This is a genomic window from Anatilimnocola floriformis (genome assembly GCF_024256385.1).
GTDB lineage: Bacteria > Planctomycetota > Planctomycetia > Pirellulales > Pirellulaceae > Anatilimnocola > Anatilimnocola floriformis.
On record NZ_JAMLFW010000001.1, the window covers coordinates 5,067,010 to 5,124,680 of the forward strand.

48 protein-coding genes (2 of these 48 only partly in view) are annotated in these 57,671 nt (G+C 58.7%); 25 read left to right on the top strand and 23 right to left on the bottom strand.

The features are described 5' to 3' along the window. The 3 genes from M9Q49_RS19880 to M9Q49_RS19890 all read left to right on the top strand — a co-directional run. Positions 1 to 595: the end of a CHAT domain-containing protein gene (locus tag M9Q49_RS19880; protein ID WP_254510575.1), read on the top strand. 2,342 nt of this gene lie to the left of the window's left edge; the window shows 595 of its 2,937 coding nt (coding positions 2,343-2,937); its start codon lies off the left edge, out of view; it ends in the stop codon at positions 593 to 595. 448 nt (positions 596 to 1,043) lie between these two features. Next, a complete protein-coding gene (locus tag M9Q49_RS19885; RefSeq protein WP_254510576.1) occupies positions 1,044 to 3,431 on the top strand; it encodes a TolC family protein in 2,388 nt (795 codons plus the stop codon). A gap of 29 nt (positions 3,432 to 3,460) precedes the next feature. Then, positions 3,461 to 4,447, top strand: a complete 987-nt coding sequence (locus M9Q49_RS19890) for a helix-turn-helix transcriptional regulator (RefSeq protein ID WP_254510577.1) — start codon at positions 3,461 to 3,463, stop codon at positions 4,445 to 4,447. A 16-nt stretch (positions 4,448 to 4,463) separates the two neighbouring features. Here the strand turns inward: M9Q49_RS19890 and M9Q49_RS19895 are convergent, their stop codons facing one another. Continuing rightward, positions 4,464 to 4,973 carry a hypothetical protein gene (locus M9Q49_RS19895; protein WP_254510578.1) on the bottom strand — a complete coding sequence of 170 codons (510 nt, stop codon included), beginning with the start codon at positions 4,971 to 4,973 and terminating at the stop codon, positions 4,464 to 4,466. A 387-nt stretch (positions 4,974 to 5,360) separates the two neighbouring features. On the opposite strand from M9Q49_RS19895, the gene M9Q49_RS19900 reads away from it, so the two are divergent. Beyond that, entirely contained in the window at positions 5,361 to 6,563 is a 1,203-nt protein-coding gene (locus M9Q49_RS19900) for a calcium-binding protein (protein ID WP_254510579.1), read from the top strand. Between the two features lie 19 nt (positions 6,564 to 6,582). Here M9Q49_RS19900 and M9Q49_RS19905 read toward each other — a convergent pair whose 3' ends face one another. Next, positions 6,583 to 7,599: a cytochrome-c peroxidase gene (locus M9Q49_RS19905; RefSeq protein WP_254510580.1), complete on the bottom strand. Its 1,017-nt coding sequence runs from the start codon at positions 7,597 to 7,599 to the stop codon at positions 6,583 to 6,585. Between the two features lie 132 nt (positions 7,600 to 7,731). Between M9Q49_RS19905 and M9Q49_RS19910 the strand changes: the two genes are divergently transcribed. From M9Q49_RS19910 to M9Q49_RS19920, 3 genes are read left to right on the top strand one after another with little or no spacing between them, the layout of a single operon-like run. After that, the gene (locus M9Q49_RS19910) at positions 7,732 to 8,436 is read left to right on the top strand and encodes a uracil-DNA glycosylase (RefSeq protein WP_254510581.1); all 705 of its coding nucleotides are present in this window, start codon (positions 7,732 to 7,734) and stop codon (positions 8,434 to 8,436) included. After that, the gene (locus tag M9Q49_RS19915) at positions 8,433 to 9,143 is read left to right on the top strand and encodes a YggS family pyridoxal phosphate-dependent enzyme (protein ID WP_254510582.1); all 711 of its coding nucleotides are present in this window, start codon (positions 8,433 to 8,435) and stop codon (positions 9,141 to 9,143) included. The genes M9Q49_RS19910 and M9Q49_RS19915 overlap by 4 nt, the downstream gene beginning before the upstream one ends. A 3-nt stretch (positions 9,144 to 9,146) precedes the next feature. Beyond that, entirely contained in the window at positions 9,147 to 11,504 is a 2,358-nt protein-coding gene (locus tag M9Q49_RS19920) for a fused MFS/spermidine synthase (RefSeq protein WP_254510583.1), read from the top strand. Between the two features lie 3 nt (positions 11,505 to 11,507). Here the strand turns inward: M9Q49_RS19920 and M9Q49_RS19925 are convergent, their stop codons facing one another. Beyond that, complete coding sequence (locus M9Q49_RS19925) at positions 11,508 to 14,459, bottom strand: c-type cytochrome (RefSeq protein WP_254510584.1); 2,952 nt, start codon at positions 14,457 to 14,459, stop codon at positions 11,508 to 11,510. A 162-nt stretch (positions 14,460 to 14,621) separates the two neighbouring features. Here M9Q49_RS19925 and pheS point away from each other — a divergent pair, with 162 nt between their 5' ends. The 4 genes from pheS (at position 14,622) to M9Q49_RS19945 (ending at position 18,904) form a co-directional block, all read left to right on the top strand. Next, positions 14,622 to 15,674, top strand: coding sequence for a phenylalanine--tRNA ligase subunit alpha (gene pheS / locus M9Q49_RS19930; RefSeq protein WP_254510585.1), 1,053 nt, complete (start codon positions 14,622 to 14,624; stop codon positions 15,672 to 15,674). 123 nt (positions 15,675 to 15,797) lie between these two features. Beyond that, positions 15,798 to 17,816 carry a phenylalanine--tRNA ligase subunit beta gene (gene pheT, locus M9Q49_RS19935; RefSeq protein WP_254510586.1) on the top strand — a complete coding sequence of 673 codons (2,019 nt, stop codon included), beginning with the start codon at positions 15,798 to 15,800 and terminating at the stop codon, positions 17,814 to 17,816. Positions 17,817 to 17,962: 146 nt separating this feature from the next. Continuing rightward, complete coding sequence (locus tag M9Q49_RS19940) at positions 17,963 to 18,406, top strand: hypothetical protein (protein WP_254510587.1); 444 nt, start codon at positions 17,963 to 17,965, stop codon at positions 18,404 to 18,406. A 51-nt stretch (positions 18,407 to 18,457) separates the two neighbouring features. Next, the gene (locus tag M9Q49_RS19945) at positions 18,458 to 18,904 is read left to right on the top strand and encodes a hypothetical protein (protein ID WP_254510588.1); all 447 of its coding nucleotides are present in this window, start codon (positions 18,458 to 18,460) and stop codon (positions 18,902 to 18,904) included. 4 nt (positions 18,905 to 18,908) lie between these two features. On the opposite strand, the gene M9Q49_RS19950 is transcribed toward M9Q49_RS19945, so the two are convergent. The 3 genes from M9Q49_RS19950 to M9Q49_RS35795 form a co-directional block, all read right to left on the bottom strand. Beyond that, on the bottom strand, positions 18,909 to 19,976 hold the full coding sequence (locus tag M9Q49_RS19950) for a formylglycine-generating enzyme family protein (protein WP_254510589.1): 1,068 nt from the start codon (positions 19,974 to 19,976) through the stop codon (positions 18,909 to 18,911). 78 nt (positions 19,977 to 20,054) lie between these two features. Beyond that, positions 20,055 to 20,942 carry a glycosyltransferase gene (locus tag M9Q49_RS19955; protein WP_254510590.1) on the bottom strand — a complete coding sequence of 296 codons (888 nt, stop codon included), beginning with the start codon at positions 20,940 to 20,942 and terminating at the stop codon, positions 20,055 to 20,057. Further along, entirely contained in the window at positions 20,939 to 22,372 is a 1,434-nt protein-coding gene (locus M9Q49_RS35795; protein ID WP_254510591.1) for a lipopolysaccharide biosynthesis protein, read from the bottom strand. The genes M9Q49_RS19955 and M9Q49_RS35795 overlap by 4 nt, the downstream gene beginning before the upstream one ends. A gap of 286 nt (positions 22,373 to 22,658) precedes the next feature. Between M9Q49_RS35795 and M9Q49_RS19965 the strand changes: the two genes are divergently transcribed. The 6 genes from M9Q49_RS19965 to M9Q49_RS19990 all read left to right on the top strand — a co-directional run bounded on the left by M9Q49_RS19965 (position 22,659) and on the right by M9Q49_RS19990 (position 33,486). After that, positions 22,659 to 23,894 carry a sialidase family protein gene (locus M9Q49_RS19965; RefSeq protein WP_254510592.1) on the top strand — a complete coding sequence of 412 codons (1,236 nt, stop codon included), beginning with the start codon at positions 22,659 to 22,661 and terminating at the stop codon, positions 23,892 to 23,894. Positions 23,895 to 24,117: 223 nt separating this feature from the next. Continuing rightward, on the top strand, positions 24,118 to 26,247 hold the full coding sequence (locus tag M9Q49_RS19970; protein ID WP_254510593.1) for a trypsin-like peptidase domain-containing protein: 2,130 nt from the start codon (positions 24,118 to 24,120) through the stop codon (positions 26,245 to 26,247). A 117-nt stretch (positions 26,248 to 26,364) separates the two neighbouring features. Then, the gene (locus M9Q49_RS19975; RefSeq protein ID WP_315861185.1) at positions 26,365 to 27,468 is read left to right on the top strand and encodes a glycosyltransferase; all 1,104 of its coding nucleotides are present in this window, start codon (positions 26,365 to 26,367) and stop codon (positions 27,466 to 27,468) included. A 24-nt stretch (positions 27,469 to 27,492) separates the two neighbouring features. After that, complete coding sequence (gene pruA, locus M9Q49_RS19980; RefSeq protein ID WP_254510594.1) at positions 27,493 to 30,546, top strand: L-glutamate gamma-semialdehyde dehydrogenase; 3,054 nt, start codon at positions 27,493 to 27,495, stop codon at positions 30,544 to 30,546. Between the two features lie 190 nt (positions 30,547 to 30,736). After that, positions 30,737 to 31,867 (top strand): hypothetical protein, encoded by a 1,131-nt coding sequence (locus M9Q49_RS19985; RefSeq protein WP_254510595.1) that lies wholly within the window; start codon positions 30,737 to 30,739, stop codon positions 31,865 to 31,867. A 128-nt stretch (positions 31,868 to 31,995) separates the two neighbouring features. After that, positions 31,996 to 33,486 (top strand): flavin monoamine oxidase family protein, encoded by a 1,491-nt coding sequence (locus tag M9Q49_RS19990; RefSeq protein ID WP_254510596.1) that lies wholly within the window; start codon positions 31,996 to 31,998, stop codon positions 33,484 to 33,486. Here M9Q49_RS19990 and M9Q49_RS19995 read toward each other — a convergent pair whose 3' ends face one another. From M9Q49_RS19995 to M9Q49_RS20015, 5 genes are all read right to left on the bottom strand, one after another. After that, the gene (locus tag M9Q49_RS19995) at positions 33,487 to 34,713 is read right to left on the bottom strand and encodes a PDZ domain-containing protein (RefSeq protein ID WP_254510597.1); all 1,227 of its coding nucleotides are present in this window, start codon (positions 34,711 to 34,713) and stop codon (positions 33,487 to 33,489) included. A gap of 101 nt (positions 34,714 to 34,814) precedes the next feature. After that, on the bottom strand, positions 34,815 to 35,540 hold the full coding sequence (locus M9Q49_RS20000) for a hypothetical protein (RefSeq protein WP_254510598.1): 726 nt from the start codon (positions 35,538 to 35,540) through the stop codon (positions 34,815 to 34,817). Between the two features lie 158 nt (positions 35,541 to 35,698). Next, the gene (locus M9Q49_RS20005) at positions 35,699 to 35,887 is read right to left on the bottom strand and encodes a hypothetical protein (RefSeq protein ID WP_254510599.1); all 189 of its coding nucleotides are present in this window, start codon (positions 35,885 to 35,887) and stop codon (positions 35,699 to 35,701) included. A gap of 373 nt (positions 35,888 to 36,260) precedes the next feature. Continuing rightward, positions 36,261 to 37,709 carry a DUF1501 domain-containing protein gene (locus M9Q49_RS20010; protein WP_254510600.1) on the bottom strand — a complete coding sequence of 483 codons (1,449 nt, stop codon included), beginning with the start codon at positions 37,707 to 37,709 and terminating at the stop codon, positions 36,261 to 36,263. 89 nt (positions 37,710 to 37,798) lie between these two features. Beyond that, entirely contained in the window at positions 37,799 to 40,294 is a 2,496-nt protein-coding gene (locus M9Q49_RS20015; protein WP_254510601.1) for a PSD1 and planctomycete cytochrome C domain-containing protein, read from the bottom strand. A 139-nt stretch (positions 40,295 to 40,433) separates the two neighbouring features. Between M9Q49_RS20015 and M9Q49_RS20020 the strand changes: the two genes are divergently transcribed. Together M9Q49_RS20020 and M9Q49_RS20025 are read left to right on the top strand one after the other, a co-directional pair. Further along, positions 40,434 to 41,675: an ROK family transcriptional regulator gene (locus M9Q49_RS20020; protein ID WP_254510602.1), complete on the top strand. Its 1,242-nt coding sequence runs from the start codon at positions 40,434 to 40,436 to the stop codon at positions 41,673 to 41,675. 105 nt (positions 41,676 to 41,780) lie between these two features. Beyond that, positions 41,781 to 42,932: a DUF481 domain-containing protein gene (locus tag M9Q49_RS20025; protein ID WP_254510603.1), complete on the top strand. Its 1,152-nt coding sequence runs from the start codon at positions 41,781 to 41,783 to the stop codon at positions 42,930 to 42,932. 62 nt (positions 42,933 to 42,994) lie between these two features. On the opposite strand, the gene M9Q49_RS20030 is transcribed toward M9Q49_RS20025, so the two are convergent. Continuing rightward, a complete protein-coding gene (locus tag M9Q49_RS20030) occupies positions 42,995 to 44,248 on the bottom strand; it encodes a glycosyltransferase (RefSeq protein ID WP_254510604.1) in 1,254 nt (417 codons plus the stop codon). A gap of 44 nt (positions 44,249 to 44,292) precedes the next feature. On the opposite strand from M9Q49_RS20030, the gene M9Q49_RS20035 reads away from it, so the two are divergent. The 4 genes from M9Q49_RS20035 (at position 44,293) to M9Q49_RS20050 (ending at position 47,861) form a co-directional block, all read left to right on the top strand. Beyond that, the gene (locus M9Q49_RS20035) at positions 44,293 to 44,493 is read left to right on the top strand and encodes a hypothetical protein (RefSeq protein WP_254510605.1); all 201 of its coding nucleotides are present in this window, start codon (positions 44,293 to 44,295) and stop codon (positions 44,491 to 44,493) included. Between the two features lie 103 nt (positions 44,494 to 44,596). After that, on the top strand, positions 44,597 to 46,030 hold the full coding sequence (locus tag M9Q49_RS20040; RefSeq protein WP_254510606.1) for a Gfo/Idh/MocA family oxidoreductase: 1,434 nt from the start codon (positions 44,597 to 44,599) through the stop codon (positions 46,028 to 46,030). Between the two features lie 98 nt (positions 46,031 to 46,128). Beyond that, positions 46,129 to 47,223 (top strand): XdhC family protein, encoded by a 1,095-nt coding sequence (locus M9Q49_RS20045; protein ID WP_254510607.1) that lies wholly within the window; start codon positions 46,129 to 46,131, stop codon positions 47,221 to 47,223. Continuing rightward, positions 47,220 to 47,861 carry a nucleotidyltransferase family protein gene (locus tag M9Q49_RS20050; RefSeq protein WP_254510608.1) on the top strand — a complete coding sequence of 214 codons (642 nt, stop codon included), beginning with the start codon at positions 47,220 to 47,222 and terminating at the stop codon, positions 47,859 to 47,861. Before M9Q49_RS20045 ends, M9Q49_RS20050 begins: the two co-directional genes overlap by 4 nt. A gap of 6 nt (positions 47,862 to 47,867) precedes the next feature. Here M9Q49_RS20050 and M9Q49_RS20055 read toward each other — a convergent pair whose 3' ends face one another. The 3 genes from M9Q49_RS20055 to M9Q49_RS20065 form a co-directional block, all read right to left on the bottom strand. Continuing rightward, positions 47,868 to 48,656, bottom strand: a complete 789-nt coding sequence (locus tag M9Q49_RS20055; RefSeq protein ID WP_254510609.1) for a hypothetical protein — start codon at positions 48,654 to 48,656, stop codon at positions 47,868 to 47,870. Positions 48,657 to 48,792: 136 nt separating this feature from the next. After that, positions 48,793 to 50,358 carry a bifunctional phosphoribosylaminoimidazolecarboxamide formyltransferase/IMP cyclohydrolase gene (gene purH, locus M9Q49_RS20060; protein WP_254510610.1) on the bottom strand — a complete coding sequence of 522 codons (1,566 nt, stop codon included), beginning with the start codon at positions 50,356 to 50,358 and terminating at the stop codon, positions 48,793 to 48,795. A gap of 537 nt (positions 50,359 to 50,895) precedes the next feature. Further along, positions 50,896 to 51,573 (bottom strand): hypothetical protein, encoded by a 678-nt coding sequence (locus tag M9Q49_RS20065; protein WP_254510611.1) that lies wholly within the window; start codon positions 51,571 to 51,573, stop codon positions 50,896 to 50,898. A 582-nt stretch (positions 51,574 to 52,155) separates the two neighbouring features. Between M9Q49_RS20065 and M9Q49_RS20070 the strand changes: the two genes are divergently transcribed. After that, the gene (locus tag M9Q49_RS20070) at positions 52,156 to 52,707 is read left to right on the top strand and encodes a hypothetical protein (protein WP_254510612.1); all 552 of its coding nucleotides are present in this window, start codon (positions 52,156 to 52,158) and stop codon (positions 52,705 to 52,707) included. Between the two features lie 42 nt (positions 52,708 to 52,749). On the opposite strand, the gene M9Q49_RS20075 is transcribed toward M9Q49_RS20070, so the two are convergent. From M9Q49_RS20075 to M9Q49_RS20110, 8 genes are all read right to left on the bottom strand, one after another. Then, the gene (locus M9Q49_RS20075) at positions 52,750 to 53,043 is read right to left on the bottom strand and encodes a hypothetical protein (RefSeq protein ID WP_254510613.1); all 294 of its coding nucleotides are present in this window, start codon (positions 53,041 to 53,043) and stop codon (positions 52,750 to 52,752) included. Between the two features lie 186 nt (positions 53,044 to 53,229). Continuing rightward, the gene (locus M9Q49_RS20080) at positions 53,230 to 53,796 is read right to left on the bottom strand and encodes a bL17 family ribosomal protein (RefSeq protein WP_254510614.1); all 567 of its coding nucleotides are present in this window, start codon (positions 53,794 to 53,796) and stop codon (positions 53,230 to 53,232) included. 143 nt (positions 53,797 to 53,939) lie between these two features. Then, complete coding sequence (locus M9Q49_RS20085; RefSeq protein ID WP_254510615.1) at positions 53,940 to 54,926, bottom strand: DNA-directed RNA polymerase subunit alpha; 987 nt, start codon at positions 54,924 to 54,926, stop codon at positions 53,940 to 53,942. Positions 54,927 to 55,089: 163 nt separating this feature from the next. Next, a complete protein-coding gene (rpsK, locus tag M9Q49_RS20090; RefSeq protein ID WP_254510616.1) occupies positions 55,090 to 55,470 on the bottom strand; it encodes a 30S ribosomal protein S11 in 381 nt (126 codons plus the stop codon). A gap of 73 nt (positions 55,471 to 55,543) precedes the next feature. Beyond that, on the bottom strand, positions 55,544 to 55,927 hold the full coding sequence (gene rpsM / locus M9Q49_RS20095; RefSeq protein WP_254510617.1) for a 30S ribosomal protein S13: 384 nt from the start codon (positions 55,925 to 55,927) through the stop codon (positions 55,544 to 55,546). A gap of 49 nt (positions 55,928 to 55,976) precedes the next feature. After that, positions 55,977 to 56,090 (bottom strand): 50S ribosomal protein L36, encoded by a 114-nt coding sequence (rpmJ, locus tag M9Q49_RS20100; RefSeq protein WP_254510618.1) that lies wholly within the window; start codon positions 56,088 to 56,090, stop codon positions 55,977 to 55,979. Positions 56,091 to 56,269: 179 nt separating this feature from the next. Next, positions 56,270 to 56,554 (bottom strand): small basic protein, encoded by a 285-nt coding sequence (locus tag M9Q49_RS20105; protein WP_254510619.1) that lies wholly within the window; start codon positions 56,552 to 56,554, stop codon positions 56,270 to 56,272. Positions 56,555 to 56,557: 3 nt separating this feature from the next. Continuing rightward, positions 56,558 to 56,806 (bottom strand): hypothetical protein, encoded by a 249-nt coding sequence (locus M9Q49_RS20110; RefSeq protein ID WP_254510620.1) that lies wholly within the window; start codon positions 56,804 to 56,806, stop codon positions 56,558 to 56,560. A 110-nt stretch (positions 56,807 to 56,916) separates the two neighbouring features. Between M9Q49_RS20110 and M9Q49_RS20115 the strand changes: the two genes are divergently transcribed. Further along, positions 56,917 to 57,671 carry the 5' portion of a hypothetical protein gene (locus tag M9Q49_RS20115; RefSeq protein WP_254510621.1) on the top strand. It continues 64 nt past the right edge of the window, so only the first 755 of its 819 coding nucleotides appear in the window; the start codon lies at positions 56,917 to 56,919; the stop codon falls past the right edge of the window.

The following is a 57,671-nucleotide window of genomic DNA, read 5'->3' on the forward strand; positions in this document are numbered from 1 at the left end:
GCTGCCATTCACTGGCACGGAATCGCGCTGGGTGGCCGAAACATACCGCAAAGCCAACGCGCCAGCGGTGCAGTTCCAGGGAGCAACGGCTACTGAAGCCAACATCCGTGCAAACATTTCCGGCCGTGAGATTATCCACTTGGCCTGTCATGGGTCGAGTGACAATACGTACGGCAATTTCTTCGGCTCGCTGTCGGTGGCTCCCGGCCAGAAAGTTGGCGATCCTCAGGACGATGGCGAGCTGACTTTGGCGGAGATTAACTCGCTCGATTTGAAGGGATGCGAGCTAGCAATCTTGAGTGCTTGCTTAACCAACCACGGCCCCCAGCAACAAGGCGAAGGCGTGTGGGCCCTGTCGCGCGGGTTTCTGGTCGCGGGTGCTCGGCGAGTGGTGGCCAGCGATTGGATCGTTGACGATGCCGCAGCCGGCAGCCTGATCAGTATCTTTTGCAGTCGCCTAGCGCAGGATCGGCAAGCAAAAAAGACAGCCGACTATTCCCAGGCGCTCCGCGACGCCAAGCGCTGGACACGCAATCAAGAGAAGTGGCAGCAACCGTATTACTGGGCGCCGTTCGTGTTCGTGGGACCGAAGTAGCTTCCCAACGAATTCTTACCGGTGAGGCTTGTTGCGTGACAATGGATTGCCATTGGCGATCTCTAAGACAGGCGATCTCCATTACTCTGCGCTCCGCGAGCGAGAAGAGTTTGCTTGTGAATGCTCAGCAGCACAGCGACGCTAGCTCTCCATTTCGACGAACCACGTAGTTCACACAATCTGGGCTATTCTCGGCCCAACTGCCTTCGAAGATTCCCACACGAATTTTCCATTTAGTCAAAGTTTGACGATTACGTCGTCGATAACAACCGCAACGATCCCCACAGTTGGGCGTGCGCGTTGCGCTCGTCTGATCAGGGCGTCGCTCAGGGGGGCCTGAGTACATCAATTTTGCCAGCACGTGCGATCGCGCGCTGCTGTCACGGCCTACTTGAACGGACGCACTGCTGGCACCTGCCGGCAGCAACAACTGAGGAATGGGGACGCGATGACCCGCCGCATTCAAACCTGGCAGACTCGATACGGGCGTTGGTTGCTCGTGGCTGTGATGAGCCTCGCTGGCTGTCACCCCACGCAGCCCTTCTACCTGCACGAAGATGGCGACTTGTCGCACTATCTCAACAAAGCCACGCAGCAGGAGACGCCTGATCTCAATCAGCCGCCGCTGCCCGAGGCCGCGCTGTCGCACGCGCCGCTCACGCTGAGCAATCCCGAATTCAAAGAGATTTGGGAGATCTCGCTGGAAGAGGTCGTGTCGATCGCCCTCGGCAACACCAAGCTGGTCCGCGGTGGTCAGCCGGCTCGCTTGCAGAACGGCACGCTCTTCGCCGGTACGCAAGAAGGCAACTTGTTGCAGCTCGGCAGCCGATCGTTCGCGTCGATCTACAGCCCAGCCATTCAAGGCTCGAACCCTGGCTTTCAAAACGATGGAGCCACGGTCGACGGCGGTGTGAATAACTCGCAGTTGGGTGAAGAAGCCGCCCTGTCGGCCTTCGATGCTCAGTTCAGCATGGTCGGCAACGGCCCTGGTGGTCAGAACGCGTTCCTCAACTACACCGACCGCCCGCGTAATATTGCCACGAACAACCCGACGTTCCCCTTCATTACGAAGACCGTTGACGGCGGCATCACGACTGCCATCAGCAAGCAATCGGCCGAAGGTACGACGTATACCGTCCGCAACAACACCGGTTACAACCGCGGTTTTAGCTTCGGCCAAAACGTGCAACCCCTCATCAGCACGTGGAATACCACGATGGAAATGGAAGCTCGCCATCCGCTGCTTCGCGGTCGCGGCACGCTGGTGAATCGCATGCCGGTCGTCATTGCCCGCATCGGCAACGACATCGAAATCATGAACCTGCAGGGTCAGCTGCTCGACATGCTGAACAACATCGAAATCCGCTACTGGGATCTCTATCTCGCCTACCGCAACTTGGAAACCGCCAAGGTGGGCCGAGACAGTGCTCTCATCACCTGGCGTAACGTTTACACCCGCTTCCGCGGTGGCCGTGACGACGAACAGAAAGAAGCTCAATCGCGGGAACAATATTACGCCTTCCGGGCGCAAGTCGAAACCGCGCTCCGCGAACTCTACAACAACGAAAACGAACTCCGCTTGCTCATGGGTATCTCGGCTGCCGACGGTCGGTTGATTCGGCCGAAGGATGACCCGAACCTGGCTCGCGTCACGTTCGATTGGTCCGAAATCATGGCCGAAGCGATCGCTCGCCGCCCCGAGCTCATCAGCAAGCGGTGGGAAATCAAGCAACGCGAAATGGAAATGATTCTGGCTCGCAATCGCTTGCTGCCGCAGCTCGATGTTGGTGCTGTGTACCGCTGGGTCGGCTTCGGCGATGACTTGATCAATGCCGACCGCAACGGCTTGAACTTCCCGGCCAAGGGTTCGACCGCTTGGGATGAACTGACCGAAGGCAACTACCAGGAATGGGGTGCGTTCTTCAGCATGACCATGCCGATCGGTTTCCGCCGCGAACTCGCCGGTGTGCGTCACGCTCAGCTGCGTCTCGCTCGCGAAAAGGCCGCCCTGGAAGACATGGAACTCGATGTGAACGTCGGCCTGGCCAAGGCTGTGCGTAACCTCGACGCCAACTACCAGCTCGCCCAAACGAACGCCAACCGCTGGGTTGCCGCTCAAACGGAAGTGGGTGTTGTCGAAAGCCAATACGAACTCGGTACCGTGACCCTCGACATCCTGCTCGAAGCTCAACGTCGCCGGGCTCAAGCTCAGAACGCCTTCTGGGTGGCCGTTGCTGAATACAACAAGTCGATCTCCGACCTGCACACGCGGAAGGGTTCGATCCTCGAGTACAACAGCATCTGCCTCGAAGAAGGTCCTTGGCCAGAAAAGGCTTACTTCGACGCTCTGCAGCGTGCTCGCGAACGTGACGCCGGTATCTACTTCAACTACGGTTGGACGCGACCCGAAGTCATCAGCCGCGGTGCCATGCCGCAGACCGGCTTCCACTCGGCCCCGGCCGTCGATGGTATGCCGAGCGAAATCTCGCTCGAATCGATCGAACGCCCCGCTGGTACGCCTGACGATGCTCCGATGTCGATCGATCCCTCGCCGGCTCCTGCCGATCCGATGCCGAACGTGGAACCGGCCCCGATGCCGGCTCCTGGTCGAGCCCGGATGACGCCTGAGTTCGGCACGTCGAGCTCGACCAGCAACGGCACGATTGGCACGGGAGTGGCTAACAACGGCAATCCGCTGCGAGGCGGTGGTGGTGCCTCACCGGCCCTGCGTCGCGAAGCTCTCGTGACGCGGTCGTCGGGCAGCACGTCGCCAAACGCTCGTACGGATGCTAAGGTAACTCCTGCGGCCTACTCCGAAACCGCAACTGCTCCTTAGTGATCGTACCTGCATCGTCGAATTGTTCTGTGGTTAAGACTCCGTCCCTGCCGCGAATCCGCCGAGTTGTCAAACTGCTCGGCATGATGCAGGGGGGACAGATTTATAACGTGCAGGAACTGGCAGACCTCTGCAAAGTTACCCGCCGCACCATCTTCCGCGATCTGGAAGTGCTCCGCGAAGCCGATGTCCCGCTCCTCTACAACGAAGAGCGGGGCGGCTATCAGATTCCCGGGCACTACTTTCTGCCGCCGACGCAGTTCACGGCCGAGGAAGCCTTCGCCCTGCTCGTCCTTTGTCGCCAACTGGGCGATAAGCGGATGATTCCGTTCTACACGGCCGCACAATCAGCGGCCGACAAGCTTTCGAACAACTTGCCCGAACGGCTGGTGGAATATGTCCGTAGCGTCTCGAGCGCGATTCGCATTCGCCTCGACGCCACGAACACGCTCACAGGACAAGAGCGTGTCTACGAGCAACTGTTGAATGCCATTTCACAGCGCTGCTGCGTGCGGATTCGCTACGAAAGCTTGCACGAACAGCGGCACATTCAAACCAAGCTCCATCCTTACCGGCTGCTGTTTCATCAACACACTTGGTATGTCGTGGGTCGATCATCGCTGCATCGCGAAGTGCGCACGTTCAACGTCGGCCGCATCAAAAAGATCCTGGTGCTGGAAGATCCCATCCGCATGCCGCGGAACTTCCGTATCGAGAACTATCTAAAAAACGCTTGGCGACTCATTCCCGAGGCCGGCGGCGATCGCGACGTGCGGATTCGCTTCTCGCCCAGGGTTGCGCAGAATGTCGCCGAAGTCAGCTGGCACAAAACGCAGCACACCAAATGGCTCGACGACGGCTCGCTCGAGTTTGCCGTAACAGTCACCGGCTTGCAGGAAATCAGCTGGTGGATCATGGGCTACGGCGATCAGGCCGAAGTGCTGGAACCGGCTGACCTGCGCGAGATGATTTGCGGACGAGCGCGGAAGATGCTCGAAGTGTACCAGCCGAAATAGTTCGCAGCCGCGGCAATCAGGTCCTGAATTTAGCCGCCAATTCAGCAATCGTCGCGCGCTCCGGCGCCGTAATCAGCGCTGGCTCGCCAGCGAACGGCCTGTGCAGCGCCAGCGAAATCTCATTTTGCCGCATGACGTTCGGCCAGAGCGATTTAGCAACCTTCTCCAAGCGGAAACCAGGTGGCAAATGCTTCTGGCTGTGAATTAAGTTGACTCCATAGCGAAACGTAGTGCGCGTGTGCTGCAGGAATTCTACGACCGGCAACGAGACATCGAGCTCGAGTCGATAGACCGAGCATTTCAGATCGGTCGCTGGTTTTGACAGCAGCAGCTCGCTGACGATCGACTCCAATCGATCGGCCAGTTCCACGTGCACTCCTTCGATCCAGACGTAGCCACTGGGCGGAAGCACGTCGCGCCAGCGACCATCTTCGAAAGGCGGCAGGATGGTGCTGAATAGGCCGTCGCGTTCCTGGATGGTGCAGTATTCGTACATGAGTGCAGTGTAAGCGGCGGCAGACGTCACGACTCATCTGTGATGGCAAACCGCACTCTTCGCAGCAGCCCACAACTGCCCAAATTCCGCACTGTCTCGCTCACGCGACGCACTAAATCAAGCTCCTGCGTCAGCCCGTCGTACTTGCACTATTCGCTCTTTAGTAATTTCCATTCTTCTGGCATACTCCCCGCGCTTATCGAAATTTCGCGGCCGCTCGATGCCGATAATCAGCCCTGCCGAAGTCATCGGGCCGCGAACAACGCTGCATTCGCAGTCACAACTTGTCTGGTTGGTCTTCTCTACAGTACGAGGCATGTCATGGCGGGTAAAACCCCTTCGCGCGCACGTTCGTCCAAGCCGTCTCCTTTCGCCGCGCGCCGTTTGCAAGTTGAATCGCTAGAGGACCGAGCCCTGATGGCGTCGAACATCGATGCCTTTGTCAGCTCGGGTGTGCTGACCATCGACGGCTCGAATCGCAACGACAGCATTGTCGTCCGCCTGGTGAAGTCCGGTAACAGCTACCAATATCAGGTCAGCGGCGTTTCGACTCGCTTCTCCGAAGCCAGTGTGACCTCGATCGTGGTCAACGGATACGAAGGGAACGACAGGATCGATCTTGGCTCGGGCCGGCCGAATCAGCCTGGCAAATTCATTACGGTTCCCACCACGATCAATGCGGGCGAGGGAAACGACACCGTCATTACGAGCAACGGTACGAACACAGTTGACCTGGGTGACGGCAACGACACCTTCACCGGTGGCGATGGCGACGACATTGTTCTCGGCGGCGAGGGGAACGACATCATCCGCGGCAACAAAGGGAACGATAATCTCTCGGGCGAAGGGGGCAACGATCAACTGATCGGCGGCGACGGCAATGACGTCCTCGTCGGCGGCGATGGCAACGACCTGTGCGATGGCGGTAACGGCGACGACAACATGCTCGGCGGCGATGGCGACGACAAGCTCGACGGCCGCGACGGCGACGACACGATTGCCGGTGGCGCTGGCAACGATATCATCACGGGTAGCGCCGGCGAAGACACACTCAGCGGTGACGACGGCGACGACAATTTGCACGGCGGCATCGGCAACGACGAATTGCATGGCGGCGACGGCAACGACATCTTGAATGGCTACGACGGCAATGACGCGGTCTATGGTGACGGCGGCAACGACACCATCTATGGCGGCAACGGCAACGATCAACTCGATGGCGGCGCCGGCAATGACACCATCCAAGGTGCTAACGGCAACGACGTGATCTACGGCGGCATCGGCAATGACAAGCTCGATGGCGGCGCCGGCGACGATCGCCTTGAAGGTGGCGACGGCAACGATACATTGCTCGGCGGCGCTGGGGCTGACATTCTCTACGGCGGTGCCGGCCAGGATTCACTCGACGGCAGCGCTGGAAATGATGAGTTGCACGGTGGCGACGGCAATGACACACTGCTCGGCGGCGCTGGCAACGATCGCATGTTCGGCGACGATGGCAACGACGTCTTCGATGCCGGTTCCGGCAACGACGTGCTCGACGGCGGCATCGGCAACGACCGCGTAAAGAATCGCAAGTCGCGAGACACTTATACGGACATCGATACGACGAATTTCTAACGAGCAGTTAGATTTCGAACTATTCTGGCAACTTCGGCGGCTTGACGTGCGGGTACGTCTCGCTGCTCAAACCTTCGGTGAGAAACTTCACCAGGTCGGCCTGATCTTCCTTGGTCAGCTTGAGGGGAAAGAGTTCTTCGTCAAGCTGCGGATTGGGATGGCCTCCCTTGTCGTAGTAGTCGACGACTTCGGCCAGCGTTTTGAATCGGCCGTCGTGCATATAAGGGGCGCTGCGCGCCACTTCGCGGAGCGTCGGCGTTTTGAACGAGCCTTTGTCCCCTTCGATCTTGGTGATCACGAAGCGGCCGAGGTCCGGCTTCTCTTTATCCATACCGACGCCGATGTTGTGAAAGGCGAAGTCGCTGAAGCTGTGTCCAGTGTGGCAGGCGCTGCAATTGGCTTTGTTGAAGAAGACCTTCATGCCACGCTGGGCTTGTTCCGACATGGCTTTCGTATCGCCCGCTTTGAAGCGGTCGTAGGGAGCATCGCCTGAGAGAATTGTCCGCTCAAATGCCGAGATCGCCTTGGCAATGCCGTCGGCCGTGACGTCGGTTTTGTAGAGAGCTTGGAATTGCTTCTTGTAGCCTTCGATCTTATTGAGCTTGGCAATCACTTCTTCCAGCGGCATGTCCATTTCGATCGGATTCTGAATCGGCCCGAGCGCTTGCCCCTCTAGTTGAGCAGCGCGACCATCCCAAAATTGCAACGCTGAATAAGCCGAGTTCACGATACTCGGCGCGCTGCGGCCACCCATTTGACCGCGGACACCGGTGGCAAAGGCTTCGCCATTCGACCAGCCTTTGTCCGGGTCATGACAGGAAGCACAGCTGATCGTGTTGTCCTTCGACAGTCGCTTGTCGAAGTACAGTTGCTTGCCGAGCTCGACTTTTTCTTCGAGGTGCGGATTGTCTTCCGGGTAAACCAACGCGGCGAGACCTTTCGGCAGCGTCGGAGCCGGTGGTTTTTGAGCGAAGGAAATCGGTGCGCCGATAACGGCAAATAAAACAGCAACGATCCAACAGCAATGAATACGCACGAGGATCACTCCTGACAGCGTGAGAGAGGCGGCTTTCGCGAGCCGGGAAACGGCCCAAGGCGGGAGATGCGACCCGCATTCTGCTCGCGCCGCACACTGCTGACAAGTGGCGAGATGCGATAGAATGGCCGAATGAAGAGCGTTTCCGCTTCCCAGCAAAGCTCCTGGAATCAACTCCAGCAGCAGATTGTCGATTGTGAAAAGTGTGCTCGGCTGCGCGAGTATTGTCAGGACATCGCCAGAACGAAGCGGAAGTCTTACTTAGAGTGGAGTTATTGGGGCAAGCCGGTGCCTAACTTTGGCACCGCGCCGGCGAAGCTGCTAATTGTAGGTCTCGCGCCAGCGGCGCACGGAGCTAATCGAACCGGGCGGATGTTCACCGGAGATCGGAGCGGCGAGTGGTTATATCGAGCGCTGCATCGGGCGGGATTCGCCAATCAGTCGCACTCGGAAGACGTCAACGACGGTCTCCGACTGATTGATTGCACCATCACCGCGATGTGCCATTGTGCTCCGCCCGACAATTCACCGTTGCCGACAGAGATTGCCGCCTGTCAGCCGTGGCTACAGCGAACCTTTGAGTTGACGCAACCGCGTGCCGTCGTCGCACTCGGGGGTTTGGCCTGGCGGGCGGTGCTTGATCACTTGCGAGCCACCGAGGAGTTCACGCCGAAGAAATTACCGACGTTTGCTCACGCGGCGGAAGTGAAAGTCGGGCCCCAACGCTGGCTCGTCGGCAGTTATCATCCCAGCCAGCAAAACACTTTTACGGGGCGACTGACCGAAGAGATGCTCGACGCGGTGTTTTCACGAGCAAAGGCGATTTTGAATTCATGAGTTCCTTTCAACCCAATCCACAACTCGCCGAAAACATCGCCCGTGTGCGCGCGGAGATCGCCGAGGCTACCGTGCGCTCGCGGCGTTCTGCTGATTCGGTTCGTCTGGTGGCCGCGACCAAGTACGTCGATGCTGCGACCACGCGCCAGGTGGCCGCGATCGGCGCGCTCGATCTGGGCGAGAGCAGGCCGCAAGAGATCTGGGCGAAAGCGCCGGAACTGACCGACCTGAAGATTCGCTGGCATTTGATTGGTCATTTGCAGCGCAACAAAGTTCGCCGCACGCTGCCTCTGGTCGCGTTAGTTCATTCCGTCGACAGTCTGCGGCTGATTGAGGAACTGCAGAGCGAAGCGGCGCGCATCGAACGAGTGCAGCCGATTCTGCTGGAAATAAACATCTCTGGCGATGCGACCAAGACCGGTTTCTCTGCGGCGGAAATTGAGCAAGCCATCGCAGCGACCGCCGCTTGTCAAAACCTGCAAGTGCAGGGGCTGATGAGCATGGCCGGTCTAGATACGGATGCCGCGACGGCTCAGAAACAGTTTGCCGCCGTGCGTGAACTGCGAGATCGATTGCTGGTGAACTCACCAGACAATGTTTCGCTCGCGGAACTCAGCATGGGAATGAGCGGCGACTTTCGCGAAGCGATCGCCGAGGGAGCGACGATGGTGCGGATTGGCTCAAGCCTGTTCGAAGGGCTCCTGTAATCCATGAAGCCTCTTGTCGGCCGTGTGCTCGCCATCGCCATTTTCTTTGCCTCCGGCGCCGCCGGCATGGTGTATGAAATCAGTTGGTCGCGACAGTTCGGCAATGTCTTTGGCCATACGGTTTCGACCGGCGCGATGGTGCTGTCGAGTTTTCTCGGCGGCATGGCTGTTGGTTATTGGCTGGCTGGAAAGTACCGCGGGCGTTGGTCCGCGCTCTCTGCGTATGGTTTGCTAGAGATCGTTGCTGCGGGTTGGGTTTGCCTCGTGCCAACGCTGTTGCAGTTCGGCGCGCGTACGGTGTTGGGATCTCTTGAGATCGGGCCGTTCGGTTTGTATCACGTGGCCCGCGCGCTCTTTTGCTTTGTGATTCTCTTGCCGGCCACGGCGTCGCTCGGCGGCACTTGGCCGTTGATGGCAGCGTTTCTCACGCAGCGTAAAGAGCGTTCGTCGGCATGGCTGAGCTTTGGTTACGCGACGAACACCGCCGGCGCGATGCTCGGCACGGTGCTGGCGACGACGTTTTTGTTGGTTACGGTTGGAGTTACGAACTCAAGTTACTTCGCCGCGGCCGTTTCGGCCGGATGTGGGTTGCTCGCGATCGGGCTCAGTGGAATCGCTGATCAGCGTGCGGTGAATACCTCCTCAAACGAAGCAGGACTTCGTTCTACGGAAGTCTTGTTGCCGTGGCGGTGGTGGTTGCTGGCGGTTGTTTCGGGGTTTTCGATTCTGGCGTTAGAAGTCTTGTACCTGCGGCTTTTCTCGCTGGTATTTCACAACAGCACGTACACCTTTGGTCTGGTCGTGACCGTGTTTTTGTTTGCCCTCGCGACGGGTTCAACGATCACCGGTTTTATCGGCGAGCGGTTGCGACCGCCACAGTTGATTGCGTGGTGCTGCGGCATCGGCGGACTGGGGATTGCTCTATCCATCGCGATCTTCACGCGCTGGACGCAGTTTCATTACTTCAGCGAGGGGGACAACTTCGTCGCCTATATCTTTTCGGCCCTCGGCTTTGTGAGTTGCGTGGTGCTACTGCCCGTCACCGCGCTCGGCATGATCCTGCCGACCACGTGGCGGGCACTCGAGCCGCAATCCTTGAATGAAGGTCAGATTGCTGGCCTCACTGCGGTCAGCACGATAGCCGGTGCGGTCGGTTCTCTGGCCGCAAGTTTCTTGCTGTCGGTTGTCGGCTTGTGGGGAAGCTTCGCGCTGCTGGTGATCATGTACTTGCTCATCGCCGTCGGTATGTTGGCCGTGCGGAGAGCGATTTGGGAATTAGCACTGCTTGGGTTGGTTGGTTTTGTGGCGATCGAGTTCAACTACTCGACGATGCACGAGACGACGACGCTGGAAGCGGGCGATAAGCTGTTGCAACGCTGGGAAAGTGCGTACGGCTGGATCGATGCGATTGAACTGAGCGATGGCTCGCGCTGCACGCGGCAGAATCTGCATTATGGTTTTGGCAACAGTCGCAACAGCGTGCAGCGTGACTATCGGCAGGGTCACTTGCCGTTGCTTCTGCATGGGAAAGCAAAGGATGCGTTGTTTCTCGGACTAGGAACGGGGCAAACTGCCGCGGCGGCGCTGAAGCATGACGAGCTTCAGAGCATCGTGGTGGTGGAGCTAATTCCAGAAGCGATCGAGGCCGCGCGCTATCTAAAAGAGACGAACCGCGGCTTGGTCGATGATTCTCGCGTGGAGATTCAGGCCAACGACGCCCGACGGTTTCTGCGCGGCAGCGGCCGGCAGTTCGATGTGATTGTGTCCGATCTGTTCGTGCCGTGGGAAAGTCACACCGGCTACTTGTACACGGTGGAGCACTATCGCGCGGGCCGTGCCTCGCTGCGCCCTGGCGGCCTGTTTGTGCAGTGGCTGCCGATGTATCAGATGGGGCCGGGCGATTTCGAACTCATCGCCAATAGTTTTGCGAAGGTCTTTCCACACACGACGCTCTGGTGGGTCCGCGCGTCAGCCAATTGGCCGGTGCTTGGGCTCGTTGGTTCCGAAACGCCGATTGAGTTTGCCGAAACCGCCGCCGCAAAGGGCTTTGTCGAGCATCATCCGCACTCCGGCCAGCAGGACGATTGGCTGGCCGATGGCAACTCAATTTTGTCGTACTACATCGGCGATTGGAGAGAGGGGACGGAACTCAACACGGATGAACATCCGCGAGTAGAATTCTCGGCGCCGATCGCGCATGTCGACAACCGCAAACTCCGCGGCGAGCGAATGCGGAGTTACTTCGAAGATGTTTTCGCCAAGCTGCCGCAAAACGGAGTCGAGACCGGCGGCGTCGAAGGATCAGCACTCAATCGTGCCTGGCGGCTCGCCCAGCAGCGCAGGCTGCTGGGGATTCCGTGATGCTTATTTCTTAAACGCCTTGTCGTCCGCTTTGCCGGCTGCTCGCAGATACGCCACCATATCGAGGATTTCGTCCTTCGTGAGCGTGTTTATCAAGCCCTGAGGCATTTCAGAAACCGGCGACTTCTGCCGTTCCTCGATGTCCTTCTTCAGCACGGTGACTAGTTCCTTGGCGAACGGATCGGTGCGGATGGTGATCTTCTCGTCGTTCTCGTCGAGGATCCGACCGGCGAAAACTTCGCCCTGCTGAGTGAGGACCAGCGAGTTCTGATACTGATCGGAGATCACTTTGCTGGGTACGACAATGGCTTCGAGAATGTACTGGGCAGTGAAGCGGTTGCCGACGCCGGTGATATCGGGGCCGGTGTCGCCGCCTTCGCCGGCAAAGCGGTGGCACTTGTAGCACTGGGCAGCGATGTAGGCAGCTTTCCCCTTCTCGAAGCTACGGCCGGTTTCAACTTTGCTCAACAGGTCGTTCAGGTCTTCCATCTGCCAGTTGTGCAGGAACTGGCGAGTGGTTTCGAGTTTCACGGCTTCGACTTTGGTCTTATTCTCGATCACCTCTTGCAGGGCGACGCGCGCTTCCGGCGTGATCAGTTTCACGGCATCTTCGCGAATGCGGATGATGAACTTCTTGAAGCTCGCGCCGCCGCGGTAGCTGTTCTCAGCCAAATTCAGCCAGCCGAAGTAGACCCGCTGTTGATCAGGATTCAGAAGATCAGCGACATTGCGGAGCGCGAGAGCATAGTAGAGTTGCTCTTCCTGTGTTTGACCCGCGGCGAGGATTTTCATTGAGGGCTCGGCGATGCCGGGCCAGCGGAGATAGACGAGCAAGGCGCAAAGCTCGCGATTGACGAACTCGTTTTGGTTGGGATAGAGCCCCTCGAGGCGGGCGATCACCTTGGCGGCCGTCACGTCGTCGGGTTTCCCATCGCGAATGAAGGCCAGGCCGTAAGCCCGCGCCACGCCGACGAGTTGTTCTTCCGGCAACCGCTCCAGCGGCAAACTGTTGAGCTTGTCGACGATCTTGGCTTGGAGCGCTTTGTCATTGGTGCGAGCCAGCGCCACCATCAGTTGAATGACGGCGTTGATTTTGGTTTCGGCAAGAGCTTTGTCCTGCCAGCTGGCCACCGGTTGCGTTTCGATCGCCACACGAGCGGCGTAACGCAGCGAACGATCGGCAGAGTTCAAGTGCGGCCAGGCGAATTCGATCGCGGCGGGATCTTGCTTGACTTGGAACGCTTCGAGCTTGCGGCGCACTTCGCGAGCGGCGGCCGCCTTATCATTCTTTTCGGGACCGACCGGTGCGGTCGATTCTTCGCCGGTGTACTTCACTCGATAAACACCCGATTGCGTGCCGCGGCCGCCGATCGAAAAGTAAATGCAGCCGTCGGGATGAACGCAAATGTCGGTCACCGGCAATGGCTTGCCGGTGATGAAGGGCTCGAAGGTGCCGGTATAAGAACCGCCGGTCGGCGTCATGTGCACCGCATAAATGCGGCCGTAGGTCCAGTCGTTGATGAACAGCGCCCGCTGATACTTGGCGGGAAACTTTGCTCCAGTTCCCATCTCCACGCCGGTCGGCGAACCGAGGCCGATGTTGACGACGGCGCCGAGGCTGTCGGGCGAGTATTCGGGCCATTTGCCCGTGCCGTTTCGCCAGCCATATTCGCCGCCACTCACAATGTGATTGACGCGCGTCGGCCGGTACCACGGGGTGCCAGTGTCCCATTCCATATCGCTGTCGAAGGTGAAGAGCTCGCCGTCTTGATTGAAGGCGATGTCGTATGAATTACGGAGCCCGGCGCATAGTAACTGCCAATTGCTGCCGTCGATGTCGCAGCGCGCGACCCAACCGCCCGGCGCCATGATGTTTGGATCGTGGCCGCCACCATCGGGATTCCGCGGCAGGAGCAAGTCTTCGGCCCAATTGCGATGGGGCGAGTTCTTGCCGCTCCCATCGGGAATGGCAGTGAAGTTGCCAGCGACAACGTAGAGCTTGCCGTCGGGGCCAAGTCGCACGGCGTGCGGACCGTGCTCGCCGCCGCCGTTGAGTTTCATCATCAGTTCGACCGTATCCCACTCATCATTTTTGTCGGCATCCGTCACGCGATACAGGCCGGGACCCTTTGCCGCGTTGCCGTTCACCACGACATACAACTTATCCTGCACGCAAAGCAGCCCTTGGGCCTGGCCAATCGGCACGCTCAGCTTTTCGACCTTGGTTTCTTCCGTCGTCTTGCCCGGCGTGACGCGGTAGAGCGAACCACCTTGATCCGACGTAATCAGCCGACCTTTTTGATCGACGGTCATCGAGACCCAACTCCCTTGATCTCCCTTCGGCACCGAGTAGACCATTTCGACTTCAAAGCCCGGCAGCGTCGTAATCGCGCTCGTAGCCGTGGCGAGTTGACCAGCAGGCCGAGCGCCGCCCCAGGCGACGTCGCTCCACGGTGCGATGCCGAGCTTGCCGATGACGTGGGCTGGTTTCCAGGCTTTGTCGTCAAACTTCGGCTGCTGCCAGCCGTCTTTTCCTTCGTTGCTGCCGAGCCAGGTTTTATCGGTCGGAATTTTTTGCACGCTGCCGTCGGCGTATTTCACGACGAGTTCGCCCACCATGCCGCCGGGACCACCTTCGTTGCGGCAGCGGAGGGCGATTAAGTTGCTCCCCTTCACCAAGTGCTTGGTGACGTCCTCGCGAACGGGCTGTTCCCAGTTATTGTGCTCGACGCAGTGCTTGGCGTTGACAAACAAAGTGAAGACATTGTCACACGAACCTGTGAACACGGCCGACTGCGGTGTGTCTTTGAGTTCGATGGCCCGGCGGAGAAAGATGATCTCGCCATCGCCTTGGGTGGCGGAAGTCCAGATCCACTCGGGCACCGCATCGGCGGCGACTGCGGCGGAAATCGGCCACGCGAAAAGCAAAGCTAGGAAGAGGCAAACGGAACGCATGGTTCACTCCAGCCGACGTTCAGGTGGGAAATTGGGGCCTCTCAGTATGCTTAACCCTCGCAGCCGATGGTAGTCCCTTCTCACCTTGTCACTTTGTCGCTCGCCGGGGATGATGACGGGCTCTGAATTGCGGTTTTATCCACACGAATGTGCGAAACGAATATGGCTCTTGCTGAGTATCTGACCGAGCTCGAAACGCTGCTGACCGACGCCCAGTCGGCCTTCGCCGCGGCCAAATCGCCCGAAGCCCTCGAGGCCGCGCGAATCGAATTTCTCGGCGCGAAGAGTGGCCGACTGAAGTCGGCCCAAAAAGGTTTGGGCCAAGTAACCGGTCCCGATAAACCCGGCGCCGGCAAACGCTTCAACGAAGTGAAGCAAGCCATCGAAGCGGCTTTCACCGAGATTCAACAAAAGCAAGAAGCGGGCGAAATCGTCGATCCCACGGCAGCGCGGTTCGACATCACACTCCCCGGCATTCGGCCGCGGGTCGGCCGGATTCATCCGATCTCGCAAACGATCGACGAACTTAAAGACATCATGGGCCGGCTCGGCTTCTCGATTGCCGATGGGCCTGAGATCGAAGACGAATGGCACAACTTCGAAGCGCTCAATATTCCGCTGGAGCATCCGGCGCGTAACCCGCTCGATAATTTTTATCTGCAAGTCGCTCAAACAACGGCTCCTCACACGGCTACGACTAACCCGACGTCGCCTTGCGGACAACTGTTGCTCCGCAGCCAAACGAGCACGGTGCAGATCCGCACGATGGAAACCGTGAAGCCGCCGGTCCGGGTCATTTCGCTCGGCCGCGTTTATCGCCCCGATGAAGCCGATGCGACGCACTTCCCGATGTTCCATCAGATGGAAGGGCTGCTCATCGACAAAGACGTCACGCTCGCCGATCTGAAGAGCGTGTTGCGAATGTTCGCCACGACCTATCTCGGCCGCGATGTGCATGTGCGATTCCGGCCGTCGTTCTTCCCGTTCACCGAACCGAGCGTGGAGGTGGATATGAGTTGGGGAGACAAATGGATGGAGTTCGGCGGCGCGGGCATGGTCGATCCGAACGTGCTGCGGGCCGTGGGTTACGATCCCGAAGAGGTCTGCGGCTTCGCGTTCGGTCTCGGCATCGAACGCCTCTGCATGCGTCGGCATGGGATCGATGACATTCGTTATCTCTATCAGAACGACGTGCGGTTTTTGGGACAGTTCTAAAGCAAGCGAGAGTAGGGTGGGTCGAGCTGTACTCGGCGAGGCCCACCGAATGGATGCAGTCGGCGGCAGAAAATGGTGGGCCTCGGGAGTACCCTTCGACCCACCCTACAGAGAATCAAGCAAATGTTAGTTAGCTGGAAATGGTTGCAAGAATACGTCGCGCTCAAGGTCACGCCAGGTGAGTTGGCTCACAAGCTGATGATGGCGGGGCTCAATCATGAGTCGACCGAGGAGGCGGCCGGCGGCGATTTTTGCATAGATCTCGAGATCACCAGCAATCGCCCCGACTGCCTCGGCCACATTGGCGTGGCTCGCGAAGCTGCCGTACTGCTGGGCGAATCGCTCAAAACAACCGAGCCGCAGCCAAAAACCGGCGGCGAGCCGCTTGAGAAATCGGTGCGCATTCAAATCGACGCGCCGGAGCTTTGCCCGCGCTACTCGGGTCGCTTGCTGCGCGGCGTGAAGGTCAAGCCGAGCCCGGCTTGGTTAGTTGAACGACTGGCCACGATCGATCAACCGGCGATTAACAATGTCGTCGACGTGACGAACTATGTGCTGATGGAATGTGGTCAGCCGTTGCACGCGTTCGATTTCAAAAAGCTCGCCGGCGGACAAATCATCGTCCGACGAGCAAAGGAGAGCGAGCAGTTCCCTGCCATCGATCACAAGACGTACACGCTGACAACCGACATGTGCGTGATCGCCGATGCGGAGCGACCTGTGGCGCTCGCCGGTGTGATGGGTGGACTCGATACCGAAGTTTCGTCGAGCACGACCGACGTGCTGATCGAAGCGGCTCAATTCGCACCGCTGGCAGTGCGCGGCGCTTCGCGCAAGCTGAAACTGCATAGCGATTCGTCATATCGCTTTGAGCGCGGGACGGACCCCGGCGGCGTCGATTGGGCCAGCCGGCGAGCTTGCGAATTGATCCTGCAATTGGCTGGTGGCGAACTGGCTCCCGGCGTGATCGATCTCGGACCGCGGCCCACCACGGCAGGGCCGGTCGTGCTGCGACTGTCGCAGCTCAAGCGGATCCTCGGCATCGAAATTCCGCCAACCGAAGTCGAACGGATCCTCGCCGCGCTCGGCTGCGCGATTGTGAAATCATCGGCCACCGAATTGGCCGCGCTGGCGCCGAGTTGGCGGCGGGATCTGACTCGCGAGATCGATCTCATCGAAGAAGCCGCACGGATTCACGGCTACGACAAAATCCCCGAAGACATCGGCGTGCCGATGGCCGCTTCGCACAAAAGTGACTCCGATCGCGTGCTGCAAAAAGTGCGGAATGTCTTCACGGCGGCTGGCTATGACGAAGCGCTGACAACGAGCGTCGTTCCCGAAGCGTGGTCGAACGCGTTCAGCCCGTGGACGAATGCCGAACCGCTAATCGCCAATCAGCCGATGCTGAAGGGAGCCGATCGGCTTCGCCGCAGCATCGTGCCGAGCCTGCTCGAAGCCCGCCGACTCAATGAATCGGTCGGCAACGACAGCAGCCAATTGTTCGAAACGGCGCGCATCTATCTGCCGCTCGGCAACAGCTTGCCGAACGAGCAATGGACATTGGCCGCCGTCAGTGGACAAGATTTTCTGACCGTGAAGGGCATTCTGGAAACGTTGCTGCAGCGCATCAACCCTGAGTGCATCCTCGAAGCCGTCGATTTCAAACATCCACTGCTCCTCGCCGATCAAGCCTGCGAGTTGAAACTCAGCGGCAAGCGGTGGGGCTTTCTCGGCAAGCTTTCGCCCGGCGGACTGAAGCAATTCGGACTCCGCCGCGATGCGCTCATTGCCGAATTCGATCTCGGCGCGCTCGTGCCGCTGGCGGTCCTCACGCCGCAGCATCAAAAGATCAGCACGTTCCCCGCCATCGCCCGCGACCTTAACCTCGTCGTCGACGAAGGTATCCGCTGGTCGCAGATTTCGGCCTCCGTCAAAGGCGCAGCCGGCGAACGCTTGCAGGCAGTCAGCTATCTCGACACTTACCGCGCTCCCGACAAGGACGGCGCAGGAAAGAAACGTCTGCTGCTGAGCGTGCAACTGCGTTCACCGCAAAAGACCCTGACCGGCGAAGAGGCCGATCAGATCATTGAGCGGATCGTGACCGCTTGCGGCGAGATGCATGGGGCGGTGTTGTTGAAATAACGCTACTGAAGCAATGCTAGCGGCGGCCCGACTCCAATTGTGATCGAGTGGTCGGGCTGCTAGAGTCCGCCCTGGTAGGGTCCGCTCTGCGGATCGGAATCAACTCGGGTAACCATCCGCACAGCGTAAGCTACAAAGGCATTTCCATGACAGCGATTCGCTCGTTTTCTGCTGCGTTACTCGTCAGCAGCCTGGCCCTTTTTGCCACCGGTTGCAGCCCAGCTACGCAAGTCGTCGGCACGTGGAAACTCGATACTACGAAGGCACTTCCCGCCGATTTTATGAATGCCAACCCGCTGGTTGGTGCGTTTCTCGCGGTATCGCAACCAACCATCGAAGCCAAGTTCGCCGGCGACGGCAATTTCAATTTGCGGGCCGAAGGTGGTCCCTTCAAGTATGCCGGCAAAGGTTCGTGGCGGTACGTAAAGTCTGAAGGAAAAACTCTGATTCTTATGATAAAAGAATCGGGAAAAACAGACGAAAGCGAGTTACGGTTCACACCTGTCGATAATGAACATGCGGAAATCCAGATACCGCTGGATTTCAGCAAGAAGCCGTTTTCGTTTGTGAAAGTGCCGCCCCAAAGCTAGCAGCGGCGCGACGGCTCGTGAGTCACCCCTGGTCGATCAAGGAGGATCACCATGCTTCGTATCGTTAAATTGACTTCGGTTACTCTCTCTCTCGCCGCGGTTATGATTGCCGCGGTCGGCTGCGGCCAAAGCGCCGCGCCACCTGCCCAACGCTTGCCCGGCAAGTGGTATGGCAAGGTCGTGCTCGAGAAAGAGACGATCGGCAATACCCTCACGCCGGCGCAGATCGCCAATCTGCAAAAGATGGAAATGGCGATCGAGTTTACCAAGGACGGCGTGATGGATTCGTCGGGCGTCGAAAACAACGTCCCTTACAAATCGGCTGGTAAGTGGCAGTTCGTCAGCCAAGAGGGTGACGTGCTGAATATCAACGCCATCGAAGCCAACGGCCAGCAAAAGCCAGCCATCCTGGTCTTCGAAGGGAACGACAACTTCACAATTCCGCTGAAGACGGAAGTCGCCAACATCGGTGGCATGAAGTTCGAGCGCGTGCGCTAAGCACTCACTCCGGCTTTTTGATCCGGTCGATCTGGGGCGGTTCCGACTTGTCCCACTTTTCTTTTTCCTCGGCGGCCGTTGGCTCGACCAGCGGCCGCACGACGCGGAAACCTACGCCCAGAGCATCGGTCAAATACCAGATGCTCTGCGGAATCTGGGGATCTTGCTGCTTCCAATCGAGATTCGAAGCATTCCGCGCCGCCGAACGGAGCGACGCTGCATCGCCATCCCACGAACCGCCGCGGACCACGCGGTTATATTCAGTGAGTGGCACGGCGAGCGGATTGACCGCTGGCTTGCCGGTCACCTTGCCGTAGAAATCGGTCGTGTGCTGATCGAGCACCCACTCGGCAACGTTGCCATGCATGTCGTGCAGGCCCCAAGGATTCGGCTTCTTCGTGCCGACCTTTTGATACTTCTCTTCGCTGTTGTCCATGTACCAGGCATAGTCGTCGAGCTTGGCGGGATCATCGCCAAATGAGTAAGCCGTCGTCGTTCCAGCGCGGCAAGCATATTCCCACTCGGCTTCCGTCGGCAGGCGATAGTAACGGCTGGTCTTGGCGCTCAGCCATTTGCAAAAGATGCGAGCCGAGTGCTGCGTCATGCAGATCGCCGGGTACTGCCGCTTTCCCATGCCGAAGCTCATGTCGGTGTAGGGCTTGGTTGGTTGGGTCTTTTGATATTTGTCAGCCGCCTTGTCGCGAGCATTCGCCGGTACGCCGGTCACTTCGCGTTTGAAGACATCGAGATCGGCCATCCACACTTCGTAGGCATCCCAAGTCAGTTCGCACTTGGCCATCCAAAAGGGATCGATCTGCACTTCGTGCTGCGGCCCTTCGTCAGCTTTGCGACCTTTCTCGGTCGCAGGGCTTCCCATCAGGAATTTGCCACCCTTGATCGGCACCATGTCGATCTTGCCGTCGGAGTGCTCGAGCAACTCGGTGTACGCCTTCATCTCCGCTTCGGTTTTGGCGTTAGAGTTTGCAACCTCAAGCGGCGCTGCCTTCTCTTCCTGTGCAAGAAGCGGAGCGGCAAAAACGACAATGCTGAGGAATAGAATCTGGCGTGTCATGAGCGAGCACATTTGTGGAGGGAACATTGGCAATCCCGCCATTAGAGCATGCGAACCCGCTACTGGCTAATCCCTGGCTCAGGCGGTCGGCTGCGAAGTCAGCGGCGAAGTCAGGACTTGTTCTGGAGCATGCTTGCCTCCGCGCAGGCCGATCATTTTGCCGACGAACGATCGCCAATAATAGCGCGCCCAAAATGGCCGGGCGGTTACCGCCATCACCAGACTTCCGCCGAAACTGCGGATCAGTGTGTTCGCGATTTGCGAAACCGGAAACCGATGCTTCCGCAGCAAATAGCCGCGGCCTCGGCTGTATTTGAAATTCCGTTCCTGCAGCCGCTCGTCCTGCGTTTGCAACGGATTCGGATGATGAATGACGAGGTCAGGGCAATAGTCGATCCGCAGTCCGCGGGCCATCATTCGCAGCAGCAGATCGGGCCCTTCGTCGCTGTTCCAAGGACTCTCGCAGCCGACGCCCATCAGCTCGTCGTACCGCAGATCGCCCAGCGGTCGCCGCCGCGCGAAGAGGCCCGCTTCGAGACAGCACTCCAGCACGTTGTCGCGCGTGATCTGGCCGCCAGGCGTCTCGGGCCGGCTCATGTGTTCGACGCTGGTCGAAATCGCATCGACCGCCGGATCGGCAAACTTTTGGAGCACGCCGCCGAGGAAGCCGCGCGGGTAATGGCAATCGTCATCCGGAAAGGTAATGAACTCGCCGCTGGCAAAACTCCAGCCGAAGTTGCGAGCGCGGGAAGCACCGCGGCCCTGCATCGGCAAATGAAGAATCGAGAACTCGACCGTTTGTCGCGCGAGGAGTTCGCCAGTTTCCGGCTTGTCGCTTTGATCGACGACGATCAGTTCCAAATCGCGCAGCGCGAGTTGATCCGTTCCCTGCAACTGCAAGTGATCGATGAACCGCTGCAAATCTGCAGGGCGGCCGACGGTGGGAACTACCAAGGAGAATTTCACAGTGGTGACTCCTTTGGTGGTGGAGTCGTCCGAGCGCGCGTGACTGCCGCTTGAATCAGCAGCGGCGAGGCATGACACCACACGCCGACGAAATAGCGCGCGGCCAGCCATTCGAGCGTGATCTGAGTTGCCGTGCAAATCGCTGCCGCGATCGCCAGACCCATCAATCCGCCGAAATGAGCGCCGATCGCCCCGACCACGATCGCCGATACGCCGCAGACCAGCGTGATGCAGAGCACCGTCCAGCGGCGACCTGTCATCAGCAGCACGTAGCCACACGGCCCAAGGCAATTTGCGGTCAGTTGTCCGAGCGTCAGGATGACAAGCACTCCCGCGGCGGCTTTGTATTGAGGACCAAACGCCAGTCCGAGCACTTGCTGAGGCAGCACAATGAGTGCGACGGCGGCGATGATCGCCGGCAAGGCGGCCAGGCTCGTTGCTTGCCGAATGACTCGCTGCAGTTCCGCGATTTGGCCGCGGGCGTACAAACTGGGAATGACGGCGATGATCGTGAGCATCGCGAGTTGTTCGGGAATGCCGAGCAACAGCACAAGACGTTTCGCGCTGCCGTAGAACGCGACATCGTCGGTCCCAAAGAACCGGCTGACGAGCCACAGATCAGCCGAGAGCGTGCAGAATGCTGCGATCTGCGAGAGCGCGATCGGCAGGGCATCGAAAGCAAGTTCGCTCACCGAGGGAACCTGGCCATCGAGCGCACTCGATCCGGTGGCAGGCAAAGCGCGACTCATCTGCCACAGCGTGATAACCGCGGTGAACGTGATCGCCGCCGACAAGACCTGCGCGGCCCGAGTGCTCGTCACGCCCAGGGACAGTAAGAACATCGTCGCCAGTACGGCGAGAAACAGCGACACCGCGATCGGTCCGCCTGATTGTCCACCGGAGAGGAGATTGGCCCATTTCACTTCATGCATGCCGCGCAGAACGGCTGCGCCGACCATTTGCCAGGCGAGTGCCACAATCGCCGAACCGACAACAACGGCGAGCAAGATGCTGCCGGGTAAATGAAATCGCTCAAATCCATCGAGCCAAAAGTAGGCCGCAGTGAGTGCTGCGGTCGTCATCGAGGTCATTAACAGAAGCAATCCGCAGCGCCGGACCAGTAAGCGAATGGCCGAGTGATTGCCTTGAGCCAGGTTAGCGGCGACGTGGCGGATCATCGTTTCGGGCAATCCGAACGAGCCGATCATCGCGGCAATGCCAACCAGCGAAAGAACGAGGAGTACTTCGCCGCAGGCTCCGACGTTGGCGCCGAACCAGCGCGGCAACAAAAAGCTGAGCGCTGCCGAAGCGGCGACGTTCCAACCACGTGCGATCACGACCCACATCGCCGATTGCGATAGCGCGCCGGCTTGGGCGGGTTTCACCTCTGCCTCGACCGGCGGCATCACAATTTCATCGTTGCCAGACACAGGTTTTTCGCTGCTAGAAGCAGTGTCGGCTTTCGGATTGGAGGCAAGCGAAACCATGAACGTTGACGACAAGCCTGGCGGGAGAATTGGGGTGAGGTGCCATTGCAGCCGCGTGGCAGACAGACCATCCAATATAGTCGCGAGCGGCAAATTAGGCAGTTACAATTTGCCCGCAAACGGCCTCTGCGCAAACCAGCAGGCCGATCCGCTGAGAGAATCAGCGGAAAACCGCGATACAATCGAGTTAAACGTCACGGTAGGAATCTCCGCAACATTGAGGCGAACAATGCGACACATACTTTTCTACGTCACCTGCCTCGCTCTGCTTTGCGGTTTCCTCCCCTGTTCAAGCCAGGCGGAAGGGCCTTCGCTCGAACCTACCAAGGTCGACCTCTTCGAAGCCGGCAAGGATGGCTATGGCACGTATCGCATTCCTGGCATCGTGGTAACCAAGAACGGAGTGGTGCTGGCCTACTGTGAAGCTCGTCGCAACGCGAGCACCGACTGGGGACAGATCGATGTGATGCTCCGCCGCAGCACCGACGGCGGCGTGACTTGGTCGCCGATGAAAAAGATCATCGAACTCGAAGGGAAGTTTGAACGCAATCCCGCCGCCGTCGCGCAAAAGCTCGGCAAGGAAGGGGAGATTACGGTCAATAATCCGATCGCCATCGCCGATCCTCGGCCGGGCGTTGTCCACTTTCTTTACTGCGTCGAATACAACCGCCTTTTCTACATGCGGAGCGAAGACGATGGCCTGAGTTTCAGCAAGCCGATCGACCTCACGGCCGTCGTCGAAAAACTCCGCCCCTCGTACGATTGGCAAAGCCTGGCCGTTGGGCCGGGCCACGGAATCCGTTTGCAGAACGGCCGACTGCTCGCCGCGATCTGGCTGTCGACCGGCAACGGCGGCCATGCGCATCGGCCCTCGGTGGTCTCAACCGTCTACAGCGACGACGACGGCAAAACCTGGCAACTGGGCGATATTGTTGCCAACGAAACCAAGCCGCTGGTGAATCCCAACGAGTCGATTTTGATTGAGTTGGCCGATGGTCGCGTGATGATCAACATGAGGAGCGAATCGCCCGAACATCGCCGCGCTGTTTCGATCAGCCCCGACGGCAGCACCAAGTGGAGCACGCCGAAATTCAACGAGCAACTGCTCGAACCAATTTGCATGGCCAACATCATTCGCTGGCCGAATGCCAAGGAAGGTAGCAAAACCGGTATCGTCTTTTCGAATCCCCACAACCTCGAACGAGCCAATGCCAAACCGGGCCAAGGGCGTGACCGCAAGAACCTGTCGCTCAAGCTGAGCTATGACGAGGGAGAAACCTGGCCGATCAGCAAAACGCTCGAAGCCGGCAGCAGCGCCTACAGCGATCTCGCCGTTTCGGCCGATGGCTCGTTGCTGTGTTTTTATGAGCGAACCAAAATCGATGAAGCCACCAAAAAGCGGACTGCATTTCTCACGGTTGCGCGGGTCAGCGTGGCGTGGATGACGGACGGGAAAGATAAGTAGCAGTTTGTCACGGCAACTCTAAATCGCGGCAACTTTTGCAAATTCCTGTCAAGGAAAATTTGTGGCATTGCGCATTAATGGCCGAAGTGCGAATTCTTGGTGAAATCGGCTGGAAACGCCGCTCATGTAGGTTATTTTAATAGCCGTCCTGCCGGAGCTAAATGACCTCCGCTTGCGTGGCCCGCCAGATTTCCTTGACCACAAAAACCGCAAAGGGTTTTCCATGCGGCGACCTTCCTGCCTGTCGTTCGTGTTTTGCCTCGTCTTGTTTTTCGCAGCAGCTGCATCGGCTCAACAGGGCTCGCTGAATTTTACTGGCGATGTCTTTGCAACGCGCGTCTGGACCGATGCCTCCAGCACGTTCAAGGTCGAAGCGCAGCTGTTGAAAGTGGTCAACGGCGTTGCGCACTTGAAGCGCGTCGACAATTCCAAAACCATTGAGATCCCGCTCGCCAAGCTGTGCGCAGCCGACAACGAGTACATTCGCAAATTTGCAGAACCCGTAGCAGGCGGGCCGCAATCGGCATTTCCGACGGCAGCCAAACTGGAAGTAGCGGCAAAGCGCCAGCGCGATGCCAAGAAAGCGCTGGCACTCTACAGCGTGTTCATGGCCGATGCGAAAATTCCTGACGAAGAAAAGGAACGCGCCAAAGCGGGACACGAAAGCTGGCAGCGAGCCGCCGATCAATCATTACTGCGACTCGGCACCAAATGGCTCACGAAGGCCGAAATCGAAAAGCTGGAAGCGGAAGAGCTCAAGCTGTTTCACGAGGCGACACAGCTCTATCAGATCGGTTCGGTGGAAGCCGCCGAGAAACGGTTTCGCGATGCGAGTCGAGCTCAGCCCGAAAGCATTCGCGCCGACTTTCGCCTGGGACTGCTCGCCGCCATTATCGATCGCGATACCAATAAAGCAGCCGATCGCTTCGAGGCATGCGTGACTCGCCGGCTTAACAAGCGCGAAGAATTGACCGTTGCAGAAACGGCCAACCTCTGTGCTTCGCTCAACAACCTGGCGATCACGGAGATCCGTCAGCGCCAGTATTCGCAGGCCCTCGGTCACTGGGCACAAGCGTTGGACCTGACGCCCACCGTCCCCGAAATTGTGCAGAACCTCGGCCGGGTCGGTCTTTTGTCGCGAGCTGAAATGCGAGCCAAAATGGGACCGCTCTTGTCGGTGAATCTAGATACAGCCGAAACGAAGCGATGGGAAACGCTCTACACCAAAGCCCGCCGAGTGAACGGCGGCTATGAGTTTGATCCCAAAACCGGCTGGCTGTACATGAATGATGTGCGCGAAGTGAAACCGGCCGCCACACTCGAACAATTTCCACCAACCTCGCCAAACTCTTCAACTTCACCAACGTCGTCAGTGACGCGTTACCAAGATCCTTATCGCAAGCTGCGCGTCGCAGGCTCTGGGACAGGTTTCGTGATCGCGCCCGGTTATGTCATGACCAATGCACACGTGGCCGACGAAGCCGATGGTCTCTATCTCGTCGAACAGGAGAATCCACAAAAGCGAATGCCGGCCACCGTGCACGTTGTTTCGAAACGGCCCGACTTGGACCTGGCCATTCTGCGTTGCAACGAACTGCAAGCGCCGCCGCTGAGTTTTGCCACCGAACTCCCCCGCCTGGGCGCGGAGTTGCGACTCCTTGGTTTTCCCCGCTCGTTCGAGCTCGGCAATACGCTCAAAGTGACGCGCGGTTTGGTTTCCGGCTTGCCGCCCCATTCGGGAATGGAAGGAGCGCTGGCTAATTTCCGTAACTACTTGCTCTACGATGCGGTCATGAATGGTGGCAATAGTGGCGGGCCTGCCTGCGACATTCACGGTCGCGTGGTGGCGGTGAATACAGCGATCCTGCTCCCTTATTCGGTCGGCGGCGGTTATCCCGCCGGCGTCGGTTCTGACCAAGCTGTCGCATTTTTGCAAGACAACCTGCGCGGCATACGCGACAACTGGCATGATGCCGTAGCGAAAGAGCGGACCTGGGAAGAAGCCGTCGAACACGTTGCCGCGTCCACAGTTCAGGTGCTAATCCTCAAGGACACCAACACGGTCGAGTTCACCGATAAGTACGAAGCGACGCGCCGCCGCAAAACCTGGGACGGGTTCGAGGATCCATGGTGCATGGCCTGTCACGGTAGCGGCATGTTTCCCTGCCCGGTGCGTGATTGCAAACAGGGACGAACATTAACGTATCGCACCGAATCGGTGCCGTTACTCGATGGCAGCCGATTGACGAAGCAGGTTCCCGTGCGGGTTCCCTGCAGCACCTGCGACGGCGCCGGAAAAGTTCGCTGCACCGCCTGTTACCAGGGGATCGACCCTGCGTTTTCCAGGTACTAACGGGGATCTCCACGCGGACTAGGCTCGATTGGCATCCCGCGCCGGGGGCCAGATTTGGTATGGTGAAGGGAGTGGTTTCTTCAAACTCGTCGCCATCTTCGCCTAACGGATTAGCGCGTGACCATTCGCATTTTGCAGATCATTCCTACCCTCGTGCGCGGTGGCGCCGAGAAGCAACTCGCCTTGCTGGCGGCGGGCTTGCCGCGCGATAAGTTTGATGTGCATGTGTGCGTGCTGACGCATAGCGGCCCCCTGGAAGAAAACCTGCGGGCCGCCGATGTGCCGCTGTCGTTCATCAACAAGCAGTGGAAGATCGATCCCTTTGCCTACTGGCGACTGCGGAAAGAGATCAAGCGGTTGCAGCCCGATATCGTGCAGACCTGGCTGTTTGCCGCGAATGCCTACGGCCGACAAGCGGCGATCTCGACGAACGTCAAGCACATCCTGGCCAGTGAGCGCTGCGTTGATCCTTGGAAAGGAACGCTGCAACTATCGATCGATCGCGTTCTGGCCAAGAAGACCGACCGGATCATCACCAACAGTAGCGGTGTGCAGGACTTTTACGCACAGCACGGCTTGCCTGTCGAAAAATTCGCAGTGATTCCAAACGGCATTCGTCCGTTCACCCCCACAGACACGATCTCGCGCGAACAACTGCTCACGGAGTTGAAGATCCCCGCGGATGCGCGCTTGATTGGTGCGATTGGCCGACTCTGGCCGCAGAAGCGCGTGAAGGATTTGATCTGGGCAACAGATCTTTTGAAATGCATTCGCGAGGATGCTCACCTGCTGGTAATCGGCGACGGTCCGCAGCGTTGGCGACTCGAACGCTACGCGCGGCAGGCCAATGTGCCTGAGAAAGTCCACTTCCTCGGCGAACGCAATGACGTGCCGCAGATCCTGCCGCACCTCGATTTGCTCTGGCTCGCCAGCGGCTATGAAGGCCAATCGAATGCCGTGCTTGAAGCGATGAGCGCGGGCCTGCCGGTGGTGGCCAGCGACATTCCCGGCAATCGCGACCTGATTGTGCCGGAGGAAACAGGCTTTCTGGTCGATGTTGGCGACCGCGGCACATTCGCTCAACGGGCGCAACTATTGCTCAGCGAACCGGATTTAGCGAAGAAACTCGGCGCAGCGGGCAAAGCGCGCGTCTTGAGCGAGTTTTCGGTGGAAAAGATGGTTGACCGCCACGCTGCTCTTTACGAACAATTAGCTGGATGACATTGTTCGGCAGCACGAGTACCCATGACCAGGCACTTCCCACCGGCTGAAGATTTCTCGCCTGATCAAATTGCTCAGGTCGAGCATCAAACGCAGCAGTTGGGAATGCAGCTCTTCAGCAGCCTAAAGCTAGGCCAACCGCACATCTGGCAGCGGCGGTGGTGGGATGAAAAGCTGCTGTCGTGGACGATGCGCGATGAAGGGCTGAAGGTGCAGCTCTTTCGCTTCGTCGATGTGCTGCCGATGCTGCAATCGCCGGAAGCGGTGACTGACCATCTGCATGAATATCTAGCCGGTGTGAAAGAGCATTTGCCGGCGCCGGCCCGCGTAGCGCTGAATCTCACGCAGCGACTGCCGTTCACGCAAGCGGCGGTCGCACGAGCAGCGCGACTGAGTGCCCGCGACATGGCCCGGCGGTTCATCGCGGGCGAGACTCAGGAAGAGGTCGTGCGAGCCGCTCGTCACGAGCGCGATCTGCGGCGGGCTTTCACGCTCGACATTCTCGGTGAAGCAGTTCTGACCGAGCGCGAGGCGGAAGAACACTTCCGCCATTATCTCGAACTGCTCGAAAACCTCGCGCCGCAGATTGCGACGTGGCCGACCGATCTGCTGGTAGATGAGGACGATCGCGGGCCGATTCCGCGGTTGAATCTTTCGATCAAACTCAGCGCGCTCGATAGCCAGTTCGATGCCATCGACCCGGCTGGCACACTGAAGCGTGTCGGTCCTCGCCTGCGCGAGTTATTCCGCACGGCGCGGCGACTTCACGCGTTTATCAACGTCGACATGGAGTCGTACGAGAAGAAGTCTCTCACGCTGCATATTTTCCGGACGATTCTCAGCGAGCCGGAGTTCAATACATGGACCGACGTCGGCATCGTGCTGCAATGTTACTTGCGCGACACGCCAGCCGATCTCATCACGTTGCGCGATTGGGCTGCTCAACGGGGCGCGCCTGTTTGGGTTCGCTTGGTGAAGGGAGCCTATTGGGATTTTGAAACGATCCGCGCCCAAGCCAACGGCTGGCCCATTCCGGTTTTTCAGCGGAAATGGCAGTCGGATGTTTGCTATGAGGAGTGCACGCGGTTCGTACTACGCAATCGGCTTCATCTGCGACCGGCGCTCGCTTCGCACAATGTTCGTTCGCTGGCGCATGGTATTGCCGCGGCCCGCGTGCTCGGCATTCCGTCGGACGGAGTCGAACTGCAAATGCTCTATGGTATGGCCGATGCCGAAAAGCAGGCTTTGGTCGATCTCGGTATGCGGGTTCGCGTTTACATGCCGTTCGGCGATTTGATTCCCGGCATGGCGTATCTCGTGCGCCGCCTGCTGGAAAACACGTCGAACGATTCGTTCCTGCGGGCAGGTTCTTTCGATCACGTGCCGGCGGCTCAGCTGCTAAAAAATCCGCTCGACAATGCGACCGGCGAATCGCCTACGTCGACAAAATCAACCTATCGCGTGCTAACCGAGGATGCAGATATGGCTCCGCTCGCGTTCCGCAATCAACCTCCAGTCGACTTCGCCCGCGAGGAAAACCGAGACGCGATGCAGTCTGCCATCGCGAATGTCCGTGAGCAGCTTGGCCTGACTTATCCACTTGTCATCGGTGGTGAGCCGGTCGACTCGGGAGAGTATTTTGAATCGCTCAATCCCGCCCAGGGAACAACCGTCGTCGGCCAGATCGCCGCGGCGAACAAATCGCATGCAGAGCAGGCGGTGGCTGCGGCGAAGACGGCCCTGCCGGTCTGGTCGCGATTGCCGGTCGAAGAGCGAGCGAACTATCTGCGCCGCGCCGCCGAAGTGATGCGCGAGCGCCTGTTCGAACTCTCGGCTTGGGAAGTTTTTGAATGCGGCAAGACCTGGCGAGAAGCCACCGGCGATGTCGATGAAGCGATCGACTTCTGCGAATACTACGCTGAACAAGCCGTTCGACTGCAGGGCCTTGCCGGCGTCGATGTCCCCGGTGAAGAGAATCGATTCGAATATCTGCCTCGCGGCGTGACTGCGGTGATCGCTCCTTGGAACTTCCCGCTGGCGATTCTCACGGGCATGACAGTCGCGGCCATGGTGACGGGCAACACCGTCATCATGAAGCCCGCGGAAACCTCGTCGGTGATCGGCGCACTGCTGATGGAAGTCTTCGAGGAAGTCGATCTTCCCGCTGGCGTGCTGAATTATCTGCCGGGCCGCGGCGAAGTCGTCGGCGCGGCGCTCGTCGAGCATCCCGACGTGGCGATCATCGCCTTCACCGGTTCGCGCAAAGTGGGTTTGGCGATCAACGCCCGTGCTGCCGAGGTTTCGCAAAAAGGAATGGTGCAGGTCAAAAAGGTCATCGCCGAGCTGGGCGGCAAGAATGCCATCATCGTCGATGCCGATGCCGATCTCGACGAAGCCGTCAGCGGCGTCGTGAAGAGTGCGTTCGGCTATCAAGGTCAGAAGTGTTCGGCCTGTAGCCGAGTCATTGTGCTCGCTGACGTTTACGACACATTCTTGCATCGGCTGGTGGCCGCGGCCGAGAGTTTGAAGATCGGTTTGCCCGACGATCCTGCCACGGTCATCGGCCCGGTGATCGATGAAGAATCGGCGACGCGCATTCGACGCTACATTGAAATCGGCATTCACGAATCGCGTTTGGTGCTCGGTCGCGATGTCGCCACGCTCGCCCAGCAAGGGGCCTTCGTCGGCCCGCACATTTTTGCCGATGTGCCGCCGAACGCGCGGATCGCTCAAGAGGAAATCTTTGGCCCAGTCCTGGCAGTCATCAAAGCAGCCGATATGACCGAAGCCCTGCAGATCGCCAACGGCACCGACTATGCGTTAACCGGCGGCTGTTTTTCGCGGAGTCCGGAAACGCTCGACCGTGTTCGTCGTGAATTCGTCGTCGGCAATTTGTATCTCAATCGCTCGATCACCGGCGCGCTCGTCGGCCGGCAACCCTTCGGAGGTTTCAAGATGTCGGGCATCGGCAGCAAAGCGGGCGGCGCCGACTATCTACTGCAATTCGTCTTACCGCGAACGATCACCGAGCACACCGTGCGACGCGGCTTTGCTCCGCCGCCGGAGCAGGGCGAATAAACGCTCGCTAGCGGATGATTTCTCCAGATTTCCGTGCCTGAACGGAATATCGCCCACTTTGCAGCGAATCACTGCTCAATCTGCATTCGCGCGCAGCTGACTCCCCGCCGGCGCTGTCACTTCATACAGCGCGCAGCGGGGCGTTAATTCGACGCTTGATTGGCAATTCTGTTGCTGGGAGAAACACACGATGAAGTTGGTCTCATGGTTGCGGCTGGCGGTTGGTTGCACACTGGCCCTGGTTTGCTTTACTGCGGGACAACTGCGCGGGCAGGAACAAACGCTGACCGAGCAGGGAGTGATCGCGGGGACGATGGAAATCGACTTCAAGACCCGCACCGAGCTCGACTCGACTGGCACGTACACCGAGGGCTCGTCGGCGCTCGGCGCGAAGGACACTTACGCCTTCAAACTGTCGGTGGCGAAGACTACCGAGTTCAGCGGCAAGATCACGCGGCAGCCCGACTTGTTTACAAAGATCATTCGCAGCCAGAAGCAGAAGGCCGAGCTGTCGTTCGACATCGGCCTGGCTGTGCGCAATCCGACAAATCTCGACGAGAAGCGCAACGTCGGCAAATGGGTCGGCACGGTGCCGATCAATGCCACGACCGGCGCGTATGAAATCACCGGCGGCGCAATACTCGATAGTCCGCTGCGCATCGCCATCGACGCAGTCAACAAGCAGCCTTCGTTCACCGATAAGTTCGGCGGCAAACTGATTGGCAAGTCGAAGAAAGAAGACAACCTGGCTTCGTACACCTACAAGCGGCTCGTCGGCAACAAGACAGTCGAAATCAAGGTTGCTAAGGTCGATCCGATGAAATTCGTCGACTTGGAGTTGGCCAAGGGACCGGCGGGGAACTACCCGCGGACCACGGTCAACGGGCGGCTCGACTTCGATTATGAAACGGGCAACTGGCTGACCGACGGTATTCGCTTTCGTTACAACTTCAACGGCAAGGATGTCGAAGACATCGTCACCGGCAGCGTGAAGTGGGTCGAAGACGACAACCGCAAGACCAATGGCAAGGGTGAATACCAATTCAACCTCCGCTGGAATGAAGCCAAGCAAGCGCCGCAGACGACCGAAGCCGCCGCGTTTGACAAGTTGAGCGACGAAGATGCGTTCTTCGCCGTCGACGACTCGCTGCCGTGCATGACGGGCAAAATCGCCTACGAGGACAAGTTCATCTCGGGCGGGGAAACCCCGGCATCGAGCAAAGTGACGTACGCCCTGAATGCCAACAAGCTGACGAAGACGCAAATCGTCAACTTCTTTAAGCTCTGGCTGGTTGGCATTGGTCCGATCAACGATGAGTAGTGAAGACAAATTGTCCAATCACTTCCTCTCCTCGCTTCTGCGGGGAGAGGGTCTAGGGTGAGAAGCTCTTTTGCAGTTTCTCGCCACTTCATCCAAGCGTCCTTGCTCACCTCTGAAAGCCTGCAAATATGTCCAACTCTCTCTATTCTCGTCTTCGCCGCAAGTTTCTGGGACCGGTCTCCACTGAAGACCGCCGCCGCTTTTTGCAAGCCACATTGGCGACCACCGCTGGTTTATTACTCAGCGATCAATTCGCAGGTGAGTCGCGGGCGCAAGCTCAAGGCGCCAAACGAGTGATCGTGATCGGTGCTGGATTTTCTGGCTTGGCCTGCGCATACGAACTGGCCACGGCTGGTTACAAGGTGACGGTCATCGAAGCCCGCAATCGCCTCGGCGGCCGCGTCCACACCTTCACCGATATGGCCGAGAAGAAATGGTGCGAGGGAGGCGGCGAACTGATCGGCTCGAATCATCCAACGTGGGTGCGGTACGCCGAAAGTTTTGGCTTGAAGTTTATCGACGTCACCGATGACGCAGCGCTGCTGTACCCTGTGCACCTGCAAGGCAAGTTGCGGAGCGAAGACGAGGTCAAGAAAATCTATGAAGAGCTTGACGCTTCGTTTTCATCGCTCAACGAGCAAGCCGATAAGATCGATGCCGATCAGCCTTGGACGAGCCCCGATGCGGCGGCGCTCGACAAGCAATCGCTGGCCGATTGGCTCAGCGGGCTAAAAGACGTTGGTGAGCTGTCTCGGGCTGCAATCGGTATTCAGCTCGCATCCGACAACGCCGTAGACAATGCGCACGCCAGCCTGCTGGCCATGCTCACCACCATCAAAGGTGGCGGCGGTCAGGCCTATTGGGACGATACCGAGGTCTATCGCTGCGTCGGTGGCAATCAGCAACTGGCCCTGCAACTGGCGGAGCGGATCGGCGCTGAGCGAATCCGTCTGCGGTTGCCGGTGACTGAAGTCAGGTTCGATGCCAACGGCGTTGTAGTAACCTGTGCCGATGGACGAACAATCGAAGCCGATGACGTCGTTCTCGCGACGCCGCCGAGCGTGTGGGAGCGAATCAAGTTCTCGCCCGATCTGCCGGCGAACATCCGCACGCAGATGGGCGTGGCCTGCAAATATCTTTCCGCGGTCAAGAAGCGATTTTGGCTCGACACGAAGAATTCGCAATACAGCTTGACCGACGGCGACGTCAGCCAAACTTGGGAAGGAACGGATAGTCAGCCTGACGACCCCACGACCGCTCTGCTCGTCGGCTTCTCGGGCGGTAGCCAAGCCAAACATTGCCTGACGCGCGAAGGCGCTGCTGCCGATACCGCGTACAAAGCGGAGCTGTCGAAGGTCTATCCCGCGTACGGCGACAACCTCGTGAAAACTCGTTTCATGACTTGGCCCAAGGAAGAATGGACCAAGGGTGGATATTCATTCCCTGCGCCAGGGCAAGTCACCTCGATCGGTCCGACCTATTACAAAGGGCTCGGCCGTTTGCACTTTGCCGGCGAGCACACGTGCTACAAGTTTGTGGGCTACATGGAAGGCGCGCTCAATAGCGGCGCGTCGCTAGCGCTGAGCTTGGCGAAGCGGGATGGCGTGGTGAAGGAATAGCTATTCCCGATTCGCGCCGATAATAAACTGCTCAACCGGCCACTCGCCAAGCGGGACTTTGAGAGTCACCTTGCGTTGCACGGGCTGATTGTTGGCATCGAGTGCGGTGCGCTGCACAACCAATTCGGCGGTGTCACGGGCCTTGAGTTTCGAGATGATGCTGGTCAGCGTTTCGAAATCAGGAACGGCCTGCTCGTTGAAACTCAGCACGATGTCTTCTTGTTGAATGCCAGCGCGATCGGCCGGACTGTCTTTGTTCACCCGGCTGATCGTGCAACTGGTGTCGACCGTAATGCAACCAACGCCCAGGAACGCGCCGTGCCGAAAGTCGACCTTGCCGGCGCCGAGACCGGCTTGAAGTTCGGCAGCGACTTCGGGAGTAGCACGAGTGCCGTAAACGCGAACGGCAGTGAGCGCTTTCACTCCCTTCAGCGATTGCAACGACTCGTTGGTGATGGCTTGGATGTAGTACAAACCGACTTCTTCGAGTTGAGAGCAGTTGGCCAAGTTCTTGACACCGGCGTCGGTGATATTGGCTCGATAGGCTTGCACCGATTTCAGGCCCTTCATGTCGCCGACGTACTTCAGCGCGCCATCGGTGGCGCGATCGCCGACGAGGGCGATCTGTCGAATGTCGGTCAGCCATTTCAAGCGGCGGAAATCGTCATCGTTGCCGCGCCAATCGCTGCCGATCTCGAGTGATTGAATCACTTCCTCGGTGGCGAAGCCGGTGACGTAATTGGTGCGGCGGATACGAGCCCCGAGCCCTTCGAGCTCGCCGAGCGTGATGGCTTGACGCTGAGAGTTGAGCTGGGCAAGCACTTCTTCGGCCCGCGACTTCAGGGGAGTGCTTTTTCCGCGAGTCATTTCCTCGAGTGCGCCACGGGAAGCGTCGAGCAGTGTGAGATCATTCGAGAGTGCTAGCTGATGCAACACGTGCATGGCCCGCGAACCCGACTCGGGAGTGGGCTGCTGCAGAACTCGGCGGCAGACTTCCACGGCAGGCAAGCCAGCGCGGACGAGTTGCTGAGTCGCTTCCTCGCGCACCAGAAATTCGTCGTGGTCGAGTTCACGGCCCCAGCGAGCCAGTTGCTCGGCAGTCGGCGGCGGCCCAGCCGGCGCTTTGGCTTCCTGCGCACTTGCCACCGAGCCAAGCACCAGCAGCAAAACTGCCAGCCACAGGCCCAGGCGCACTGCGAGCGTCGTGGGGGGATGATTTTTGAGCATGCGATCCTCCTGCCCAAGTATAACTGATTTCCGGGAATTTCACTCCCCAAAAATCGCCTGAACAGCGGTGATTGCTATCACGCGTGGATAAGCTTCTGCAGCTACTCCGCCAGCCGATTCTGCAGTGTTTGCAACACGCCGATCGATTCGATGCCGGTCAGGCCGAAGCATTCGAAGAGGAGGACCAACGCGCCGTTGTAAGTGCCACTGGCAACCTCGGTACGGAGTTGCATGGCGCGGGCGATGAAGTCGGGGTTACGACGCCAGCGTTCGGCAAACGTTGCGGCACACAGCAGAGCGCGGCTATCGGGAAGAGCGAATAGTACGGCGAGGGTTTTGCCCGCGGCCCGCACGTCGCTGGCTTGCACTTGCAGGACGAAGTGCTGCAGCGACGGCTCTTCGCCCGGGAACGGCGAGGGTTCGTGTTTCGGTGCCGGCAGCGCCGGGGCCGAGACGTACATCGGGCCGACGAGGGCTGGCCGAGGATTAGTAGCGACCATGTCGTGCGTCACCGCCTCTTCGGCGATGACCGGATAATCCTGCGAACTCAAATCGTCGTCGGTACGAAACTCACTGATCGGCTGCTGTACGTCAACCTCTTCTTCGGCTGGCAGGTTCGCGAGCATCTGCGTGATGTGCGAGAGCCGGAGACCGACTTGTTCGTACACGACGTCGATGTCGTTCATGTACGATTCGCCGCGAGCATCGGCGAGAATTTCGTCAGCCGAATCGAGCACTCGCTCGGTCAAACGTTCGGCCAGTATTTCTCGTGCTTCTGTCAGGATTTGGATCGCACGGTTCCGAGGCGGGACATGACGATCGACCATAGTGCAACTCAAAGCGAATGGCAGGCACGTGGTGGGAGCGGCAGATTAGCAACCGGTGGACTCGCTGCGGGAGAGGAGGCAGCGAAATACGCACGGCTGAGTAGCCACTTTCAGTTTATTCCGATGACTAACAGAAGAAAAGCATTTTGTCCGGCGGGCTATCGTCGTCGTCGCGCGGGAGCAAAAAAAATCCGTACGACAGCCAGAATCCACTGAAAGATGAGGCAGCCGAAGAGACCAAAGAGAATTGCACCAGCCGCGACCACGAAGGCGAGATTGGAGACGTGTTTCACGCCAAACTGCTGGGCAAATTGGCCGGCGAACACGGCCATGGTGAGCGCCGCCACGGTGAAACTCGCGAACCAACTCAGATTCCAGCGGTGTCTCCGACACCAAAAGATAGGCTAAGTAGGCCACGGCAGCCTCTCGCGCGAGAGGCTTTCTTAAAAGTGATCCATACCGTCGGCCCACACTACTTTCTCGGCAGAGATTTTAAGGGCCGGAATGTGCCTCAGCTCGTTCCACGCATCGTCACACTCGACAATCTCGTAGTTTCGCCCACAGGTCTGCCAACTCGAACACGGCGCCCGATTCGGCTCTTGATCCCACGGAATCAAAACGCGACGTCGCAATTCGGCGATAGCTTCGGCAAGAGTTACGTATGGCCCCCACTGTGTCGCGTGGAGTTCGTCCTCGATCATAAACATGGCAGCGAGTCCGCTACGCCATGACTTCCTTGATCGGTTCCGCCCCTTCTACTCCCACCAGCTTTTGATCGAGCCCGCCGTAAAAGTACGTGAGCCGATCGGGATCGAGGCCCATCAGGTGAAGCATGGTTGCATGCAGATGCTTCACATGGAACGGCTTCTCGACGGCAGCGGCGCCGATTTCGTCGGTCGTACCGACACTCACGCCGCCCTTCACACCGCCACCGGCCATCCACATCGTGAAGCCGTAAGCGTTGTGGTCGCGCCCCGTGCCGTTGGGGTATTCCGCCGTTGGTTGACGGCCGAATTCGCCACCCCACACGATGAGCGTGCTTTCCAGCAGACCCTTGTCCTTGAGATCTTTGAGCAGGGCCGCGATCGGCTTGTCGGTTTCGCCGGCGTGCAGGTTGTGATTGTGAGCGAGGTCGCCGTGGGCGTCCCAGTTGTCGTCGTTGTGAGCGCCGCCGGAGTAGAGCTGCACAAACCGCACGCCGCGCTCGACCAGTCGCCGCGCGAGTAGGCACTGCCGGCCGAAGGTCGCGGTCTTCTTGTCGTTGAGACCATACATTTCGTGAATGCTCTCGGGCTCGCTGGCGATATCGGTCGCTTCGGGCGAACTGGTTTGCATCTTGAACGCCAGTTCGTAGCTGGCGATGCGGGCAGCCAGCGCGTTGTGCTGGTCGTGAGCCGCCATGTGATCGTCATTGAAGCCGCGAACCGTGTCGAGCAGCCGTCGCTGTTCTGCCTCAGTCATACCGGACGGGCGAGCCAGGTCGAGGATCGGCGTCCCTTGCGAGCGGAACATCGTTCCTTCGTACTGCGCGGGCATGTAGCCGCTGCTCCAGTTCTTCGCGCCGCTGATCGGGCCACCACGGGGATCGAGCATCACCACAAAGCCCGGCAGATTTTCATTCACGCTGCCGAGGCCGTAGTTGGCCCACGAGCCGATGCAAGGAGCACCGCTGAGGACCTTGCCCGTGTTCATCTGAATCATCGCCGAGCCGTGGATCGGCGAATCGGCCGTCATCGAATGGAGGAACGCGATATCGTCGACATGATTGGCGAGATTCGGAAAGAGATCGCTGACCCACTTGCCCGATTCGCCGTACTGCTTGAACTTCCAGCGCGGCTCGACGATGCGACCTTCATCCTTTTTGCCGCCGCGACCAAAGGTCTTCACCTTGATGGTCTTGTTGTCCATGCCGATCATCGCCGGCTTGTAGTCGAACGTGTCCATGTGGCTGGGGCCGCCATACATGTACAGAAAGATCACACTCTTGGCCTTCGCGGCAAAGTGCGGCTTTTTCGGGGCCAGCGGGTTGGCAAACGCCGGCTTGGCGTCGGCGGCTTTCGCTTGGGGAGCCAGTTCATTGCCGAACAACCCAGCCATCGCGACGCCGGTGAAACCTGCGCCGGTTTGCCAAATGAATTCGCGCCGGGTGCGACCGCAGAAGTTTTTCATGGTTATTGTTCCTGTGTCTTTTCGTCACCTCTCCTCGGCATTCCGGGGAGAAGGTTTGGGTGAAGGGCGGTTACACCAATGCAAGGCGACTAATCCACAAACACAAACTCATTCAAATTCAAAACCAGCAAACAAAACCGCCGCAGCGAAACATCGGCAGGCAACTTGTCCGTTTCCTGCGAGTCCTTCAAAAACTGCAAACCGCGAGTAATTTCTTTCTCATTCGGCTCGCGCTGCAAAGCCCGATTGAGAGCCAATCGAACTTGCTCGCGTGGCTCGCTCGCCGCCTTTTGCAATTGCTCGGCGAAGACCTTGGCCTGCGAATGCATAAACTCGCCGTTGATCATGCCGAGGGCCTGCGTCGGCTGGGTCGTGGTGAATCGGACCGGACAGGGAGCGTCCGGATCGGGCGCATCAAACGCCACCAGAATCGGCAAGCCGAGCGAGCGCTTGATATGGACATACACGCTGCGGGCCGCAGCATCTTCGGGCGAGGATTTTTCCCAGCCCTTGCCGGGGACCGATTGACCGGCGAGGACCTCGGCGGGGATCAGCGGATAAATGCTGGGGCCCGAGGACTTGCTCAGATTGATGTTGCCGCTGACCGTCAGCACCGAGTCGCGAATTTCCTCCGCCGTGAGCCGCCGCATATCGAAGTGGGAGTACGAATCGTTCTCCGGATCCTTCAACTTCGCCTCGGCACTCTGCTGGCTCCCCATGCGAAAGGTGTTTGAGGTGAGCAGCAGTTTGTGAAGCGGTTTGAGCTTCATGCCGCCGGCGATGAGCTCGGTTGTTAGATAATCGAGCAACTCAGGATGCGTCGGCGGCGAGCCCATGTAACCAAAGTTGCTCGACGAACGTACCAAGCCGCGGCCAAAGTTGTACTGCCAAATGCGGTTGACCAGCACGCGATACGTCAGCTGATTGTTTGGGCTGGCAATCCAATCGGCGAGCACGCGGCGACGGCCCGAGCTTTGATTGTTGTCGGCAGGTCTAATCTCCGGAATCGCCGGAGCGTCCGCGGGCTGCAGAACCGAAGGAAACGCCGGCTCAACTTTGTCGCCCTGACTTTGCGGATTGCCCCGCAGCAGGATGAATGTCTCCTTGGCTCGGTTGCCATTCTCAGTCACAACGAGCGCTTGCTCGCCCGACTTTGGCGGATTGCGGCGCATTCGTTCGCGTTCGCGAAAATTGTCGCGGAAGGTTTCGAAGGTCTCGCGGGTAATCGTATCTGGCTGATACTTCTTCAGTATGTCGACCTTGCGGTTGTCATGCTTGAAATCGTCCCGCTCGCCACCTTTCAGGTGCGGCTTCACGATCTGCTCGATCTCGGACAGCGACTGATCGAGTTCACGGATTCGATCGTTGTGAGCATCAAGTTGACCTTGGAACTTTTTCTGATCCTCGGCCGACGCGATCGAGCGGAGCGAACCGTTGCCATTGTCGAAGTGCCGCACACCGTGGAAGAACGCCATGAAGGAGTAGTAGTCCTTCTGGGGCACGGGATCGATCTTGTGATCGTGGCAGCGGCAGCAATTGAGCGTCAGGCCGAGAAAAGCCTGGCTGGTCGTCGCGAGAATGTCATCAAGACCGTCGTAGTAAGCCAGCGTGCGATCGGCCGGTTCGTCGTCCCACAAGCCGAGGCGATAAAAGCCGGTCGCGATTCGCGTCTCAGCCGTCGCGTTGTCGAGTTCATCGCCGGCGAGTTGCTCGCGGATGAATTGATCGTAGGGTTTGTCGTCGTTGAACGCGCGAATCACGTAGTCGCGATAACGCCAGACAAACGGCTTAGGATTATCACGTTCAAAACTGTTGGTCTCGGCATAACGAACCAGGTCGAGCCAATGCCGGCCCCAATGTTCACCGTACTGCCGCGATTCAAGCAAGCGATCGATGGCCCGCTCGTAAGCGCCGTCGCTGTTGTCTTTCAAAAAGCTCTCAACCTCAGCCGGCGACGGCGGCAAACCAGTCACTGCATAGTAAGCGCGACGCAACAGCGAAGCCTTCTCTGCCGGTGCGGCGGGTGTGAAGCCTTTGCTTTCGAGCCCCGCGAGAATGAAGGCATCGACGGGATTGCGAACCCACGACTTGTTTTTTACTTCCGGCACGGCTGGTCGCGTCACCGCGCGAAACGCCCAGAAGTTGCGGGCTTCATCATCGACCACCGGCGCGCCGTGGCGTTTCTGCGCTTTCGCGACGAGTTCCGCCGAGTAGGGCAGACCGATCTTGACCCACTTGGTGAGCACATCGATCTGGGCTTGCGCCAACTTTCCCTTCGGCGGCATTTCGAGACCGCGATAGTTAATCGCTTCGATCAAGCTGCTCGACTCAGGCTTGCCGGGCGTCGCGCCGGCTTCGCCACTTTCGCCACCTTTGAGAATGTCCTCGCGCGAAGTGAGTTTGAAATCGCCTTGCACTTTGGGCTCACCACCGTGGCAAGAAAAGCAGTTCGCCCGCAGAATGGGGAAAACTTCCTTCTCGAAGAACGTCACGTCTTCGGCGGAAAACTTCTCAGGCTCGGCAGCGGTGGCCAGTGCAGCTGTGCTCAGCAGGACGCACATCGCCAACAGGTGGGAGCGATTCATCTTGCCTGAATCCTTGGATCGGGAGGTGGGAATAAAGGTCGCGTATCGTCACGCAAACCCTTTACTTTATTTCAGACTGAAAATAATATAACGGCAGGCGCACCGCAAGGCAACAATTTTCTAGCGCGAGCAATCTCTCATGCTACCACCTGGCGCGCAACTGGGTAAACATTCTGGCGAGAATCGCGGCAAGCCGAATCGCGCGCAGGCCTCGCTCCTGCGTCAGCTCAACACCCGCGAAGTTCTTGCCGCGCTGCAACGTCACGGGCCACTCTCGCGCGCCGAAATCGCTCGGCTTACCGGCATCAGTGGACCGACGATTACGCGCACTGTTGTCGATCTGCTCGCTGGACAATTGGTCGAGGAAGGAACGTTTCGTCCACCACCGGTAGGACAATCACTGCTCGGCCGGCCTGGAAAAGTCCTCCGCCTCGCGCGGGCTGCCGTCAGCGTGCAAGGCGTGGTGATCGGTGTCTCTCAATGTGAATTGACCACGGCGGGCCTCGATGGTTCGCCGCAAGCGGAACCGAAAACGTTCGCCACGCCGCGGCGGTATGGCGAACTAGTCAAAAAAATTGTCGAGCAACTGTTGCGTTCGCGCGAAACCCTGCAAACTCGCAATGACAACTCACCTACCGAAGTACTGGGCATTGGCATCAGCATTCCTGGTTTGCTCCGTCGCGAAGACAAGCGAACGCTGATCTCACCCAACTTGCATCAGACTGACGATCAACAGTTGGGCGTCGACATCGCGCAGCGAATGGAAGAACTAGGACTCGCAACGGAAGTCGTCCTGCTGCAAGAAATGCAGGCCCTCTGTCTCGGTGAACAACTCTATGGCGCTGCTCAGGGTGTTGCCGATTTTGCGATGGTCGACATTGCAGACGGTTTGGGTCTGGGCGTGGTCCAAGCCGGACAATACGTCGAAGGAAGCAACGGTCTCGCCGGTGAACTCGGCCACATCACGGTCGATCTCCACGGCAAGCAATGTGGCTGCGGCAACTTTGGCTGTTTAGAAACGGTCGCGACCGATGCGGCGCTCGCGGGGAGCATCTCTGCCCGACTCTGCGAATCGTACAGCCTGGACGAACTGCTGCCGCGTATTCAAAGCGGCGAACTCAATGTCGAAAAAGAACTCGGGCCTTGGCTCGACTACTTATCCGTCGGTTTGGCCGCGGTCATCAACTTGTACAACCCAAGCCGTCTCTTTGTGCATGGCCGGGGACTCGATGCCGCACCGGATCTCTTCGACCGCCTAATCGAACGAACGGCCAAGCGGGCACTCGCGCCGTCATTGGCCGGTTGCGAGCTGATCCGCGCCCGCGGCAGCAAGCGGCATGGTGCTGTCGCTGCCATCATTCAGCGCATTACCGGTGCGTGAGCGACAAAATTGCAGTTCCAAGTTGAACTTTGAATTTCGGAACGATTTCGCTAATCTCCGCGCACTCGTCTCCAGTTTTCTCATCGTTGCTTGTCGGAACCTGTCATGCAGAGGGCTCGAATTATCGCGCTCACTCGCTTCCTGTTAGGGATGGCGCTCATCCTTGCGCTCTGGTCGCCGAATTCGCTCTGCGCACAGGAGCCGCAACAGATCAATCTCGATGGGCCGTTCTTGCTCCCACCGCCGCCACCCGAAGAAACCGGACCAACTGGCAACTTCGCGCCGGCGAATGCTCCGCCCCCTCCTTTTCAATTCTCTCCGCCACAGCAGCAGATCAGTCCGCCGATGCCGCCGCTGAACGCGCTGCCGATTAACTCGCAGGGTGCGCCGCCACCGCCGGCAACTCCCCAAACGCAGCAGCCGTTTCAATTTCAGCCCGACGCTTCGCAGTACCCGCAGCCCACCGCGGCAATGGGTGTTTCGCAGCCCACACCACTGCCTCCGCCCGCGCCGGAAGCGATCGCTGCCCCTGCGGCCAAAAGCAAAGCCGATGCGCCGTTGCTCATCGAAGAGCCCGGCGGCAACTGGTGGGCGTCCAAGGTGTGGGATCCTTGGGAAGGAAACGTCGAGCTCGGCCTGAACGGCACCGATGGCAACAGCGAAACGTTCAACGTCCGCCTCGGCGTGACTGCCAAGCATAAGACCGACACGTTCGTGCGCTCGGTGCAATTCACCACGATTCAAAAATCCGCCAACGGCGTAACCACCGCGAACACGGCCCTGCTCGACGGCCGCCTCGAATGGCCAATGCCCGGCTCACGCTGGAACTACTTCATTCACGGCCTGGCCGAATACGACGAATTCAAAGCCTTCGACGCTCGCGTGTCGGGCGACACCGGTTTTGGCTACGAATGGATTCAGAACGACGCCACGACGTTCATCACTCGCACGGGTCTCTCAGTTTCGAATGAAATCGGCGGCCCCGACGACACGGTGCATCCCGAATTGTTGTTCGGCGCTGAATTCAAACACAAGTTCAACGCCACTCACTCGATCAGCTTCAAATCAGACTTCTATCCCGACGTCACCGAGTTCAGCGACTTCCGTCTCAACAGCCAGGCCTCGTGGGAAATCGCCCTCGCCCAGGCTTGGGGCCTCAGCTTGAAACTGAGCATCATCGATCGCTACGACAGCACGCCGCAGGGCGCGCGACCGAACGATCTGGATTACTCGACGCTGCTAATTTGGTCGTTCTAAGTAGTCCGAACGCGTAAACGAGGGAGAAGCGGGTACAACCTCTCCTGGCAGTCCACGCTCAGCTACATCCGTTCGACCAAATTCGCCGCCGTCCTCGCTCCGCCCGCAGCAACAATCTCAGCCTGAATCCGTTCAGCAGCCTCGCGATACCTCGGTTGTGCAAACACTCGCTGCGTTAGTTCACGCAGTCTGGCTGCGGTCACCTTCTTCAGCGGCAGCAGTTCTCCGGCACCGACGTGTACGACGCGGGCCGCCACTCCCGGTTGATCATTCGTCACCGGAATGCAAACCATCGGCTTGCCGCGGGTCAACGTTTCGAGCGCGGTATTCAGCCCCGCGTGCGTAATCACCAGACTTGCTCGCTCAATTAACTCGAGCTGCGGCGCGTAACCGACGACGATGGCGTTAGCCGGCGTCGGCTCATTCCAAACGGCATCTTTCTTTCCCAGCGCGAGAACAAGTTGAATGTCTAAATCCGCCAGCCCGGCAAGAATCGCTCGAAAAACATACTGCAGTTGATTCTGCAACGTTCCCAGCGACGCATAAACCAGCGGCTTATCGCTCAGGCGGCTCCAGGGGAAATTCGCCGCGGCCGGATTGGCAGCGTGAGCGTCGGCTTGATGCAATGGACCGACGTAACGGAGCGCAGCCGGCAATTCTCGCCGATGAAAATCAAACGAAGCAGGCTGCTGGCAAAGCTGCAAACGGCTCGACCATGTTTCTGCGATGTGTTCGGGGACATTCAGCCCGAGTTCGCGTCGTCGCGTTTGAATCATCCGCAGAATCGGCTGATACAAACGATTCAGTCCGGCCCACGCCAGCCGATTTCGCAGCCGAGCCCACCATGCATCGCGATACGGCCACGTCGTGAAAAACGGCGGCACGCTAGGTTCGCCGTGTAACAGCAACGCATTGCAAACGGTCGCGAACGGCAACTTCAATTGGTCAGCCACGGTGCCGCCGGCAAACGAACCTTGATCGACGATCATATGCGTGATGCCCGCGCGCTCGATCACGGCCGGTCCAGCCGCCAGCATTACTTCCGTGCCGCGGATAGCCAGGTCGAATGTGTGCTTCAGCGCCGCTCGGCCTGTCAGCACACCGAGCTTGGCCATGGCGGCGCGATACTCTGCCGGCGAAATCAAATCGCCACCGATCGGTAACACCTCGAACCCCAGTGCGGTGATCGACTGCGGTGGATCGCCCAGCAAGCAGAAAGTGACGCGATGCCCACGCGCACGTAGTTCCGTGGCTAGACCAGAGACCGGATTGAGGTGCCCCGATGCATTGGGACAGATAACGCCATAATGTGCCATGCAGCCAGTTTAGCGATTATTCCCCAGTCGCTAAGATCAACCGCATGGAACCCGAACAACTGCAGCAGCGACATTGGTATTGGATCCGCCGCAAAGACGGCAGCCTCGCGCCCTACGTCTTTCATCAGATTCGCCGCGACGACGAGGGCAAACTCGTCGCCGATTTCTTCGTCGGCAGTTTTCTCGTGCCCTTTGGACTCAATCAAATCGAAGGCGAAGCCTCGATGCCGAAGATCGAATCGTAGACGAGTCGCTACGTGCCTCGCCTTAGCGGTGGGAGTTCAACTTCACCTCGCCGTCGGCTAAATTACTTCCATCCCTTCGCACACCTCTCTCGTGAGATCGACCATGGCCGCGCACAAGCGTTCTTCTTCGCGTCGTCAATTTCTGCAAACCGCCGCTGGTGTAACTGCCGGAGCCGTGGTGGCTCCTTATTTCTTCAGCGACTCGCCGCTCATGGCGCAGGATGCGAAGACCAAGAGTGCAAACGATCGGCCGGTGCTCGGTTGCATCGGCGTCGGCGATCGCTGGAATGCAGTCGGGCCGCAAGCGTTGAACTTTGCCGATTGCGTCGCGGTTTGCGATGTCGATACGGCAATGACCGACAAAGCCAAGGCCAAATGCGAAGACGTTCAGGCGAAGAAAGGGAACACCCGTAAGATCGAAGTCTTCGGCGACTACCGCAAGCTGCTCGATAACAAAGACATCAACGTCGTAACGATCGTTACCCCCGATCACTGGCACAGCAAGATCGCCATCGAAGCGATGCGGGCTGGCAAAGACGTCTACTGCGAAAAGCCGTTGACGCTGACGATCGATGAAGGCAAGCAGATCATCAAGGTGCTGAAAGAGACAGGCCGGGTCTTTCAGGTCGGCACGCAGCAGCGCAGCGAAATGAGCGCCAACAAGGGCGAGTTCAAATCGCAATTCCTCACCGCCGTTGCTCTGTGTCGGCAAGGTCGGCTTGGCGACATCAAAAAGGTGCAATGCGCCATCGGCGGTTCGGTCGCTTCGGGGCCGTTGCCGAAGGTAGCCGCGCCGAGCACGATCAATTGGGAAATGTGGCTCGGCCAAGCCCCGCTCGTCGATTACGTTGCAGGCCCCAACACGGCCAGCTCCAACAAAACCTATCCCGCCAGCCGCTGTCACTACGAATTCCGCTGGTGGTACGAATACTCCGGCGGCAAGATGACTGACTGGGGCGCTCACCACGTCGACATCGCTCAATGGGCGATCGGCATGGAAAACAGCGGCCCGAACAGCATTGAAGGAACGGCCAAGCACCCAGTGCCGTTCAAGGACGGCTGGCCGACGCTCGACAATCAATACAACGCTGCGACCGAGTTCAAGGTGGTCGCCAACTTCCCCAATCAAGTCGAGATGACCATTCGCAGCGACACCGAAAACGGCATTACGATCGAAGGGACGAAGGGAACCATCTTCGTCAGCCGCGGCGCCCTGCGCGATGTAACCGGCACCGTGATTGCCGATCTGAAGTCGGAAAATCCGCTGCCGGAAGAAGTCATCACCAAGCTCTATAAGGGGAAGAAGCCCGGCAACCACATGGGCAACTTCTTTGAATGCGTGGCTTCGCGCGAGCAACCGATCAGCGACGTGTACACGCACCATCGCTCGATGACGACCTGCCATTTGGCCAACATCGCCATCCGTCTCGACCGCAAAGTGAAGTGGAATCCTGAGACCGAACAAATCGAGGGTGACGACCAGGCCAATGGGTTCGTCAAGCGCGAACAACGGAAGGGCTACGAAGTCGTCGGTTAGTTGTATTTAGAAGTAGCTGAATTCGCCAGAATTCAGACGACGTGCATAAGAATCTGAATTCTGGCGAATTCAGCTACAGGCAAACTGCTCGACTGTTTATGCGCGACGTTGTCCGTCCACTATTGGCCGCTCTCGCTTCTGGGCGGCCGACTGCTTATTGCCGGCTGGTGGAAACGCGCGGCTCCACGCCGCAAAAAGCCGGCGCGGTCATGCTCGTTTTCGCCGACGGCAACCAAGCCGGCACGCTCGGCGGCGGCTGTGTCGAAGCCGAAGTCAAACGCCGCGCGATCGCGCTGATCGCCGCGGGAAAGAGCGACCTCTGCAAGTTTCAACTCGACAGCGATTACGGCTGGGACGACGGCCTGATTTGCGGTGGGCGAATGCTGGTGCTCATCGAGCCGATCCAATCTTCTTCGGCCGATTACTTTCGCCTGTTATCGGAGCGGATCGATGCAGGGCTGGGAACGACCGAAGCAATTGTGTTCGACGAAACCGCACAGCTTGCAGCTCCGACGAACTATCTGCTTGATGACGATGGAAAGTTGCTGGCCGCGCTACATGCAACTGACAATTCGGTGCCCGAGATAATTGTGCAGGAACTCAAGCCGCTCGACATTCGCCCGCGGCCGTATGTTTCGAGCGGGATTTCCTTCCTGCCAGTGCTCCCCCGTTGCCGGTTGATTATTGTCGGCGGTGGACATGTCGGCCAAGCCGTGGCCGAACTCGCCACGCCGCTCGATTTCGAAGTGTGGGTCGTCGACGACCGCGCCGATGTCGTGAGCGAGGCCCGGTTCCCCAAAGCCGATCGGCGGATCGCGGGCCCGGTTGATCAGGTGCTGCCGTCGCTCCCCATCGATTGCAACACTTACTGCCTGATCGTAACCCGTGGCCATAATCACGATGAGGAAGCGCTGTTCCACGTCGTCAGCCGCGGCGCACGCTACGTCGGCCTGATCGGCAGCCGGCGAAAAATTCGACTGATCTTCGACGACCTGCTCGAACAGGGCGTAACGCGCGAAGCCCTCGAGCGTGTCCACGCGCCGCTCGGCATCGACATCGGTTCGCAAACGGTGCCAGAGATCGCCGTGAGTATTGCTGCCGAATTGGTCGCACACCGCAATCGCGATGGCTTCATTCCGGGGCGCCCCGCCCGCGTCGAGATGGCACAGTTCGATAGGCGGGCCACGCCGTGAGCGGCCGACGTTTTCGACCTGTCGAGATTCCGCCGCGAGCCTTCGCGATCATTCCCGCTGCCGGTGAGAGTCGCCGGATGGGGGGCGTGGCTAAGTTGCTGTTGCCGGTCCAAGGCGTGCCGCTCATTGCCCACACGCTCGCTGCGTGGCAAGCAGCGGGCCTCGTTCCACTGGTCGTGATTCGCCCCAGCGATGATGCACTCGCAGAAGTCTGCCACGCCTACGGAGCAGAAGTACTGCGAGCTGAAACGCCGCCGGCCGAAATGAAGATCAGCGTGCAACTCGCGCTCAAACATCTACAGCGGTATTCACTGCCGCCGAACTTCGCCTGGCTGCTCGCTCCAGCCGATATGCCGCGGTTGTCGCCGGCGATCATAGCCCGCTTGATCGATCAACATGCTGCCGCGGAAACAAAGTCGATTCTGGTTCCGACCATTTGCGGGAAGCAAGGCCATCCGGTTCTGTTTCCCTGGTCACTCGCTTCGCAAGTTTTCGAACTCGCGGCTAACGAAGGCGTGAAGGCGCTCCTCACGCGAAATCCGGTTCGCGAGATCGCCTGCGATGATCTGGCTCGGTATGAACCGTTCGTCGATGTCGACACGCCTGTCGACTATCAACAGCTGCGCGACGGCATTTAAAATCGCCTACGACTGAGCAGCCGAACTGATTTCGGCAATCGCCCGATATGGCCGCGTGCCGCGGACACGGCGTTTTTTTGCTGAAGCGGGAAAGCGAGTCTGACCGCACATTTCGCAGCGTTTCGCACCGGTGATCCATTCGCTCCGACACACCTCGCAGTGCGGCCGCAGGTTCCACCACAGGCCGTCAATCTCGCCGCGCGGGAAGAGTTGTATGCTCAAGGCCAGATGTTTTTCGTGACAGGTCTGCAGCGCTGCGTTCAGCTCGCGCAGCGGCTGATTGGCCGCGAACTCTGGTTCGCTGCTGATCGTAGCGAACTGCCGCGCGAGGTACTCAACTTGCACACCTTGCAACGGCGACTGCATCCACCAGCCATACCAGAGGAACTGCGCGGGCTTGAACAATTGATTGTCGCGCGGGCAGCGTTGCACACGCTGTAGCCACGGCTCGCGCGGCTCCGGCACGGGGAACAAGCCATAGCAACCGGCGTAGCTAGGTTGCTGAAACTGCGAGATCGCATTCGCCGGGCAGTTGCCGCAGCAGTCGCGGACGATGGCTTCGCCGCCGTAGATGGCCAGCGATTCGCTCACGCGAAAGCCGAGGGTTTGATCAGCGGTCGTCGCCAGATCGTCATGCACTCGACCTTCGGCTAGCGCCTCGGAAGTGCAACGCGCCGAGCGCAGTTGCCGCTCGACTTTTTCTGGCTGATTTTCGGGCAGCATCTCCCGCAGTGGGCATTGCCGCTCGATGGCCCAGCACAAAAATTCGGGCGTAAGCTCGTTAGTAACTGCCACCAAACCGGCCTTCCTATCGCCCCAACCTTTCCGCAAAACGTCACGCCAGGCTTCTTACCCGACGCCGTCTATCTTAATTGCTAACCGCGGCGACCGTGGTGAAAAAGCCGTAATTCTTCGACCGGTGGTGCCGAGTTTAATGCTTGAAGTGCCGCCGACCGGTAAAGATCATCGGCAGGCCGTGCTCATTGCAAGCCGCAATCACTTCGGGATCCTTCACGCTGCCACCGGGCTGAATGATGCCAATCACCCCCGCCGCGGCAGCGCGATGGATCGAATCGGGGAAGGGGAAAAACGCATCGCTAGCGAGCACGCTCCCCGGCGCCCGTTGACCCGCCTTTTGAATCGCGATCTCGACCGAATCGACGCGGCTCATCTGTCCAGCGCCGCAACCAATCAGCATGCCGTCTTTCGACAGCGAAATCGCGTTGCTCTTCACGTGTCGCACCACGGCCCAGGCAAACTTCAACTCGGCCAGTGCGCGAGCATCGGGTTGCTTCTCGGTGACGATTTTCCATTCACTCTCGGGATCAGCGAGCACATCGGCCTGTTGCACGAGCATGCCACCCTCGATCTGCCGATAACCAATCGTCGGCTGCTGCGGCGTGAAGTCGCCGACCGCGAGCAAACGGACATTGGCTTTCCACTTCGGCTTGCTCTTGAGCATGTCGAGGGCCGCTGCATCGAAGGCCGGCGCGACAATGGCTTCGAGAAACAAACCAGGCTGACAGAGAACTTCCGCCGTGGCCTGATCAATCGTTTGATTCATCGCCAGCACGCCGCCGAAGGCACTTTGCGGATCACCCTCAAGAGCCTTGCGAGTCGCCGCCGCCAGCGTGTCGCCCACCGCAGCGCCGCAAGGATTGTTGTGTTTGATCACCGCACAGGCGGCCTGCGACAACGGCCGCACAATGGCCAGCGCGCTATCGAGATCGAGCAGATTGTTGTACGACAGTTCCTTGCCGTTCAGTTGCTTCGCGCGGACCAGGCTCGTGCCGTTCGCGCCGGCCTGACGATAGACGGCGGCCAATTGATGCGAGTTTTCGCCGTAGCGCAGTTCGTTTTCGAGCACCAGCGGAATGCTGAGTTGCTGCGGAAACGTATCTCCGAGTTGCTTCGCAAACCACGCGCTGATCGCCGCGTCGTAACCCGCCGTGTGAGCATAAGCAGCCGCGGCCAACTTCCGCCGCAAGGCAAAGCTGGTCGCGCCCTGATCCTTTACTTCCTGCAGAATCGCTTCGTACTGCGACGGGCTCGTAGCGATCGTCACGAACGCATGATTCTTCGCCGCCGCTCGCACCAGGCTCGGCCCGCCGATGTCGATATTCTCGATCGCGTCCTCGACACTCACGTTCGGCTTGGCGACGGTCGCTTCGAACGGATAGAGATTCACCACCACCAGTTCGAAACTAACGATGCCATGCTCAGCGGTCAGCTGCATGTCTTCGGCATGATCGCGGCGGGCGAGAATGCCGCCGAAAATCTTCGGATGGAGTGTCTTCACCCGGCCGTCGAGCATCTCGGGAAAGCCGGTGTACTCGGCGACGTCGCGAACCTTCAGGCCGGCCTGCTCGAGAAACTTCCGCGTACCGCCGGTGCTGTAGATTTCGACTCCCGCCGCGGCCAACCCTTGGGCAAACTCGGCGAGGCCCGCCTTATCGCTGACACTAATAACCGCCCGCTGCAAACGAGGATTGCTCATGGCACAAACACGCAAAAAGAGGCCGCGAAGAGTGAAGCAGCCAACTTCCCGCAGCCCCGCCAGAGCGTCAAGCCGGAGTTGACAAACGGCGGCTGACGGATTTCCGTTAGCCTCGCTCGGCCACAACTTTTACAACAGTAGTACGCACAAATTGCGATGAACCGAAACGGTCATTACTTACGAACAAAACCTCAGGTTCTAGTGACGTTTTCTCACAACATTTTCGCAATAACTATACATCAACCTCTTACGAAAATCCCAGTCCGCCGAACTACCGGCCAACCCTCGACTTGCCGCCAACCGCTTGATCGCAAACCCTTAAGCTCGCTGCTAACCGCACAACAGAGGTGAGGCTGAGCTCACAACAGTTCCACTGCCCCGGCACAACAACGCCGAACCGTGCGGCCGATCCGCAAAAACATTCACCAGCTTGCCAAAGAGCAGAACGACGCGGTCAGCGCGCCAATCGATATTGTACTTATGTCCACTATTTGGTCAAGCACGAATTCTGAATGCCGCCTCAGCCGTCACCGCGGTTCACTCCGGCAGCAACCGTGGCCGCGGCACGCGCTGACCGACGATTCTTCCCCAGCGATGATGCAGCTGCGTGAAATCGAGCTTGAGAAAACTCCACAGCGCCTCGGGTGGTTGTTGGGCGAGCCAGGCGTCGACCAGCACTTCCATGTGAGCGTCGTACTGGGCCTGCGACCCGCTGTGGGCGTAGCAGCGACCTTCGTGGCGGCGGATGTCGCCATCGAACTGCGGGCTGATGTGCCACAGCTCGTGAAAGATAGTGATCAGCTTCTCGCGCAGATCGAGATCCTGAAATCGCGGCAGATAAAACGTGAGAATGTAGAGCAGTTCCTGACCCTGCTCCTTGCCGGGAGTCGCCGGCGCGTACATTCGCTGAATGGTGTAAGGCCTGCCGCGGCGCTTCGTCGTCAGGCTGCCATCCTTGAACCGCAACGGCGTGAGCGAGGCATACAAGCCGTAGTTCACTCGCTTGCGCGCTTGCGCAAACACGACGGCAATCTGCTCGAACTTCACATGCCCAAGCACCGGCGTGCGGGCGACCATATCCTGGCCGAGCAACCGCATCGCGAGGCAGAAATCGAAGGGCGTCTTCAATTGCCCGGCGCTCGTCGCCTTCCGATCCAAGCGTCGCCGCAAACTCGCCGCCGGCTGCAGCTTTCCTGGGACTGACTTGCTTTCCATCCGTGTGCTCCTCAGCGCAAACCATTTCGCACCGGCAGATTAGCACGATTTGCGCAGGCGTGTACAGCTGACTGCTGCGTATCCATCGTCGCCGAAATTCTCCGAATTCGGTGGGCTGAGGTTATTCAATCGCGCGCCGCCGAAAGAGCTCCGCGAATTCGGCACTTTCGCGAGTGCACTCGGCGGCGGTTAGTCTGCGAATCTCGACTGAATCCGAACGCGCGGTTCTTGTATAGACGTGCCAAACACGGAACTTCGCGGGGCTCGTTCCTCAGCGCGCTTCAGGTCAACCGCAACCCATCGTTTTCGGAGAAAACGACGACAAAGGTCGATCGCAGTGGCCAGCGAGCTGAGTTTCGCTCACTATTGCAACTTGCCGAGTACACCGACCGCGACTTGTGATGAGCAACAGCGAAAGCCTCTGCGATGTATCTCCGTCAAATAAGCATGAAAGTGGATCCTGCCTTCGTGGATCAACACTCAGGGGCACTCGTTGGGAGAATTAGCAACGACAGCGCATGTGTGTGCGACCTGTGGAGCGAGCAATTGCGGCGGCTGTCGATTCAAACCGATGGCGATCGCGTGATCGTGGTGACGGTGATCGAACATCAAGAACCGCCGGACACTGTCGCGGTGCTTAACTTTGGCTGGGAATTTCCGTTGGCACGTTACCAGCAAGCGGAGAACTCCGCAGCGGCGCGCGCAGGCGTGATCCATGGTTGGATTCGCGATGCGGTGATTTTCCTGGCCAAGGCTCGCGGCTGGGACTGGGAGTCGTTGTTATCTGCGGCTCAGCACGTCGAGCAGAGTGGATTCATCTACCAAGCAGCGCTGCCGAAAAAGGCCTGGAGCGCCGACAGAAAGTTCGGCGTAACGGCTGGTGTGTGGATGTCGCCCGACTGTTTGAAGCTGCGGGCGTTTCTCTATCGACGTGGCAACCCAGATCCCATTGCCGTTCGCGACTTCGCGGAACTACCTCCCTGCCACGATTCCCTGCAGAGCTTCATCGGGGGAGTTCGTTACGTGCGCAATGCCCGCTGGCAGGTTGGGATGCCGAGTTGGTCGTTCGCGCGCAAGAGATGGGATGTGAACTTCGCGGACGAAGTGGCTGCATTGAGCGACAAGAAAAAATAGGAGCCATATGGTTGGGTATGGCGATTGATAGATACCGTGTGATCAGGACATTCCTTGCTTCGGCGGCGCGAAGATTTGGCGATCGTTCAGCAGCTTGATGACATGGTCCGCGAGTTCTCCCATTCCAATCAGAAAACTTGGCGTGTCACCTGCCGTCATCCAAAATGACAAGGGCCTACTTATGACCCTGAGGGGGTAATGTTCAATGTTTTCGATGGTGTAGTAGGTGCCGGACTCGCCTTGGTGGCAACTAACTTCATAGCCGTGCTCTTTGAGAAGCTGCAGAATGAATGCAGCCTGATCCTTCGCGCGGAGCGGAATCATGTAGAGTCCCACGGGTTTACTCCAAGGGGCAGAATATGAACCTCGTACCACGCACATCAAATAATAGCGTAACGGACAACGTCTTGCGAAATGCGTCATCCCTTCCGGATGGTCGCAAGAAACAGCAAGAGCCACGCGGTTGATCGCGTGGCTCTTGAGATTTGAACCAGAAAAGACCGGCCGAAACCGGAATTTAAACTAGGCCGACTCGAAGGCGGGCTTTTCGCTCTTCTGGACCTTGCGGTCGCGGACACCGGTGAATTCGAGGATGCCGCGGATGCCGGCGTCGCCGAGGCGGGGCTTGGCGAGGCGGAGGACGCGGGTGTAACCGCCGTTACGATCCTTGAACCGCGGGGCCACTTCGCTGAAAAGGAGCTTGACGGCTTGCTTGTCGCCGAGCATTTGGATGCAGCGACGGCGAGCGTTAACGACCGGCGCCATGGCGGCGGCCCACTTTTGCCACTTGTCGCTCTTCCGCCAGGTCTTCCAGGCGTCGCTTTGACGATCGGCAGTGGTGCCGTGTTCGCGGGCAGCTTCTTGAGCGATGAGGGCCTTCTTGGCGATGGTGATCGTCTTCTCGACGAGCGAGCGAACTTCCTTCGCCTTGTGCAGCGTCGTGACGATGCGGCCCTTGATCTTTGGCTTGTTGGCGTCGAGCTCGGCATCGCGCTCGGTCAGAAAGATCGCGCTGGCCAAGTTCTTAAGCAGGGCTTTGCGATGGCTGGGGCTACGGCCGAGGACGCGGCTACGACGACGATGACGCATGGCTGATCACTTTGCAAAAACGATTTGACTTCATTTCGTAGGACGAACCGTTGGTTCGTCCCAATCGATTTTCAATTCCATTGAGAAGCGGGAGCTTGGTACCCGCTTCCTAGACGGACCAATGGTCCGTCCTACGATTCCAATTAACGGGTAGCCGTTGGCACTCGCATGCCGAGGTACATACCCATGTCGTGCAGCTTTTCCTTGACTTCGTTGAGCGTGGTTTCGCCGAAGTTGCGAACTTCCAGCAAGGTGTCTTCGGTCTTCTGCACCAGATCGCGCACCGTGTGGATGTTTTCCGATTCGAGGCAGTTCATCGCCCGAACGGAGAGTTTCATTTCGGCCAGGCTCATGCCGAGCTTGGTCTCGAGAGCGCCGTCGCCGCCAGCCGAACCGCCGCGGGGAGCCACATGCACCTTCGGACCCAATTCGGCGTATTGCACGAAAGGATTGAGGTGCTTGCGGAGGATCTTGGCGGCTTCGACGAGGGCCATTTCCGGATGGATCGCGCCGTTGGTCCAGATCTCGAGGTTCATCCGGTCGTAGTTGGTCTTTTGACCGACGCGGGTTTCTTCGATTTCGTAGCGAACGCGAACGATCGGGCTGTAGATCGCATCGACAGGAATGATGCCGATTTCGTGATCGCCGGTGCTGTGCTCCGTCGAGGGAACATAGCCACGGCCGTTTTCGACGACCATTTCCATCATGAACGGGACGTTGTCGGTGACGGTGCAGAGAACGTGATCCTTGTTGATGATTTCAACATCGGAATCGGTCTGCACATCGGCGCCGGTGATCACGCCAGCCGTGTTCTTTTCAACGGTGATGACGCGGGTCGAATCGCTGTGATTCTTGACGACCAGGGCCTTCACATTCAGCACGATGTCGGTCACGTCTTCGAGGACGCCCGGAATCGTAGTGAATTCGTGCTGAGCGCCACGAATCTTGATTTGAGTGACAGCCGAACCTTCCAAGCTGGAAAGCAACACGCGTCGCAAGCTGTTGCCGACGGTAACACCGAAGCCGCGCTCGAAGGGCTCGGCAACGAACTTGCCGTAGGTGCCCGTAAGCGAAGCGGCATCGCAATTCACCAGGCTGGGCAATTCCAGACCGCGCCACCGAACGTGCATCGCTGCTTTACCTTGCATTCTCAATCCCCCTGAGTCATATTTATGGTTTGAAGTTCGAAGCTAAAAAGCTTGAAGTGATCTACTTCAAACTTCCAACTACGAACTTCAAACTGGCAAACCTTGTTATGCGAGCGTGCGTCCGTGCGTGTGAATTGTTGCCGAATTAAACGCGACGGCGTTTTGGTGGGCGGCAACCATTGTGTGGAATGGGTGTGACGTCTTCGATCGTCTTCACCGTCATACCGGCGGTCTGCAGAGCGGTAATCGCGCTTTCACGGCCCGAACCTGGCCCCTTCACGCGAACTTCCAACTCCTTCACGCCATACTTCGAAGCCTTTTCGGCGGCTTGTTGACCCGCGCACTGACCGGCGAACGGCGTGCTCTTGCGGCTTCCCTTGAAACCGCTCGTGCCAGCCGAAGCCCAGCACAGCGTGTCACCCTTGGTGTCGGTAATCGTCACCGTGGTGTTGTTGAACGTAGCCCGCACGTGGGCGATGGCCACCGTGACGTTGCGGCGAATCTTCTTCTTCTTGACCTTCGACACCGATTAACTCCAAAAATACAAACTCGCAACAGATTCGGACCCCGGTAACCAACCCGGGTACATCCGCAATCGTTTAGCGGAGATCCTTCACACCCTTCTTACCGGCGACCGTCTTCTTCGGTCCCTTCCGGGTACGGGCATTTGTCTTGGTCCGTTGACCACGCACGGGCAAGCCGAGACCGTGGCGAATGCCGCGGTAGCAGCGGACGTGACGCAGACGGCCGATGTTTTGCGTGATGAGCCGGCGGAGGGGACCTTCGACCGTGTAGTCACGTTCGAGCAAGGTCGCCAAGCGGGCCACTTCTTCTTCCGTCAGGTCGCGGGCATGCTTTTGCATGTCGATGCCGGCCTTGTGGCACAGCTCGCGAGCGATGAAATCACCCACGCCGTACAAATAACGGAGCGAGATGAACGTGGGCTTGTCGTTCGGAATGTCGACACCAAGCAAACGTGGCATAACCGGTATCCTGCCAGAAACAATTCTGTATAGCGAAGTGTATGGAAAACTAGCCCTGGCGTTGCTTGTGCCGGGCGTTGCTGCAAACGACGTACACGCGGCCTTTGCGGCGGACGATCTTGCAGTTGTCACAAATCTTTTTGACGCTTGCTCTTACCTTCATGACCAATCCTTCCGACCCGCTCCCCAAGAAACAGCTGAAGCAGGGTAGTATAGAGATATTCTGTGGCAGTTCACAAGGGGCGTATCAAAAAAGTAAACGCCTTGTGGACCTGATGTTGGAGCACCGGCGTGAGCCGGCAATCGCTGGAAAACCGACCTAGGCCGGAGTGCCAACAAGTCTTACTTCTTGGCGGCCGGCTTGGCAGCGGCGGCGGGAGCCTTGCCGCCAGCAGCTGGCTTGCCAGCAGCAGGAGCAGCCTTGCCGTCGGCCCCCTCTTCGGCCTTGACCTTCTTCTTCTTCTTGAGCGACAGCTTCATGACGCGCACCTTCGGCAGGCCGAGGACTTTGTCCCCTTCCTTGAACTTTTCGGACGCGATCAGCTTTTCGATGCGCTCGGCCCGGGTGAGAACGTTCCGGTTCTGAGTGCCGCTTCCCTTGACCTTCAAACTCTTATCAATCGTCATGGCTCATCCACTCCAAGCCGCTGGCCCGAGCATTTGTTTGTTGAGGACTTTACTGCCGTCCGCAGTGGCGAATCGCTCAATATAGAAATCTCTGCCGCAGTCCGCAACGGCATGTACGCCAGTTTTGATCGTGCGGAATTTGCCGGTTGTCCAGCCGATTGCCAGCGATTTCCCAAAGTTTTCAGTTTGTTTTCCCCCAGAGGCTCGATTATCTTGGAAAGGAACCAGCTGCCGGGAGGAGCCACTTTTCATAACCGCTGCAGCTGAGGGGCGCTTCGAGTTTTCTGCTGCACCAGCTCGCATTTACCTGCGGAGCTGCGACTGCGCAAACTCGGGCAGTCAGCTTTTCAAAGAGGTTTACGATGAAATGCCGGATGTTGCTCGGTTGTTTTTTGGCCCTGGGTCTGATTGCCACGGTTGCTGTTGCCGACGATAGCACGTCGAAGCCAGCAGGCAAATCAGAACCGCAAGGCGAAATGGTTGAGCTCTTTGCCGCGGCCAAGAATGGCGACATCGAAGTGAAGATGATCGTCAAGGATGCAACCGCCGGTCAGGTGATCATCACCAATAAGACCAAGAAGCCGCTGACGATTCAGCTGCCGGAAGTGTTCGCTGGCGTGCCGGTCCTCGCCCAAATCGGCGGTGGCGGCTTTGGCGGCGGCGGCAATCAGGGTGGCAACCAAAACCAAAACCAAGGCATTGGTGGCGGTGGTGGTGGCTTTGGCGGCGGTGGCGGCGGCTTTGGTGGTGGCGGTGGTGGCGGCGGCGGCTTGTTCAACGTCGGCCCGGAAAAGGTTGGCAAGATCAAGTTCGTTGCGGTCTGCCTCGAACACGGCAAGATCGACCCGAATCCTCGCGTCCCCTACGAAATGCGGCCGATCGAATCGTTCGTCAGCAAGCCGGACGTGATCGAAGTCGTGCGGATGCTCGCCAAGGGCGAAATCAGCCAAGGCTCGGCCCAAGCCGCGGCTTGGAATCTGAACAACGAAATTTCCTGGAACGAGTTGGGCAACAAGGTCGGCAAGAAGCACCTCGACGGCAGCACTGAACCGTTCTTCACGGCCAACGTGCTCGAAGTTGCTGTTCGCAGCACTCGCGAAGCCGCTTATCGTGCTGC

Coding starts and splice junctions, on each gene's coding strand:
- M9Q49_RS19950 (WP_254510589.1), bottom strand. CDS start 19,976: ATGACACGCCAGATTCTATTCCTCAGCATTGTCGTTTTTGCCGCTCCG.
- M9Q49_RS20010 (WP_254510600.1), bottom strand. CDS start 37,709: ATGAAAAACTTCTGCGGTCGCACCCGGCGCGAATTCATTTGGCAAACC.
- M9Q49_RS19995 (WP_254510597.1), bottom strand. CDS start 34,713: ATGCTCAAAAATCATCCCCCCACGACGCTCGCAGTGCGCCTGGGCCTG.
- M9Q49_RS19990 (WP_254510596.1), top strand. CDS start 31,996: ATGTCCAACTCTCTCTATTCTCGTCTTCGCCGCAAGTTTCTGGGACCG.
- M9Q49_RS20080 (WP_254510614.1), bottom strand. CDS start 53,796: ATGCGTCATCGTCGTCGTAGCCGCGTCCTCGGCCGTAGCCCCAGCCAT.
- M9Q49_RS20040 (WP_254510606.1), top strand. CDS start 44,597: ATGGCCGCGCACAAGCGTTCTTCTTCGCGTCGTCAATTTCTGCAAACC.
- M9Q49_RS19910 (WP_254510581.1), top strand. CDS start 7,732: ATGAAGAGCGTTTCCGCTTCCCAGCAAAGCTCCTGGAATCAACTCCAG.
- M9Q49_RS19900 (WP_254510579.1), top strand. CDS start 5,361: ATGGCGTCGAACATCGATGCCTTTGTCAGCTCGGGTGTGCTGACCATC.
- M9Q49_RS20020 (WP_254510602.1), top strand. CDS start 40,434: ATGCTACCACCTGGCGCGCAACTGGGTAAACATTCTGGCGAGAATCGC.
- M9Q49_RS19885 (WP_254510576.1), top strand. CDS start 1,044: ATGACCCGCCGCATTCAAACCTGGCAGACTCGATACGGGCGTTGGTTG.
- M9Q49_RS20110 (WP_254510620.1), bottom strand. CDS start 56,806: ATGAAAAGTGGCTCCTCCCGGCAGCTGGTTCCTTTCCAAGATAATCGA.
- pruA (WP_254510594.1), top strand. CDS start 27,493: ATGACCAGGCACTTCCCACCGGCTGAAGATTTCTCGCCTGATCAAATT.
- M9Q49_RS20000 (WP_254510598.1), bottom strand. CDS start 35,540: ATGGTCGATCGTCATGTCCCGCCTCGGAACCGTGCGATCCAAATCCTG.
- M9Q49_RS20105 (WP_254510619.1), bottom strand. CDS start 56,554: ATGACGATTGATAAGAGTTTGAAGGTCAAGGGAAGCGGCACTCAGAAC.
- M9Q49_RS20045 (WP_254510607.1), top strand. CDS start 46,129: ATGCGCGACGTTGTCCGTCCACTATTGGCCGCTCTCGCTTCTGGGCGG.
- M9Q49_RS19925 (WP_254510584.1), bottom strand. CDS start 14,459: ATGCGTTCCGTTTGCCTCTTCCTAGCTTTGCTTTTCGCGTGGCCGATT.
- M9Q49_RS20025 (WP_254510603.1), top strand. CDS start 41,781: ATGCAGAGGGCTCGAATTATCGCGCTCACTCGCTTCCTGTTAGGGATG.
- M9Q49_RS20015 (WP_254510601.1), bottom strand. CDS start 40,294: ATGAATCGCTCCCACCTGTTGGCGATGTGCGTCCTGCTGAGCACAGCT.
- M9Q49_RS19985 (WP_254510595.1), top strand. CDS start 30,737: ATGAAGTTGGTCTCATGGTTGCGGCTGGCGGTTGGTTGCACACTGGCC.
- M9Q49_RS20085 (WP_254510615.1), bottom strand. CDS start 54,926: ATGCACGTTCGGTGGCGCGGTCTGGAATTGCCCAGCCTGGTGAATTGC.
- pheT (WP_254510586.1), top strand. CDS start 15,798: ATGTTAGTTAGCTGGAAATGGTTGCAAGAATACGTCGCGCTCAAGGTC.
- M9Q49_RS19945 (WP_254510588.1), top strand. CDS start 18,458: ATGCTTCGTATCGTTAAATTGACTTCGGTTACTCTCTCTCTCGCCGCG.
- M9Q49_RS19940 (WP_254510587.1), top strand. CDS start 17,963: ATGACAGCGATTCGCTCGTTTTCTGCTGCGTTACTCGTCAGCAGCCTG.
- rpsM (WP_254510617.1), bottom strand. CDS start 55,927: ATGCCACGTTTGCTTGGTGTCGACATTCCGAACGACAAGCCCACGTTC.
- purH (WP_254510610.1), bottom strand. CDS start 50,358: ATGAGCAATCCTCGTTTGCAGCGGGCGGTTATTAGTGTCAGCGATAAG.
- M9Q49_RS20065 (WP_254510611.1), bottom strand. CDS start 51,573: ATGGAAAGCAAGTCAGTCCCAGGAAAGCTGCAGCCGGCGGCGAGTTTG.
- M9Q49_RS19965 (WP_254510592.1), top strand. CDS start 22,659: ATGCGACACATACTTTTCTACGTCACCTGCCTCGCTCTGCTTTGCGGT.
- M9Q49_RS19915 (WP_254510582.1), top strand. CDS start 8,433: ATGAGTTCCTTTCAACCCAATCCACAACTCGCCGAAAACATCGCCCGT.
- rpmJ (WP_254510618.1), bottom strand. CDS start 56,090: ATGAAGGTAAGAGCAAGCGTCAAAAAGATTTGTGACAACTGCAAGATC.
- M9Q49_RS20030 (WP_254510604.1), bottom strand. CDS start 44,248: ATGGCACATTATGGCGTTATCTGTCCCAATGCATCGGGGCACCTCAAT.
- M9Q49_RS20035 (WP_254510605.1), top strand. CDS start 44,293: ATGGAACCCGAACAACTGCAGCAGCGACATTGGTATTGGATCCGCCGC.
- pheS (WP_254510585.1), top strand. CDS start 14,622: ATGGCTCTTGCTGAGTATCTGACCGAGCTCGAAACGCTGCTGACCGAC.
- M9Q49_RS19920 (WP_254510583.1), top strand. CDS start 9,147: ATGAAGCCTCTTGTCGGCCGTGTGCTCGCCATCGCCATTTTCTTTGCC.
- M9Q49_RS19970 (WP_254510593.1), top strand. CDS start 24,118: ATGCGGCGACCTTCCTGCCTGTCGTTCGTGTTTTGCCTCGTCTTGTTT.